This window comes from Nocardia sp. NPDC023852 (assembly GCF_040639505.1).
GTDB lineage: Bacteria > Actinomycetota > Actinomycetes > Mycobacteriales > Mycobacteriaceae > Nocardia.
Map to the genome: position 1 here is coordinate 1 of NZ_JBFAAB010000015.1, position 52,275 is coordinate 52,275.

49 protein-coding genes, 4 tRNA genes and 4 pseudogenes are annotated in these 52,275 nt (G+C 66.7%); 34 read left to right on the forward strand and 23 right to left on the reverse strand.

Annotation, left to right across the window (positions count from 1 at the left end; all coding sequences use genetic code 11):
* Positions 1-434: 434 nt before the first annotated feature.
* Together AB0H00_RS19985 and AB0H00_RS19990 are read right to left on the reverse strand one after the other, a co-directional pair.
* Positions 435-2,018, reverse strand: coding sequence for a DUF2142 domain-containing protein (locus tag AB0H00_RS19985; protein ID WP_357268155.1), 1,584 nt, complete (start codon positions 2,016-2,018; stop codon positions 435-437).
* Positions 2,015-3,007 carry a glycosyltransferase gene (locus tag AB0H00_RS19990; protein ID WP_357268157.1) on the reverse strand — a complete coding sequence of 331 codons (993 nt, stop codon included), beginning with the start codon at positions 3,005-3,007 and terminating at the stop codon, positions 2,015-2,017. The genes AB0H00_RS19985 and AB0H00_RS19990 overlap by 4 nt, the downstream gene beginning before the upstream one ends.
* Before the next feature lie 147 nt (positions 3,008-3,154).
* On the opposite strand from AB0H00_RS19990, the gene AB0H00_RS19995 reads away from it, so the two are divergent.
* Positions 3,155-3,691: a GtrA family protein gene (locus AB0H00_RS19995; RefSeq protein ID WP_357268159.1), complete on the forward strand. Its 537-nt coding sequence runs from the start codon at positions 3,155-3,157 to the stop codon at positions 3,689-3,691.
* A 136-nt stretch (positions 3,692-3,827) separates the two neighbouring features.
* Entirely contained in the window at positions 3,828-5,738 is a 1,911-nt protein-coding gene (locus tag AB0H00_RS20000) for a glycosyltransferase (protein ID WP_357268160.1), read from the forward strand.
* A 202-nt stretch (positions 5,739-5,940) separates the two neighbouring features.
* Here the strand turns inward: AB0H00_RS20000 and AB0H00_RS20005 are convergent, their stop codons facing one another.
* The 3 genes and pseudogenes from AB0H00_RS20005 to rsgA form a co-directional block, all read right to left on the reverse strand.
* Positions 5,941-6,792 (reverse strand): NAD(P)-dependent oxidoreductase, encoded by an 852-nt coding sequence (locus tag AB0H00_RS20005; protein ID WP_357268162.1) that lies wholly within the window; start codon positions 6,790-6,792, stop codon positions 5,941-5,943.
* Positions 6,793-6,930: 138 nt separating this feature from the next.
* A complete protein-coding gene (locus AB0H00_RS20010; protein ID WP_357268163.1) occupies positions 6,931-7,629 on the reverse strand; it encodes a hypothetical protein in 699 nt (232 codons plus the stop codon).
* A gap of 55 nt (positions 7,630-7,684) precedes the next feature.
* Positions 7,685-8,283, reverse strand: a pseudogene (gene rsgA, locus AB0H00_RS20015) (ribosome small subunit-dependent GTPase A); the annotation flags it as partial.
* 48 nt (positions 8,284-8,331) lie between these two features.
* On the opposite strand from rsgA, the pseudogene AB0H00_RS20020 reads away from it, so the two are divergent.
* Both AB0H00_RS20020 and AB0H00_RS20025 read left to right on the forward strand, forming a co-directional pair.
* Positions 8,332-8,547, forward strand: a pseudogene (locus AB0H00_RS20020) (type II toxin-antitoxin system prevent-host-death family antitoxin); the annotation flags it as partial.
* Positions 8,544-8,798, forward strand: a complete 255-nt coding sequence (locus AB0H00_RS20025; protein ID WP_357268165.1) for a Txe/YoeB family addiction module toxin — start codon at positions 8,544-8,546, stop codon at positions 8,796-8,798. The pseudogene AB0H00_RS20020 and the gene AB0H00_RS20025, both read left to right, overlap by 4 nt.
* Before the next feature lie 35 nt (positions 8,799-8,833).
* Here AB0H00_RS20025 and AB0H00_RS20030 read toward each other — a convergent pair whose 3' ends face one another.
* From AB0H00_RS20030 to AB0H00_RS20045, 4 genes are all read right to left on the reverse strand, one after another.
* Positions 8,834-9,739, reverse strand: coding sequence for a glycosyltransferase family 2 protein (locus AB0H00_RS20030; RefSeq protein WP_357268409.1), 906 nt, complete (start codon positions 9,737-9,739; stop codon positions 8,834-8,836).
* A gap of 128 nt (positions 9,740-9,867) precedes the next feature.
* Entirely contained in the window at positions 9,868-10,704 is an 837-nt protein-coding gene (locus AB0H00_RS20035) for an ABC transporter ATP-binding protein (RefSeq protein WP_357268167.1), read from the reverse strand.
* A 10-nt stretch (positions 10,705-10,714) separates the two neighbouring features.
* Complete coding sequence (locus tag AB0H00_RS20040) at positions 10,715-11,575, reverse strand: ABC transporter permease (RefSeq protein WP_357268411.1); 861 nt, start codon at positions 11,573-11,575, stop codon at positions 10,715-10,717.
* 250 nt (positions 11,576-11,825) lie between these two features.
* Complete coding sequence (locus AB0H00_RS20045; protein ID WP_357268169.1) at positions 11,826-12,431, reverse strand: bacterial proteasome activator family protein; 606 nt, start codon at positions 12,429-12,431, stop codon at positions 11,826-11,828.
* A gap of 250 nt (positions 12,432-12,681) precedes the next feature.
* Between AB0H00_RS20045 and AB0H00_RS20050 the strand changes: the two genes are divergently transcribed.
* Positions 12,682-13,884: a cysteine desulfurase-like protein gene (locus AB0H00_RS20050; protein WP_357268171.1), complete on the forward strand. Its 1,203-nt coding sequence runs from the start codon at positions 12,682-12,684 to the stop codon at positions 13,882-13,884.
* A 19-nt stretch (positions 13,885-13,903) separates the two neighbouring features.
* Here AB0H00_RS20050 and AB0H00_RS20055 read toward each other — a convergent pair whose 3' ends face one another.
* The gene (locus AB0H00_RS20055; RefSeq protein ID WP_357268173.1) at positions 13,904-14,908 is read right to left on the reverse strand and encodes an NAD(P)H-quinone oxidoreductase; all 1,005 of its coding nucleotides are present in this window, start codon (positions 14,906-14,908) and stop codon (positions 13,904-13,906) included.
* 158 nt (positions 14,909-15,066) lie between these two features.
* Here AB0H00_RS20055 and AB0H00_RS20060 point away from each other — a divergent pair, with 158 nt between their 5' ends.
* The 4 genes from AB0H00_RS20060 (at position 15,067) to AB0H00_RS20075 (ending at position 18,417) form a co-directional block, all read left to right on the forward strand.
* Positions 15,067-16,245, forward strand: coding sequence for a lactate 2-monooxygenase (locus AB0H00_RS20060; RefSeq protein ID WP_357268175.1), 1,179 nt, complete (start codon positions 15,067-15,069; stop codon positions 16,243-16,245).
* Between the two features lie 130 nt (positions 16,246-16,375).
* Complete coding sequence (locus AB0H00_RS20065; RefSeq protein ID WP_357268413.1) at positions 16,376-16,786, forward strand: MarR family transcriptional regulator; 411 nt, start codon at positions 16,376-16,378, stop codon at positions 16,784-16,786.
* 24 nt (positions 16,787-16,810) lie between these two features.
* Positions 16,811-16,895: transfer RNA gene (locus tag AB0H00_RS20070), tRNA-Ser, on the forward strand.
* Positions 16,896-17,256: 361 nt separating this feature from the next.
* The gene (locus AB0H00_RS20075; protein ID WP_357268177.1) at positions 17,257-18,417 is read left to right on the forward strand and encodes a Fic/DOC family N-terminal domain-containing protein; all 1,161 of its coding nucleotides are present in this window, start codon (positions 17,257-17,259) and stop codon (positions 18,415-18,417) included.
* A 51-nt stretch (positions 18,418-18,468) separates the two neighbouring features.
* Here AB0H00_RS20075 and AB0H00_RS20080 read toward each other — a convergent pair whose 3' ends face one another.
* Positions 18,469-19,275 (reverse strand): TetR/AcrR family transcriptional regulator, encoded by an 807-nt coding sequence (locus AB0H00_RS20080; RefSeq protein ID WP_357268178.1) that lies wholly within the window; start codon positions 19,273-19,275, stop codon positions 18,469-18,471.
* 97 nt (positions 19,276-19,372) lie between these two features.
* Between AB0H00_RS20080 and AB0H00_RS20085 the strand changes: the two genes are divergently transcribed.
* The 3 genes and pseudogenes from AB0H00_RS20085 (at position 19,373) to AB0H00_RS20095 (ending at position 20,615) form a co-directional block, all read left to right on the forward strand.
* Positions 19,373-19,813 carry a DUF4440 domain-containing protein gene (locus AB0H00_RS20085; RefSeq protein WP_357268180.1) on the forward strand — a complete coding sequence of 147 codons (441 nt, stop codon included), beginning with the start codon at positions 19,373-19,375 and terminating at the stop codon, positions 19,811-19,813.
* A gap of 6 nt (positions 19,814-19,819) precedes the next feature.
* A pseudogene (locus tag AB0H00_RS20090) lies at positions 19,820-20,158 on the forward strand (NAD(P)H-dependent oxidoreductase); the annotation flags it as partial.
* Between the two features lie 19 nt (positions 20,159-20,177).
* On the forward strand, positions 20,178-20,615 hold the full coding sequence (locus AB0H00_RS20095) for a nitroreductase family deazaflavin-dependent oxidoreductase (RefSeq protein ID WP_357268182.1): 438 nt from the start codon (positions 20,178-20,180) through the stop codon (positions 20,613-20,615).
* Between the two features lie 235 nt (positions 20,616-20,850).
* On the opposite strand, the gene AB0H00_RS20100 is transcribed toward AB0H00_RS20095, so the two are convergent.
* Positions 20,851-21,954: a nitric oxide synthase oxygenase gene (locus AB0H00_RS20100; RefSeq protein WP_357268184.1), complete on the reverse strand. Its 1,104-nt coding sequence runs from the start codon at positions 21,952-21,954 to the stop codon at positions 20,851-20,853.
* Positions 21,955-22,430: 476 nt separating this feature from the next.
* On the opposite strand from AB0H00_RS20100, the pseudogene AB0H00_RS20105 reads away from it, so the two are divergent.
* Together AB0H00_RS20105 and AB0H00_RS20110 are read left to right on the forward strand one after the other, a co-directional pair.
* A pseudogene (locus tag AB0H00_RS20105) lies at positions 22,431-22,615 on the forward strand (HoxN/HupN/NixA family nickel/cobalt transporter); the annotation flags it as partial.
* A 417-nt stretch (positions 22,616-23,032) separates the two neighbouring features.
* Positions 23,033-23,983 carry an alpha/beta hydrolase family protein gene (locus AB0H00_RS20110; RefSeq protein ID WP_357268186.1) on the forward strand — a complete coding sequence of 317 codons (951 nt, stop codon included), beginning with the start codon at positions 23,033-23,035 and terminating at the stop codon, positions 23,981-23,983.
* Here the strand turns inward: AB0H00_RS20110 and hisC are convergent.
* The gene (gene hisC, locus AB0H00_RS20115) at positions 23,980-25,059 is read right to left on the reverse strand and encodes a histidinol-phosphate transaminase (protein WP_357268188.1); all 1,080 of its coding nucleotides are present in this window, start codon (positions 25,057-25,059) and stop codon (positions 23,980-23,982) included. The genes AB0H00_RS20110 and hisC overlap by 4 nt on opposite strands.
* 117 nt (positions 25,060-25,176) lie before the next feature.
* Between hisC and AB0H00_RS20120 the strand changes: the two genes are divergently transcribed.
* From AB0H00_RS20120 to AB0H00_RS20130, 3 genes are all read left to right on the forward strand, one after another.
* On the forward strand, positions 25,177-25,884 hold the full coding sequence (locus tag AB0H00_RS20120) for a dienelactone hydrolase family protein (protein ID WP_357268190.1): 708 nt from the start codon (positions 25,177-25,179) through the stop codon (positions 25,882-25,884).
* 88 nt (positions 25,885-25,972) lie between these two features.
* Positions 25,973-26,062, forward strand: a tRNA-Ser gene (locus tag AB0H00_RS20125).
* 35 nt (positions 26,063-26,097) lie between these two features.
* A tRNA-Arg gene (locus AB0H00_RS20130) sits at positions 26,098-26,170 on the forward strand.
* Between the two features lie 255 nt (positions 26,171-26,425).
* On the opposite strand, the gene AB0H00_RS20135 is transcribed toward AB0H00_RS20130, so the two are convergent.
* Together AB0H00_RS20135 and AB0H00_RS20140 are read right to left on the reverse strand one after the other, a co-directional pair.
* Entirely contained in the window at positions 26,426-27,151 is a 726-nt protein-coding gene (locus tag AB0H00_RS20135) for a maleylpyruvate isomerase family mycothiol-dependent enzyme (RefSeq protein WP_357268192.1), read from the reverse strand.
* A gap of 164 nt (positions 27,152-27,315) precedes the next feature.
* Entirely contained in the window at positions 27,316-27,708 is a 393-nt protein-coding gene (locus AB0H00_RS20140; protein WP_357268194.1) for a RidA family protein, read from the reverse strand.
* A gap of 129 nt (positions 27,709-27,837) precedes the next feature.
* Here AB0H00_RS20140 and AB0H00_RS20145 point away from each other — a divergent pair, with 129 nt between their 5' ends.
* On the forward strand, positions 27,838-29,376 hold the full coding sequence (locus AB0H00_RS20145) for an esterase-like activity of phytase family protein (RefSeq protein WP_357268196.1): 1,539 nt from the start codon (positions 27,838-27,840) through the stop codon (positions 29,374-29,376).
* A gap of 7 nt (positions 29,377-29,383) precedes the next feature.
* On the opposite strand, the gene AB0H00_RS20150 is transcribed toward AB0H00_RS20145, so the two are convergent.
* The 3 genes from AB0H00_RS20150 to dcm form a co-directional block, all read right to left on the reverse strand.
* Positions 29,384-30,082 carry a DUF998 domain-containing protein gene (locus AB0H00_RS20150; RefSeq protein WP_357268198.1) on the reverse strand — a complete coding sequence of 233 codons (699 nt, stop codon included), beginning with the start codon at positions 30,080-30,082 and terminating at the stop codon, positions 29,384-29,386.
* A gap of 241 nt (positions 30,083-30,323) precedes the next feature.
* Complete coding sequence (locus AB0H00_RS20155) at positions 30,324-30,740, reverse strand: very short patch repair endonuclease (RefSeq protein ID WP_357268199.1); 417 nt, start codon at positions 30,738-30,740, stop codon at positions 30,324-30,326.
* A complete protein-coding gene (dcm, locus tag AB0H00_RS20160) occupies positions 30,737-31,870 on the reverse strand; it encodes a DNA (cytosine-5-)-methyltransferase (protein ID WP_357268415.1) in 1,134 nt (377 codons plus the stop codon). Before dcm ends, AB0H00_RS20155 begins: the two co-directional genes overlap by 4 nt.
* 350 nt (positions 31,871-32,220) lie before the next feature.
* On the opposite strand from dcm, the gene AB0H00_RS20165 reads away from it, so the two are divergent.
* Together AB0H00_RS20165 and fadD32 are read left to right on the forward strand one after the other, a co-directional pair.
* Positions 32,221-33,471, forward strand: a complete 1,251-nt coding sequence (locus AB0H00_RS20165) for a KasA/KasB family beta-ketoacyl-ACP synthase (protein WP_357268201.1) — start codon at positions 32,221-32,223, stop codon at positions 33,469-33,471.
* A gap of 110 nt (positions 33,472-33,581) precedes the next feature.
* Entirely contained in the window at positions 33,582-35,507 is a 1,926-nt protein-coding gene (gene fadD32 / locus AB0H00_RS20170) for a long-chain-fatty-acid--AMP ligase FadD32 (RefSeq protein ID WP_357268417.1), read from the forward strand.
* On the opposite strand, the gene AB0H00_RS20175 is transcribed toward fadD32, so the two are convergent.
* Positions 35,504-35,782, reverse strand: a complete 279-nt coding sequence (locus AB0H00_RS20175; protein ID WP_357268203.1) for an antibiotic biosynthesis monooxygenase family protein — start codon at positions 35,780-35,782, stop codon at positions 35,504-35,506. The genes fadD32 and AB0H00_RS20175 overlap by 4 nt on opposite strands.
* Positions 35,783-36,021: 239 nt before the next feature.
* On the opposite strand from AB0H00_RS20175, the gene AB0H00_RS20180 reads away from it, so the two are divergent.
* The 3 genes from AB0H00_RS20180 to AB0H00_RS20190 all read left to right on the forward strand — a co-directional run bounded on the left by AB0H00_RS20180 (position 36,022) and on the right by AB0H00_RS20190 (position 40,472).
* A complete protein-coding gene (locus tag AB0H00_RS20180; protein WP_357268205.1) occupies positions 36,022-37,827 on the forward strand; it encodes an ABC transporter ATP-binding protein in 1,806 nt (601 codons plus the stop codon).
* Between the two features lie 2 nt (positions 37,828-37,829).
* Entirely contained in the window at positions 37,830-39,806 is a 1,977-nt protein-coding gene (locus tag AB0H00_RS20185) for an ABC transporter ATP-binding protein (RefSeq protein ID WP_357268207.1), read from the forward strand.
* A 78-nt stretch (positions 39,807-39,884) separates the two neighbouring features.
* On the forward strand, positions 39,885-40,472 hold the full coding sequence (locus AB0H00_RS20190; RefSeq protein WP_357268419.1) for a putative glycolipid-binding domain-containing protein: 588 nt from the start codon (positions 39,885-39,887) through the stop codon (positions 40,470-40,472).
* A 63-nt stretch (positions 40,473-40,535) separates the two neighbouring features.
* Here the strand turns inward: AB0H00_RS20190 and AB0H00_RS20195 are convergent, their stop codons facing one another.
* Positions 40,536-41,486, reverse strand: coding sequence for a prephenate dehydrogenase (locus AB0H00_RS20195; protein WP_357268209.1), 951 nt, complete (start codon positions 41,484-41,486; stop codon positions 40,536-40,538).
* 58 nt (positions 41,487-41,544) lie between these two features.
* Here AB0H00_RS20195 and AB0H00_RS20200 point away from each other — a divergent pair, with 58 nt between their 5' ends.
* The 5 genes from AB0H00_RS20200 to AB0H00_RS20220 all read left to right on the forward strand — a co-directional run bounded on the left by AB0H00_RS20200 (position 41,545) and on the right by AB0H00_RS20220 (position 43,733).
* Positions 41,545-42,084 (forward strand): tRNA adenosine deaminase-associated protein, encoded by a 540-nt coding sequence (locus tag AB0H00_RS20200; protein WP_357268211.1) that lies wholly within the window; start codon positions 41,545-41,547, stop codon positions 42,082-42,084.
* Positions 42,085-42,118: 34 nt separating this feature from the next.
* Positions 42,119-42,553, forward strand: coding sequence for a nucleoside deaminase (locus AB0H00_RS20205; protein ID WP_357268421.1), 435 nt, complete (start codon positions 42,119-42,121; stop codon positions 42,551-42,553).
* 147 nt (positions 42,554-42,700) lie between these two features.
* A tRNA-Ser gene (locus AB0H00_RS20210) sits at positions 42,701-42,788 on the forward strand.
* Positions 42,789-43,075: 287 nt separating this feature from the next.
* A complete protein-coding gene (locus AB0H00_RS20215) occupies positions 43,076-43,327 on the forward strand; it encodes a type II toxin-antitoxin system prevent-host-death family antitoxin (protein ID WP_357268213.1) in 252 nt (83 codons plus the stop codon).
* Positions 43,320-43,733 carry a type II toxin-antitoxin system VapC family toxin gene (locus tag AB0H00_RS20220; protein ID WP_357268215.1) on the forward strand — a complete coding sequence of 138 codons (414 nt, stop codon included), beginning with the start codon at positions 43,320-43,322 and terminating at the stop codon, positions 43,731-43,733. The genes AB0H00_RS20215 and AB0H00_RS20220 overlap by 8 nt, the downstream gene beginning before the upstream one ends.
* 144 nt (positions 43,734-43,877) lie before the next feature.
* Here AB0H00_RS20220 and AB0H00_RS20225 read toward each other — a convergent pair whose 3' ends face one another.
* On the reverse strand, positions 43,878-44,165 hold the full coding sequence (locus tag AB0H00_RS20225; protein WP_357268217.1) for a DUF6191 domain-containing protein: 288 nt from the start codon (positions 44,163-44,165) through the stop codon (positions 43,878-43,880).
* Positions 44,166-44,368: 203 nt separating this feature from the next.
* Here AB0H00_RS20225 and AB0H00_RS20230 point away from each other — a divergent pair, with 203 nt between their 5' ends.
* Positions 44,369-44,569 (forward strand): hypothetical protein, encoded by a 201-nt coding sequence (locus AB0H00_RS20230; protein WP_357268218.1) that lies wholly within the window; start codon positions 44,369-44,371, stop codon positions 44,567-44,569.
* A gap of 138 nt (positions 44,570-44,707) precedes the next feature.
* Positions 44,708-45,112: a hypothetical protein gene (locus tag AB0H00_RS20235; protein WP_357268220.1), complete on the forward strand. Its 405-nt coding sequence runs from the start codon at positions 44,708-44,710 to the stop codon at positions 45,110-45,112.
* A gap of 70 nt (positions 45,113-45,182) precedes the next feature.
* Here AB0H00_RS20235 and AB0H00_RS20240 read toward each other — a convergent pair whose 3' ends face one another.
* Entirely contained in the window at positions 45,183-46,052 is an 870-nt protein-coding gene (locus tag AB0H00_RS20240) for an SDR family NAD(P)-dependent oxidoreductase (RefSeq protein ID WP_357268222.1), read from the reverse strand.
* A gap of 67 nt (positions 46,053-46,119) precedes the next feature.
* Here AB0H00_RS20240 and AB0H00_RS20245 point away from each other — a divergent pair, with 67 nt between their 5' ends.
* Positions 46,120-46,743, forward strand: coding sequence for a TetR/AcrR family transcriptional regulator (locus AB0H00_RS20245; protein ID WP_357268224.1), 624 nt, complete (start codon positions 46,120-46,122; stop codon positions 46,741-46,743).
* A gap of 29 nt (positions 46,744-46,772) precedes the next feature.
* Here the strand turns inward: AB0H00_RS20245 and AB0H00_RS20250 are convergent, their stop codons facing one another.
* A complete protein-coding gene (locus tag AB0H00_RS20250) occupies positions 46,773-49,067 on the reverse strand; it encodes an MMPL family transporter (RefSeq protein ID WP_357268226.1) in 2,295 nt (764 codons plus the stop codon).
* Between the two features lie 204 nt (positions 49,068-49,271).
* Between AB0H00_RS20250 and AB0H00_RS20255 the strand changes: the two genes are divergently transcribed.
* The 3 genes from AB0H00_RS20255 to AB0H00_RS20265 all read left to right on the forward strand — a co-directional run bounded on the left by AB0H00_RS20255 (position 49,272) and on the right by AB0H00_RS20265 (position 52,223).
* Positions 49,272-49,865, forward strand: coding sequence for a helix-turn-helix domain-containing protein (locus tag AB0H00_RS20255; protein WP_357268228.1), 594 nt, complete (start codon positions 49,272-49,274; stop codon positions 49,863-49,865).
* Positions 49,866-49,903: 38 nt separating this feature from the next.
* Positions 49,904-50,407 carry an Rrf2 family transcriptional regulator gene (locus tag AB0H00_RS20260; protein WP_357268230.1) on the forward strand — a complete coding sequence of 168 codons (504 nt, stop codon included), beginning with the start codon at positions 49,904-49,906 and terminating at the stop codon, positions 50,405-50,407.
* 82 nt (positions 50,408-50,489) lie between these two features.
* Positions 50,490-52,223: an ABC transporter ATP-binding protein gene (locus AB0H00_RS20265; protein ID WP_357268232.1), complete on the forward strand. Its 1,734-nt coding sequence runs from the start codon at positions 50,490-50,492 to the stop codon at positions 52,221-52,223.
* Positions 52,224-52,275 lie beyond the last annotated feature (52 nt).

Consider the following 52,275-nt stretch of genomic DNA (forward strand, 5'->3'; position numbering starts at 1 on the left):
CGGTGCCTGCGGTGACGCCGAGGGCGGCGATCATCAGGGCCGACGTCGCGGCGAATTTCCTCATCAGCATTTGTTTGGAACCTCGATGTGAAGCGAACTAGACGAGCGAAATCTAGACCAGCTAACGCGTAGTGACCAGATCGTGACCTTTTGAATTCGTTCGCGGTCGATCCTTGCGGCCCTGTCATACTGACGAAACGTCTACGCTGGCCGGGTTTTCCGCAACGAGGCGCAGCGCACAATTCCATCGCAATGTGACTCAGATCACTACGCATTGCGGAAGGTGGCCATCGACGTGATAGCCCGCGGTCGGCTCAGCGGCTCGGCGATTATCAGCGGACTGAGGTCGTCGGCGAGCCTGCCGAGCGGGCGATGAGCGAGGCGCTGGACTGATTCGACCACGGCACGGTGGCACGCTCGGATGCCGTGGCGGGTCAGCCCCAGACGACGGTGTAGTACTTCGCCGCGGCCGCGATCAGCGCCACGGTCGACGCCGCGATCACGGTGACGGCCGGGCCTACCGTCGGCGTCTTCCCGGCGGTATCGGTGAGGCGCAAAGGCATCCAGCGCAGCAGCACCGCGAGCCCGACGATCGCAAGGGGCACGAAGTAGCGGCCCTGCACGCCGTCGATGATGTAGTAACCGACCGGCGTGAACGACATATAGAGCGTCACATAGATCATCGCCACGCTCGCCGCAATGGTGAGCGCCACGATCAGGGTGCGCCGGAAAGTGGCGGCGTTCATCCGGTCGGCGACGCCGACGCTCACCGCGAACGCGAGCAGGCAGGCCAGCATCGCCACGGACGGAACGTCGACGTAGGCGAAGCCGAGCTCGCCGAAGAACTGGCTGAACCAGCGCTCGTCGCGCAGCGCGATGCTCTCGCCGAACACGTGGACGAAATCCAGCGGGTGACGGAGAATGCCGCTCAGCTGGTCACCAGGGCGAACCGAGTGCCACTGGTGCTGCGGCCGCATCAGCCCCATGCCGTCGCCGGTCGGCGCGGCGATCTTCATCCATACCGCGAAGGCGAGCGCGCCCGCCGCGGCGAAGACCCACGGGACACCGCGCCGCCAGCCGGTGAACCCGAACCGGTCGGCGGGCACCAGCACGACCAGTAGCGCGAGCAGCACGTAGGTCGGCTTGCTCACCGGAAGCAGGATCGTCGCCGTCAGCAGCGCGCCGATCTCCACCCGGCCGAGCCGATCGCCGAGGAACAGGGACTTCACCAGCAGCGCGGAGGCCAGGATGGCCAGGGCGTTGGTCATGGTGTCGGCGGTGACCGTACCCGCCTGGAACACCGCGATCGGCAGTACGGCGACGGTGAACGCGAGCCACTGCACCCGGTGGGCACGCAGCGCGAACAGGCCGAAGCCGACCACCGCGAGGTAGGCCGCCAGCCCGGCGAGCCGGGTGAGCAGGACGACGCCGCCTACGTCCAGCCCGAACAGCTCGGCGAGCCGGATGCCGATCGCGGCCGGCACATAGGGAACCGGGGAGTATGCGGCGGTGTTGGTGAACCAGACCGGTTCGGTGGCGTCCGAGACGGGGGCGTTCTTCAACTGCTCGTAGCCGCCGGGGTTCTCCACCATCGGGTCGGGCTCGTCCGGGTTGGTCGTGTAGTCCTTCATCGCGTAGCCCATCAGCTTGCTGATGCTGGATGGGACGTCGCCGCCGTAGGAAATACCGCGGTCGTCGTGAATCCGCTGCGGTCCGAACCCACCGTGCGCGACCTGGTAGGCGCGACCGAACTGGGTGATCTCGTCATGACCCCAGAACGACGGGGTGAGGACGCTGAACAGCGCGCCGAAGATCGCGACGAGCACGGTGAAGGCGACCGTCGCCGCGCCGAGGCGGGTCCCGATTCGGTGCGCGACGCCTGTGATGGCGCCCCTCGCCGGCCGGCCAGCGGTAGTCGTGCTGTCGATGTCAGCGGCGGGCAGCGGCGCGGTGTCCACCGTGGGAAGCGGTGCGGTGTCCGGGGTCTGTGCCGCGGTCCGATCCGCCGATGTGGTCAACGTCCGGCTCCACCGTCACGGGCATCAGCGCCGTTGTCGTCCGCGGGTGCGCCGTCCGCGCTCACCGCCGCATAGCGCAGGTAGGTCAGGCGGGCGGTCTCATGCCGTGAGCGCCGGATGCCGTCCAGGATCAGGCCCGCGGTCCACGCCAGACTGCCGAGCAGCAGCAGGGTGAAGCCGAGGAACAGCGTGGGGAAGCGCGGTACCTCGTGGGTGTTGTAGAACTCGACGACGATCGGGATGGTGAGGACGATCGAGACCAGCCAGCTCAGCGTGCCGAACAGGCCGTAGAACGCGACCGGCCGCTCGTGCCTGGCCAGCCCGACGATCAACGCGAGGATCTTGAATCCGTCGTGGTACGTGCGTAGTTTGCTCGCGCTACCCGCGGGACGGTCGCGAAAGCCGACCGGCACCGCCGTCCGCGGCACCCGCAGGTGCAGCGAGTGCACGGTCAGCTCGGTCTCGATCTCGAACTCGCGGGAGACCGCGGGGAAGCTCTTCACGAACCGGCGGGAGAACACCCGGTAGCCGGACAGCATGTCTTCGACGTTCTCGCCGAACACCTTGCCGACCACGCCGTTGAGCACTTTGTTACCGGTCTCGTGGCCCGCACGGTAGGCCGAGGCGCCCTCGTCCTGCCTGCGCACGCCGAGGACGTGGTCGTAGGGGCCGTCGAGCAGTGTCTTGATCATCAGCGGCGCGGCCGACGCCTCGTAGGTGTCGTCGCCGTCGATCATCAGGTAGACGTCGGCTTCGATATCGGCGAAGGCGCGGCGCACAACGTTGCCTTTGCCCTTGGTGTGCTCGTGTCGAACGATCGCTCCGGCGGCACGGGCCCGCTCGGCGGTTCTGTCCGTGCTCAGATTGTCGTAGACGTAGACGATGATTCCCGGCACGGCGGCCTGCAGGTCGGCGACGACCTTGGCGACCGAAGCCTCTTCGTTGTGGCAGGGAACCACGGCGGCAATACGAAGCTCGGTGGAGTCCACCCGGGTCAATCCTCGCGATCGGTGGTGAATTCGGGAACACCGGGAGGGTACAGGGGACTCACAGAGAACGCGTGGCCGACCTCACCGTGCTGACCGACGAATTCTCACTCGACGCCCGTTCGCCGTGGCCTGCGGTAGCGTCGGGCCGTGCCAACCAGTGAGTCCGCCGCACCCGCAGGCGAGTCCGTGACGCAGGAGTCGGGGTCGATCCTCCGGAAGGTGCTCACCGCGCTGCGGCAGGGCGGGGCCTTCCTGGTGGTCGGCGCGATCGGGTTCCTCGTCGACGCGGGCACCTACAACCTCTTGGTGTTCTGGGGTCGCGAGGGCGTCCTCTTCCACTACCCGCTGCCGGCGAAGATCATCGCGATCGTGGTGGCCACGGTGGTCACGTACTTCGGCAACAAGTGGTGGACCTTCGCACACAAGCAAACCGACAACCCCAAACGCGAATACCTTTTATACGCGGTGTTCAACGTCGTCGCGATCGCTCTGCAACTGGGTTGTCTCGGTTTCTCCCGCTACGTGCTCGACTTGTCGAGCCCGCTGTCGGACAATATCTCCGGCACCTTGATCGGGCAGATCGTGGCAGTTGTGTTCCGCTACTGGGCTTACGACACATTCGTCTTCACAGGGTCGGGCAAGGCTGGCGACAGCGTCGCGGTCAACGCCTCGGCGAACGACTAGCAATGGTGTGGCGATACGGCCGCCCGGTTCCGAAGCAGGCGCGTTACCGGGCCGGTTGATATCCTCACCCCCGCCGTGAACGGCAATCCAGGGGCGAATGTGTCCCGTCCGGCACAATGAGAATTTCGAGGATTTCATGGATCAGTCGGCTACCCAAGCCGTTACCGAAACAAACGATCGCTCGACGGCCGTTGACGCGCCTGCTTCGCTGCGCGCCGACCATCGGGCACCGGATCTGCTGGTGCTGCAGCGCGGCATCTTCACCGGTCCGTCGGCCAAGGTGAGCGACGAGCTCTACGCCGTCGTCAAGGGTGGCGCGCGTCGGGAACGCCAGACGCTGAGACTGGACAAGGGCGCGACCGCGCACACCAATACCTACTTCGGCCGGTTCGCCGCCAGCTACTGGCAGCGCTGGACCACGGTCACCGAGGTGCGGGCCACCATGGTGCTCGACGTGGCGAAGAAGGCCACGGTCCGGGTGGTCGCCTCCGACATCGCGGGGCACCGCAGGATCATCGACACCGCGCAGGTGAACGACGGTGGCACGCTGACGCTGACCGCGCCGCTCGATCAGTACGTCGACGGCGGCGCACTGTGGCTGGAGTTCGACGCTGTCGGTGGCGAGCTGGGCATCGCCGAGCTGACCTGGAGCACGGCGGCGCCGGAGCGCGTGCGGCCGGTCGCGATCGCCATTTGCACCTTCAACCGCGCCGAGGACTGCGCCGAGACAGTCGCCGCGCTCTCCTCCGACCCGACCGTGCTCGCGGCCATCGACGCGGTGTACGTCGTGGACCAGGGCACCGATCTGGTCGAGAACCGGCCACGCTACCAGGAGGTCGCACCGGTCTTCGGTGACAAGCTGCGCTACATCCGCCAGCCGAACCTCGGTGGCGCGGGCGGCTTCACCCGTGGTCTGTACGAGGTGTCCGCGGCCAACGAGCACGCCGACGTCATCCTGATGGACGACGACATTCTCTGCGAGCCGGAAACGGTGTTGCGGCTCAACGCCTTCGCCAACATGACGGTGGAGCCGACCCTGGTCGGCGCGCAGATGCTGTTTCTTCTCAACCCCGACTACCTCAACGTCGGCGCCGAGGAAGTGCACTTGCACCGGCTGCGGCACGGACAGAAGGTGCCGAAGGCGCTGCGCAACACCAGCATGCTGAAGAAGAACCAGGAGCGTCGCGTAGACGCGGGCTACAACGCCTGGTGGACTTGCCTCATCCCGGCCGAGGTGGTCGCGAAGATCGGTCTTCCGGTCCCGATCTTCTTCCAGTGGGACGATGTGGAATACGGCATCCGTGCGCGCGAGAACGGTTTCGTCACCGTCACGCTGCCCAATGCCGCGGTGTGGCACGCGGACTTCTACTGGAAGGATTACGACGACTGGGCGCGCTACTTCAGCACGCGCAACTCGTTGATCGTCGGTTCGCTGCACGCGGATCTGGACGCGAAGGCGATCAGCCGCAAGCTGTTTCGTGAGCTGGCCGAGCATCTGGTCGCCATGCAATACGGCCTGGTGCACACCACGCTGCAGGGTATCGAGGACTTTCTGCGGGGTCCGGAGGTGTTGCGCGACGGCGGTGTCGCGGCGCTGGCCTCCGCCCGCACCAGCCGGGGTGAGTACGGCGAGACGATCAAACACCCGGCCGCGACGCCGCCGGTGCGCTCGGCGGACATCCAATTGCGCCGCGCCGGTGGGGAGCCGAGCCGTGTGACAATGGTGCTGATCAAGCGCGCACTCAACCAGTGGTTCGGCCGAACCCAGCACGGCGTCGTCGGCGTCACCAGGGAAGACGCCTACTGGTGGCACGTCTCGCTGTTCGACCACGTCGTGGTCACCGATGCCTCGCAGTCCGGGGTACGGGTACGCAGGCGTGACAAGGCTCGCGCCCGTCAGCTGCTGCGCCGCACCCTGCGGGTACTGCGCCGCCTGCGCCGCGAACTGCCCACCGTGCAGGCGCAGTACCGCGCCGCGGTGCCGGAACTCACCAGCCGCGCCAACTGGGAGCGGCTGTACCGCTTGTCCGCCTCTCCGGGGCTTTAGGCTCTCCCGCCCCTCCGGGGCTTTAGGCCGTACTAGTCGGGTGGAGCCGGATTCGCGTTCAGGTTCTGCGTTGGGTGCCGCTCGTGTTCTGGGCGTACCCGGCGAGGTACCCATGTAGGTGCGAGATCAGTTGCTGGGTTGGGAATTGGCACCGCTGTCCTTCTGGTAGCCGCACACCTGGAAGGTGTGCGGCTGTCACTGGTCAGAGAAAGAGGTCGGTGGTGAGTTCGCTGGTGCCGGGGGTGGCGCGGTACTTGTCCAGGTCGGTGATGCCGTGGGCGGCGAGGACTTCGTCGTCGATGAAGAAGTTGCCGCTGGTCTTCTCGGCTGACGAGGTGAGCACCAGGTAGGCGGCGTCGGCGTAGATGTCGGGGGTGCGTGAGGTGGCGACCATTTCCTTGCCACCGAGCAGGTTCTCGACCGCGGCCGTCGCGATGGTGGTGCGCGGCCACAGCGAGTTGACGCCGATGCCTTCGCCCTTCAGCTCCTCGGCCAGGCCCAGCGTGGTCAGCGACATCCCGTATTTGGCGATGGTGTAGCCCAGCGCCATGCCCGCCCACTTCGGGTCCAGGTTCAGCGGCGGGGAGAGGGTGAGGATGTGCGGGTTGCGCCCGGCCTTCGCCGATTCTCGCAGGTGCGGAATGCCGAGCTTGGACAGCAAGAAGCTGCCTCGGCAGTTGATGTCCTGCATGAGGTCGTATTTCTTCATCGGAAGCGTGTCCGTCGGGGACAGGTCGATCGCGGAGGCGTTGTTCACCACGATGTCGATGCCGCCGAACCGCTCGACCGTCTGGCCCACGGCCTCGGCCACCGACTCGTCGATGCGGACGTCGCCGACGAATGGCAGCACCTGACCGCCCGCCGCCGCCAGTTCCGCGGCGGCCGTGTGGATGGTGCCGGGAAGCTTGGGGTGCGGCTGGTCGGTCTTGGCGATGAGGGTGATGTTCGCGCCGTCGGCCGCGGCCCGCTTGGCGATCTCCAGCCCGATGCCACGGCTGCCGCCGGACATGATCATTGTCCGGCCCGCGAGCGGCTTGGAACTCGGTTCTGTCATGTGACCTGCTCCTTCGTTTCTGCCGCAGTGAGATGCCCGCGGCTGTCGGCGCCTTGCACTAAGCGTAAACCCCACAATATGCAATCAGTTGCATAGGGGGTGGCAAGAAAGGGCACCGGGTTTCGGTGCCCTTTTGCGCTAGAGCGTCGCCAGCGTCAGGATGTTCAACAGGATGATCAGCGCGGCCAGCGCCCAGCTGATGTACAGGAAAACCATGCCGGGCGCCTTCTGCGGCACCGGGCCGATCGCGCCGTTGAGGAAGATCACCACGGGCGCCTTGTAATAGAACCGGGTGGCCTGACCCTCGGCGATCGGCACCGTCACAGTAGCGGGACCCATGTCGAACAGCCATGGCGTGGCGACCCGGACGTGGTACTGGCCCGGGCCGACCGGAATGTGGTTCGCGCCCCAGCGGGTGTTCGGCACCTGCTGCCCGTTGACCAGGATCTTCGGTTTGGTCAGCGTGAGCAGGAATGCCCAGCCCGAGTACGAGGCATCGATCGTGATGCCCGGCGGATCAGCGGGCTGACCATAGGGCTGCTGCGGCGCGAACTGCTGTGGCTGCCCGAACTGCTGTGGCTGCCCGAACTGCTGTGGCTGGCCGTATTGCGGTGCGGGCTGGCCGTATTGGGGCACGGGCTGCCCATACGGGGGCTGCCCGACCGCAGGCTGAACGAGATGCGGTTGGCTCGGATTCTGCCCCGCGGGCGGCGCGTACTGCGCGGGCGCCTGTGGGGGCGGGTACTGGCCGACGGGCGGCTGCTGACCGAACGCCGGCTGTCCAGGCCATTGCCCGGGTTGCTGGCCTTGAGGCGGGTACCCGCCGGGATGACTCATCTATCCCTCCCAAATAGCGAACAGTGCGAGCCGACCCTACCGTGCGCCGGCGCGATCAGTGCCGTGAGTTCCGCTCCCGGTTCAGCCTGCGCTGCTGCTTTGTGATGCCCCGCCAGGCCTTTTCGCGTTCGGCCTGCAGCCGCTTGTCGGCGCGTGCCTGGATCCACTCGTTTTCCCGCCCGAGTTTGTGATAGCTGACGAGTCGGCGCTGGGTCAGCGCACCGGTCTCGACGGCCTCCAGCACCGCGCACCCCGGTTCGCCGCGGTGTGGGCAATCGCCGAAACGGCATTGTGCGGCAAGGGATTCGATGTCGCTGAAGGTCTTCTCGATTCCTTCGGAAGCATCCCACAGCCCGACGCCGCGCAGCCCGGGCGTATCGATCAGCGTGCTGCCGCCGGGCAGCGGACGCAGCTTCCGATGCACCGTGGTGTGCCTGCCCTTCTTGTCCGCTGCACGGACTGCGTTGGTGGCGAACAGCTCCGCGCCGAGCAGCGCGTTGGCGAGGGTGGACTTCCCAGCACCGGAGGGTCCGATCGGGGCGACGACGCCCTCCGGTATCGCGACGAGCACATCGAGCCCGGTGCCGATACTCGCGCTGACAGCTGAACGACCGCGCCCGGCGCGACGGCGCGCATCTCGTCGAGCGGGGCTACCGCGGCCCTGGTGAGCGTCGTTGATCGGCTGCCTCCCGTGCGCACCTAGCCGAGACGATGACCAGCATCATCGAAGATCAGGACGAGGTGGTTATCACCCGTGCCGGGCAGGAGCCTGTCGTCATGCTTCCGCTCTCCGAATACGAGTCGATCAAGGAAACCGCCTACCTTCTCAGGTCTCCCGCCAATGCTCGACGGCTTCGTGAGGCTATCGCCCGCGTGGAAGCCGGGCAGGCCGAGCCGCATGAGCTGATCGAAGAATGATCATTGCCTGGGACGAAGACGCCTGGGACTCATACCTGTGGTGGCAGCCGCAAGACAAGGCCAAAGTCAAACGCATCAACACTCTGATCGTCGACGTCATACGCAACGGAAATGAGGGAATTGGTAAACCTGAACCACTTCGTCACGAGCTCTCGGGCTACTGGTCGCGGCGCATCAACGACGAACACCGTTTGGTCTACCGAATCGACAGGGACACCGTCACGATCATCGCGTGCCGATACTACCGTTGACGTGCGGCGACCTGTATCAGGTACCGGAAGCTCTGTCAGTCGGGCTTGCCGAATTGTTCGTGGCGGCCGAGGGAGCGTAGGCGGAACCATTCGCGCAGGCCGGCGGGGTCGCGGCGGGTGACGAGGAAGAACCAGGAAAAGCGGATCCATTCCTGGGGGAGGAGTTTGCGCATGCCGGGCTGGGACATCAGATAGCCGCGGTTGCGGTAGGTGAAGTAGCGCTTCACCGGATCGTCCGGGTACTGGGTGTGCATGCGGCCGCCGAGGATCGGCTTGAATTCGGCCGCGCCGTTGGGATGCAGGTACGCCGTCTGCAGACAGGTGCCGAAGGGGAGGCCGGAGCGGACCAGGCGGCGATGCACCTCGACCTCGTCGCCGCGAACGAACAGGCGCAGGTCCGGAACGCCGATCACGTCGACAGCCTGCGCGGAGATCAGCGCGCCGTTGAACAGGGAGGCGATTCCGGGCAGGAACTCCTCGTCGCCGAGTTCGGAGCGCAGCCGCCGCCAGACCACGCCCCGGCGCAGCGGGAAGGCGAGGTGGTCGGGTTCATCGATGTCGCAGACCACGGGCGACACCTCGACCAGCCCGTGCCGGTCCGCGCAGTCCAGCAGGGTGGACAACACGTCCGCGCCTTCGGGCCTGCCGTCGTCGTCGGCGAGCCACACCCAGTCCGCGCCGATGCTCAGCGCGTGCAGCATGCCGAGCGCGAACCCTCCCGCGCCGCCGAGGTTGTGCGCCGAGCCGAGGTAGGTGGATTCGACCGGTTGGTCGCGCACCAGATCGGCGACCTCCGGTTCGTTGCCGTTGTCGATCACGATCAGGTGGTCCACCGGCCGCGACTGGGACGCAACGACTTTCAGTGACTCGGCGAGCAGCTCGCGGCGCTTGTGCGTGACGACGACGGCCACGATGCGGGCGCCCGGCCCGGTATCGGACATCGCCGCACCAGCAGCCTGCGCGGTCGCACCGCCGTCCTCGCCCGCCACGGCGCCGGAGCCCTCCGGCACGGAGCCGAACCCGGCCTGCGCCCCTGCATCGATCGGGGTGTCCTGCCCGGTCGGCTCACTCATGCCTGATTTCGCTCCAGTTCTCGTTCGGTTCCGATCGCACGTTCGGCTTCCATTTCGCGCAGCACGGTCGCGACATGATTCCCCGCGTCCGGACCTTCATACGCTCGCACCACTTCTTCGATACCGCCACGCAATCGGATCTGCCCGTGATCGATCCACAGCGCGGAATCGCACAGTTGCGCGAGAAATTCATTGGAGTGGCTGGCGAAAACCAGGATGCCCGATCGCGCGACCAAGGACTGCAGGCGGATTCTGGCCTTCTTCATGAATTCGGCGTCCACTGCGCCGATACCCTCGTCGAGCAGAAGGATCTCCGGATCGATCGAGGTCACCACGCCCATCGCGAGGCGAACCCGCATGCCGGTGGAATAGGTGCGCAGCGGCATGGACAGATATTCTCCGAGTTCGGTGAAATCGGCGATCTCATCGATCTTCGACAGCATCTGCTTGCGTGTCTGCCCGAGGAACAGGCCGCGGATGATGATGTTCTCGTAACCGGAGATCTCCGGGTCCATGCCGACGCCGAGATCGAATACCGGCGCCACCCTGCCGCGGATGCGCGCGCTGCCGCGGGAGGGTTCGTAGATACCCGAGAGCAACCGCAGCAGCGTCGATTTGCCCGCGCCGTTGTGTCCGACCAGGCCGATCCGGTCGCCCTCTTTCAGCGAGAGGTTGATGTCGCGCAACGCCTCTACCACGACGACATCGGACTGGTTGCGCCCGATCGCGCCGCCCGCCTTGCCGAGGAACGCTTTCTTCAACGACCGCGATTTGGCGTCGAAGATCGGGAATTCGACCCACGCCTGCTGGGTTTCGATACTCACACGACTCATCGGGGCGCTCCTATACCCAGTACGGCACGCGCGAACGGTACTGCTTCATAGCGAAGATCGCCACGATCCACCCCACCAGTGTGATCGTGCCGACTACCACCCAGTGGCGCAGCTCCTGCGGTTCGCCGAGCAGTGGTGCCCGGACGATCTCGAGATAATGGAACGTCGGCACGAGTTCGGCCAGCCGGGCGCGGTCGCCAGTGCCCATCTGTGCTTGCAAGGTCTTGGTCGTCCACATCACCGGGGTCAGCACGAACAGCATCAGGGTGGTGCTGCCCAGTATGGGCGCGATATCGCGGTAGCGGGTGCTGAAAATACCGAACACGATCGACACCCACATGGAATTCAGGAACAGCAGCACGATGGCCGGAATCGCGAGGAGGCTCGACCAGCCCAGGTTCTTCCAGACGCCGAAGGCCGCCAGCATCACCAGATAGATGACCATGTTGTGCGCGAAGAACAGCAGCTGCCGCCACACCATCCGGTACACGTGCACGCTCAGCGCCGAGGGCAACTGTTTGATCAGGCCCTCGTTGGCGATGAAGACCTCCGAGCCTTCCAGAATGCTCGCGCTGACGACGTTCCAGATGATGAGCCCGACCGTCACGTACGGCAGGTACTCCCGCAGCGGCTGGCCGAGCAGCGCCGCGTACAGCACGCCCATCGCCGTGGCCTGCAGGCCGGTGGCGATGGTGATCCAGAACGGGCCGAGCACCGAGCGCCGGTAGCGCTGCTTGATGTCCTGCCAGCCGAGCGACAACCACAGCTCGCGCTGGGCGAAACCGCCCGCGAAGTCCTGGAATGCCCGCCGGAACGTCTGCGAGTCCGACACGATCTTCGCCGCGGTTGCCCCGGCGGTCGCGGGGCCCACCTCCGGTGTGGCCGCGCTCACCGGAGCCTCCCGCGCCGAGTCGTCGCCGGAGCGCGCCGTGTCCTCGGTCGATAGGGTCGGTGAGCTGTCATCTGAAAACGCTTGGTCATCGGAACCAACTGAGCTCTCTTCAGGACGCACCGCACTCGGTTCGGATACCGAGTCGGAGCGAGCGGCAGCGGCGGGCACGGTGCGACACTACCCTTGCGGCTTCCTATCGACCCGCGTGGCACACGCGGGTCGGGTGGTGTCAGAGGTACTGACCGGAACCGCCGGTGACATGATTGCCATGGGCGCCTCGCGGGTCGGCGGCGTGGAGGCCGGGCGGCAGCGCGCCTTGGCGCATCTGCTCGAGCTGTGCCCGTGCGGCCATCTGCTGTGCGAACAGCGCGGTCTGGATGCCGTGGAACAGGCCCTCCAGCCAGCCGACCAGCTGTGCCTGCGCAATTCGCAGCTCGGCGTCGGTCGGGACGGCGTCATCGGTGAACGGCAGCGTGAGCCGCTCGAGCTCCTCGCGCAGCTCGGGGGCAAGGCCCTGTTCCAGCTCGCGTACCGAGGACTTGTGGATCTCCTTGAGCCGACTACGGCTGGCGTCGTCGAGCGGAGCCGCGCGCACCTCCTCGAGCAGCTGCTTGATCATGGTGCCGATCCGCATGACCTTCGCGGGCTGCTCGACCATGTCGGCGAGCGATTCGCCGGGGTCGTCACTGCCGTTCGAGTCGTCTTTCTTGTCGTCATCGGACACCACCTGAGCGGTGAAGGGCGCCTCCGACCCGGCCTCCGCTGGGAGGACCAACGGTCTGCCGTCCGGTCCGACAACGACGATGTGGTCCGGTCCCTCATCCGAGTGCGTCATGACCCCTATCATGTCGCGTTCGCTCCGAACACGCTAAGCGGGTGCTCCCGGCACCGGTGGCCGGCCGGGTCGGCGGGGTTGCCCGGTCCGCCTCGCCGCGCGGCGATGGCGTTCTATCCTGTCCGGGTCGTGTGGTTCGGATTTGTCGAAAGTCGGTTGCCATGCTGAGTCCCAGGTCACTGTGCTCCCGCCGGAATGCGGAGGGGAACGCGGTTACACAGGCTCGCCCGCTGCCCTTAGAGTGGCCAACATGACATACGACGTCGCGAGGGTTCGGGGCCTGATACCGTCCCTGGGCGACGGTTGGATCCATCTCGACCCACAAGCGGGCATGCTTGTTCCGGATGCGGTATCTCGTGCTGTCTCAACAGGTTTCCGGACTTCGTCATTTTCGCATATCGGGCGCCACGGCGCCGCCGTGCGCAGCGCGGCGATTCTGGACGCGGCCCGCGAGGCGGTGGCAGACCTGGTCGGCGGTGATCCGGCAGGCGTCGTGCTCGGCCCCGACCGGGCGGTCTTGTTGGCCTGGCTCGCCGAATCGCTCAGCTCGCGGCTCGGGCTCGGCACCGGCATCGTGCTGTCCCGGTTGGACGACGAGGCCAACGTCGCGCCGTGGCTGCGCATCGCCAACCGCTACGGCGCGCACGTGCGCTGGGCCGAGGTGGAGATCGAGACCTGCGAGATGCCGTCCTGGCAGTTCGAGGAGCTGATCGGGCCGACCGCACGATTGGTGGCGCTCACCGCCGCCTCGCCGATCGTCGGCTCCGCACCCGCCGTCCGGGTGGCCGCGGACCGGGTGCACGAAGTGGGCGGCCTGCTGGTGGCCGACGCGTTCGGCGCGGCGCCCTACGCGCTGATCGACATCGAGGAACTGAACGCCGACGTGGTCGCGCTGAGCGCGCCGGCATGGGGCGGCCCGCAGATCGGCGCGCTGGTATTTCGTGACCCGGCATTTCTGGACCGGATTCCCTCGATGTCGTTGAACCCCTATGCCAAGGGCGCCGAGCGACTCGAGGTGGGCGGACACCAGTACGCGCTGCTCGCCGGGCTCACCACCTCGATCGACTTTCTCGCAGGGCTCGACGACCGCGCGCACGGTACCAGGCGCGAGCGCCTGGAAATGTCGATCACCTCGCTGCAGGACTACCACGACCAGCTGTTCGAGCACCTGATGGACGTGCTGGACAGGGTCCCGAACCTCACTGTGATCGGGCGCGCTTCCACCCGAATTCCCACCGTCAGTTTCACTCTCGCGGGCATGCAGGCCGAGAAGGTCGCGGCCAAGCTGGCAGACAACCGGATCGGCACGCTGAGCGGGGTGCACGGCGGCAGCAGGCTGCTCGACGCGCTGGGTGTCAACGACGAGGGCGGCGCGGTGACCATCGGCCTCGCGCCCTACACCACCAGGTTCGAGATCGATCAGCTCGGCAGGGCGCTCGCGACGCTGGAGTGATCGGCGGAACTCGCAGCCCTCAGAGCTCTTTCACCCGTAGCACCACTTTGCCGAACACTTCGCCGGAGTCCAGCAGCCGATGCGCCTCGGCCGCTTCGGCGATCGGCAGCTCGGCGTCGATGACCGGCACGATGGTGCCCTCGGTGACCAACGGCCATAGGTGCCGGTTCAGTTCCGCGACGATCGCCGCCTTGCCGCCTACACCGGTCGCGGGTCTCGCGCGCACGTTCGTTGCGTGGACGGTGCCCCACTTCCGCAGCAGCGCAGCGAGATTCAGCTCCGCGCTGACTCCGCCCTGCATACCGATCACGAGCAGCCGGCCGTGTGCGGCCAGCGCGTCGACATTGCGCGCCAGGTAGGCCGCGCCCATGTTGTCGAGGATGATGTCGGCGCCGGTGCCGCCCGCGCCCGACTCCTCCGCGCGCACTGCCGCGACGAAATCGTCCTCCCGGTAGTTGATCAGCACGCTCGCCCCGAGTTCCGCGCAGCGCGTCAGCTTTTCAGCCGAACCTGCGGTCACCGCGACGCGCGCGCCCAGCGCCCTGGCCACCTGGATTGCGTGCGTGCCCACTCCGCTGCCCCCGCCGTGGATCAACACCAGCTGGTTCGCGTGCAGCCCCGCGGTCATCACGAGGTTCGACCACACAGTGGCCGCGACCTCGGGCAGCCCGGCCGCCGCGCCCAGGTCGAGGCTGTCCGGAACCGGAAGCACCTGCGTCGCGGGGACCACGACCCGGTCGGCGTAGCCGCCGCCGGACAACAGCGCGCACACCCGGTCGCCGACCTGCCAGTCGCGCACGCCGTCGCCGAGTTCGGCGATAACGCCGGAACATTCGAGGCCGATGATCTCGCTGGCGCCTGGAGGGGGCGGGTAGTGGCCTTGGCGTTGCAGCAGGTCGGCGCGGTTGACGCCGGCGGCGGCCACCTCGATCAGCATCTCGCCGTTGCCGGGCGTAGGAGCCGAGGCCTCGGCCCACTGCATCACCTCTGGTCCGCCGAAACCGGTCAGGTTGATAGCACGCACCGTGCCATAGTGCTCCGACCGTCCGGACGGCTGCGCGCGGACCCCCTGCTTGGTGTGCGAACAGCGGTCGGCCGGGTTGCCCCGGGCGGGAACATCAGGTGAAACGCAATCTGGCGAGCAGGCTGCGGCTACCGCGGCCAGGGACTACCGTTCCGGTGGTGAGCGGTGGTTTCATCGATTTTCAGAACGAGATCTACCTCGGCGGCCTCGGTGGCGCGACGCCCGAATTACCCATGACCGCCGCGGGTTTGGAGCAACACGCGCGGGAGCGGCTGGATCCGGCGGCGTTCGCGTACGTGGCGGGCAGCGCGTCGGCGGAACGCACCGCAGCGGCCAACCGGTCCGCCTTCGACCGATACCGAATCCTGCCGCGGATGCTGCGCGGCACCACGGGGCCAGGCGCACGCGATTTGTCGGTGGAGGTGCTCGGGACGCGGCTGGCCGCTCCGGTGCTCACCGCGCCGATCGGGGTTTTGGAGCTGCTGCACGAGAGCGGCGAGGTGATCGCCGCGGAGGTGACCAAAGAACTCGGTATCGGCACGGTGCTGTCCACGGCAGCCTCATCGACCATCGAAGACGTCGGCGCGGCGGCCGGAGCGTGGTGGTATCAGCTGTACTGGCCCGCGGACAACGACCTGGCCCGTTCGTTCGTCCGGCGAGCCGAGCGCGCGGGCGCGAAGGCGATCGTGGTCACCGTCGACACTCCGAACCTCGGCTGGCGCCCGCGCGACCTGGAGCTGGCTCACCTGCCGTTCCTGCACGGCAAAGGTATCGCCAACTACCTGTCCGATCCGGTGTTCCGCGCCAAGCTGCCTTCCCCACCGGAGGAGAGCGAGGAGGCCATGCGGGTGGCGATCCTCACTTGGGTGGGATTGTTCGGCAACCACACGCTGCGGCATGCGGACCTGGCATATCTGCGCGAGTGGACCGATCTACCGATAGCGGTGAAGGGCATCTTGCACCCCGACGACGCGCGCCAGGCAGTGGACGCGGGCGCGGACGCGGTGGTGGTGAGCAACCACGGCGGCCGACAGGTGGACGGGTCGGTCGCCGCGCTGGACGCCTTGCCCGCGGTGGTCGCCGCCGTCGGCGACCGTGCCGACGTGCTGTTCGACTCGGGCGTGCGCACCGGCTCCGACGTGATCGTCGCGCTGGCGCTGGGCGCCAAGGCGGTGCTGTACGGACGGCCGTGGGCCTACGGGCTCGGCATCGCGGGCGCCGCGGGCATGCGACACGCGCTGCGGTCGCTGCTCGCCGATTTCGACTCGGTGCTCGGCCTCTCCGGATGTGCCGATATCGCCGCAGTGAGCCGCTCACTCGTCTCCACTGTGCGCTGACCTGCGTTACTCGCGATTCTCGCAGTTCGCCGGGCATAGAATAACGACCGTGCATCCCGAACCAAGCGTTCGTGTGGTGGTCGAACCGCGATGGCTCACGCCTGCGCAGCAGCGCGCATGGCGCGCGTACATGGACGGCCACATGCGACTGATGACGGCGTTGAACCGGCAGCTGCAGCGTGACAGCGACCTGAGCGTCGCCGAATACCGGATCCTGGTCCTGCTCTCGGAGGCCCCTGGCCACTCGCTCAGGATGAGCGAGCTGGCCGACGGCGTGTTGTCTTCGCGCAGCAGGCTGACCCATCAGATCCGGCGGCTCGAAGACCAGCACATGGTGCGCCGCAGCACCTGCATCGAGGACGGCCGTGGTGTCCTCGCCGAACTCACCGACGAGGGTATGCGCCGACTGGAAGCCGCCGCCCCCGGCCATGTCGACGCCGTTCGCCGTGACTTCATCGATTTGCTCAGTCCGGCCCAGCTCGAGGTGATAGCCGACGTCTTCGGACGCGTCGACAAGGAAATCGGAACGCGGCCCGGCTGAACCGTCCGCTACGATCAGGTGCCTGGAGACGTGGCAGAGCGGCCGAATGCACTCGCCTTGAAAGCGAGCGTCGCGAGAGCGACCGGGGGTTCAAATCCCTCCGTCTCCGCTGTTTCCCTTGCCTGCTGACCCAGGGAGAGGGATCGGTTTACGTATCAGGGTGATCGCGACGCGGATCGTTCGCTCGCGAGTTCTGGATGGTCGTTCGCGGCATGCTGAAGCGCGCCACTTCGACGTTTCGAGTGGGATCGATAGCCCAGACTGTCGACGTCACCTGGTCGGTCAGCGCCGGCCATAAGGCTGGGCCGACGAGACGAGGAGACGGCGCGGATGAGTTATCGACCTGCTGCAGGCCGTTCTAACCTTGAAATACCCCTCGCCGCACTCAAGGTTGTCTCGACTAGCTTGAAAATGTCGGCCTTAAATTCAAGCTTAACGCTATATCCTTAAGCCTTGTGGATGTCAACGCCATGCAAAGAAGTCCGATCGGACGGCTTGTCCCTACAGACGGCTTCGATCGACGGTTCGACGAGGAGTTCTCATGCTCGGCCTACGTGCCCGACCCGTTGCCGTCGTCGGTGCAGTTGACGATGCGGACGTGGTCGCTCGTTGTCGACGCAACGGCGGCAATGGCCCGTGCGGATGAGGCAGCGGCCAAGCTACCGAATCCGGCACTGCTCGTGCGACCGACGACGCGGCAAGAAGCTGTCAGCACGTCCGCGATAGAAGGAACCTACGCGCTGCTCACAGATGTGCTGGAAGCCGACTTCTTGGAGGCCAACCAAATGTCCGGCAGCGTCAGCGAAGTTCAGAACTATGTGCGCGCCGCCGAGAGTGCGTACCAATGGGTAGCGGAAGGGCGGCCGATCACGGTGCGCCTTCTCGAGGATCTGCAAGCGATCCTTGTGCGCGGAACACGGAGCGACGGACCGGACGCGGGAAGCGTTCGCAAGACTCAGGTCTTCATCGGAGTAGGGCGTGGGCGGGTCGACAATGCCCGGTTTGTGCCGCCCCCAGCTGGTGATCTGCTTCGAGACGGGCTCATCGAGTGGGAACGATGGGTACGGGAGCCGTCGGACATACCTTCGCTAGTGGGAGTGGCTCTTGCGCACTACCAGTTTGAGGCACTTCATCCGTTCACAGATGGCAACGGCCGCCTAGGGCGTCTGATCGCTCTGCTGCAACTCGTCGTGAGGGGCGAGTTGCGGTTCTCAATCCTCAACATCTCGTCCTGGTTGGAGACGAATCGAGAGGAGTATCAGAACGGACTGCTCAACGTATCGTTGACTGGTCGGTGGGATGACTGGGTCTCTTTCATCTCCGCTGCCGTACATGCAGAATCTCTCGAGACCGCGGCGCGTGCGCTGCGATTGGCGGAACTTCGTGAAGAGCTTCGGGCGAAAGTCGACCACCTCCGCCGAGGCAGCGTCGGGGTGGCCATCGCGCAGGACCTGATCGGTTATCCGATGCTGACCGCCACCCTCGCGGCAGAGCTTCACGGCGTGTCGTACCAGGCGGCGAATGAGGGCATCAAGAAGCTGGTCGAACTGGGCATCCTGCGTCAGCGCGTCGAGGGCCGGTACGACCGAATCTTCGTCTGTGACTCTGTACTACGGGCGCTGGAGACCTAGACTTGGCGGCGTTGACCGGCAAACATGTCCCCCGAGGAATATCGGCAGCGGTCAGGACGGATCGGCCTGTCGATGCTGCGCGCACGAGTGTTGTGCCTCGTCTGGGGCCGGCACGGCCTGCCTGCGCTGGCCCGGAAGGCCGGCTGCGATGCCGTTCAGCACATGGTCGAGCCCGTACCGGAAGCGCGCCTCCGGGGGCAGATGCGGGATCCGCGCCTGTCTGATCGAACGATTGAACATCGGGTACTGTCCGCAGGCGACGATCCGGGCGACATATGGTCCGACGTAACCACTCATCCACTCGGCCATATCCATGCCCGTGCGGCGGGCCTCTTCCAGCCATCCGATCTCGCGATGGACGGCACTGTGGGCGTAGTCGCTTACCATCCCCACCAGGCTGGCGATCTCGTCGATGTCCAGCCCGAAGCCATCGAGTGCGGACATTGCGAATTCCTGCACGCGCAAAGAGTTCGGCCCTAGGGTGGGGCGCCGATTGGCGAGGGCGATCTGCCAAGGATGGCGCAACCCGACCGCGCGGGTTTGCTCGGCGACGAGCGAGAGGTCGCAGCGCCAATCTCCGCTCGGCCGTGCGGGGAGTTCGATCTCGCCCAAGACGGCATCGATCATGAGGTCGACCAGGTCGTCGCGGCCGGTCACATACCGGTACAGCGACATGGCGCCGGTGCCGAGTTCGGCGGCGATCCGCCGCATCGTCGCGGCATCCATGCCCTCCTCGTCGGCGACCTTGACGGCAGCCTGGGTGATCTGGGCCCTGCTGTAGCCAGGTCGACGACCCGGCCCTGAGCGCTCCAGCTCCTCTGGGCGTATCCAAATTGTCGTGTTCTGCTGGCTGGACATCGACCTCCTCGTTCTTGCGTACATCGTACTTGAATTGTCCGCCCTAATTCGAGTACGTTGTACTCAAATTGATCGGCGGCCGACGTAAGGATGGAAAATGGATGCTCGACCTACTCTGAGTGATCCGGAGGCTGCTGCGAGGGCGCATGAGGTGGCGGCCGAGTTCGCCGCCGGATTGCAGCGGGCCGGTGCGGCCGGCGACGCCGACGGATACGACTCCGACTTCGCGGCAGACGTTTTGTGGGGCAGCCCTTTCGGGGCAAGTGTGGCCGGATATGCCGAACTGAACACGCTCCACCACCGACTGATGGCGGCGAACGTCGCACCGCGGTCACGATTCGAGGTGGTCGCCGTACGCACCCCCGCGCCCGGTGTGCTGGTAACGCAGATTCGCAGGGCGGCGAGCGATATCGACGGGTTCTCGGAGATGGCGATGTATGTGCTGGTCGAACGGGGCGGGCGGTGGTGGCTGGCGGCAGCGCAGAACACTCCCGTCGGGGTGTCACCGCTGCAGAGCGAAGCTGTGGTCGGCTCCTGATGACGGACGGACGAGTACAACCACAGCTATCCGGCGGCACTGAAGAATGCCATCGATTGGCATGGCCCGCAGTTTCACGCCAAGCCGGTTGCCTTTGTCTCCTACGGTGGCATGTCCGGTGGCCTTCGCGCGGTGGAACACCTGCGCCTGGTTTTTGCCGAATTGCACGCCGTAACTACCCGGGACACGGTCAGCTTCCACGGCGCGTGGCGACAGTTCGACGAAGAAGGAGAACTCCGAGAGCCCGAAGCTGCCGCCATTGCGGCCAAGACCTTGCTCGACCAGGTCATCTGGTGGGCTCACGCGCTGCGGGACGCCAAGGCCGCACGGCCATACGCCGCCTGAATACGAAGGAACGATCACCATGCCACTGACCGGCGAGTATGAACGCGGCACCATGGACTGGGCGGCGAATCAGGCCGAGCGAATAATGGAATCCGGTGGTACGGCGGGCATGACGATCACGGGCATGCCGGTCGTCCTGCTGACCACCATCGGCAACAAGACCGGCAAACTACGCAAGACCCCTTTGATGCGCGTCGAGTACAACGGTGAATATGCCGCAGTCGCCTCGTTGGCCGGAGCGCCCAAGCATCCGGTCTGGTACTACAACATAATCGCCCACCCCCACGTCGAGTTGCAGGACGGTACCGTCACCAACGACTACACCGCCCGCGTGGTTTTCGGCGAGGAGAAGGCACAGTGGTGGGAGCGCGCCGTCGCAGCGTATCCGCCGTACGCCGACTACCAGAGCAAGACCACCCGCCAGATCCCGGTCTTCGTTCTGACCCCACGCCATTGAACGCTCACTCACGTCTCGGCCGGCCGTGTTCATTTGCTCGGAGGCTGAGCCGTGAGTTCACCTGCCTCCGAGCACGACCCTGTTGCCGCGCCCACGCGGCCGAATTTGTCTGCGACGGCGTAATTCGAGCGCTGGATACCGAGTGAAGCGGTCGTCCTCTCTGTCGGGAGGGCTCTGTGCCTCAATCGCAGCGGATTCGACTGGACGAATGAAGCAACTGCGCGGGCGACAAGGCTCAAATCTCTTCGTCCCGTCGGACGAAGTTGGGACGGATGTCCAAGTCGGGCGGGTCGTAGTAGCGGTGGAAGGTCGGGGTCAGCCCGGAGGAGATGGGCGGGTTGATCCAGGTCCAGTCGGTGGGGCAGGTGCGGCCTGCCGCCTCCTCGCGCTCGACGTGATCGCAGAACTGTTTAGCCACGGTGTGGTGGTCGACGATGTACACGCCCGCCCTGCGGAAGCTGTAGAGCACTGCGCGATTGAGTTCGACCAGTGCCTGATCGCGCCATAGGTTCCGCTCGGATCGGGTGTCTAGGCACATCATTTCGGCAATCAGCGGGAGCATGTTGTAGCGGTTGGTGTCGCTGAGATTGCGGGCACCGATCTCCGCGCCCAAGTACCAGCCGTTGAACGGCGCGAATGGATAGGTCACCCCGCCGACCTCGAGGTTCATATTCGACACCGCGGGCAGCGCGTGCCAGCGCAGGCCGAGTTCGGCGAACCAGTCGAACTCCGGATGCTCCAAATGCACTTCGCGCGCGAGCTCCGGCGGGATGTCGAACCACTGTATCGGCTCGTCGGGGGTGCTGACCAGCAGCGGAAGGATATCGAACGGTGTTCCGGCGCCGCGCCATCCGAGTTCGGTGGCGAACTCGGTGAGCGCGATATTGGCGGCGTCGCCGATGACCGCGCCGTCTCCGTTGCGGTAACCCGCGTAGCGGATGAGCTGGGAATTGATGATGCGGAACTCGCGTCCGTCCGGCTGGCGCGGCGGGCCGACGGTGATCATCGACTGGATGGCGCCGCCGTTGGTGGCCATCTGCAGGTGCTGCCAGCAGACCTCGGCCAGGTCACGCGCGGACCGTACACGTCGGGCATCGAGCAATTTCAACGAGCGCCAATGCTTTCGGCCGACGCAGCGGGCGTGATTACGCCAAGCGAGCTTGGCTCCGATGAGGATCTCCTCGGCGGTCTGCAGATAGCCGCCGGTCTGTTCGAGCTGCTCCAGCGCAGCGCGGCGACGCCGGGGAACCAGATGCGCCAGCTCCGGAAGCAGGAAGAATTCGTCGCATTCCTGCATCCGGCGTTTCAGATCCATACTGAAATGTTTTGTGTCCGGCATCTTCTCGATTGATGACAGGGGTAACACGTAATTCACGTTTTTCTCCGGTCGGGCAGAGGTGCTGCGGTGAAACAGACGAGTTCGAGCAGAGAATTGGCGCGGTTGCGCACTGGGCACCGCCCTGTGCGCATGGCCCGCGCAGGCGTGCGCGACTAGGATGCCACAAAATAGCTTCTACCCGGGGATCGCCCGGGAAACAGTGGGTCTTCCGCGGCTCCGTACCGAGCGGCCGGTTCGCTTGCCGCGAGTGTGCGCAGTGAGATGGCCTCGGTGCCGATACGACATTATGCCCACCCTTTTTCATGCCCGGAAGCGGCCCGGCGTTCAGCGTAGGGCCGGTATTCTGGCCGTGTGCCAAGATTTGCTGGATTTGCTGGATCGGCCCAAGTGGGAGCCCGGATCACGCTGTGTCGAGTAGCGTCGACCTGATCTGCTTTTCGTGGGTGGAGGGTTTGCTCGTGCGCAGCGTCATCGGGATGGCGACTAGCGTTGTCGCCCTTCATATCGTCGGCTGGGGGGCACTGCCGCGGTTCGTGGCACCTGGCATACCTGTTCAGGGTCGGTGTTCGATGTCGGACTCGGCGTGACGGCATATACGTCGGGCATGCGGTACGCGTTCGACGGCGACCGCATCGCCGCGATCGACAACACCACGCGGAAAACTGGTGGCGGAAATGGGATCCGGCCTCGCTGGTGGGAAAGTGGCGGGTATTCCCGCAGATGCGCCGCGGCGAGTTAGCCGAACCTCGACCTGGGTGATTTCGGTTACATCATCGTGAGTCTTTTCGTGCTTACCTGGGCGGTCGCGATTGTCGTGTGGCGCTGGGCCGGAGTGGAACCGAGCTCGCAAGACGCCTCGCCGAGTCGTGAGCGCGAGGTTCGGCCCGACCCGCCCTTTCCCCGACATGGCGACGGTCTACGACCCACCACCGACGTCTCTGGCAGGATGGTCCCCATGCTGGCTCGATGCGGGATGCGGCGTTGGGTTTCCAGCGCCCTGACAGGCGCCGCACTCGTTTCCGGTGCGGTGGTGTTCGGTGCTCCCCAAGCGGTGGCCGTCCCCCCGGCCCCTCCGCCGGTGAGCACGGGATCCTCGGACGGCCCCGGTCCGGCCGAGCCGACCACGAAACAGCCCTCGACGCCGGTGATCAAGCGGATCGAGCCGATCGACGATCGGTGGCTGCGGGTCTTCGTCGCCTCGCCCGCGATGAGCCGTGAAGTCGAGGTGCAGGTGCTGCTGCCCCGCGATCAGTCGCACCCGCGTCCGACGGTGTACATGCTCGACGGTCGCAGTGCGGACGGCAATAGCAACAACTGGACCCGGCTCGGCCACGCCGACCGGTTCTACGCGGACAAAGACGTCAACGTAGTGCTCACCGTCGGCGGTCCGGCCAGCTTCTACGCCGACTGGCAGCGCCCCGACCCGGTGCTCGGCACAAACATGTGGGAGACGTTCCTGACCAAGGAGCTGCCCCCACTGATCGACGCGAAGTTCAACGGCAACGGGCGCAACGCGGTCATGGGCGTCTCGATGGGCGCCGAGGCCGCGATGATGCTCTCGTTCCGGCATCCGACGCTCTACACCGCGATCGGGGCGCACAGCGGCTGCTTCTCGACGGGCACCGACATCGGCCAGGCGCAGGCGCGTGCCGTGGTGGCCACCTACCAGGGTGAGCCGGACAACATGTTCGGCAAGCCGGACGACCCGGACTGGCTGGCCCACGATGTCACGCTGCACGCGGACGCGTTGCGCGGCAAGACGATCTACCTATCGGTCGGCAGCGGTGTGCCCGGCGTGCACGATGTGCCTGGCACTCCGGACCTGGACGTGGTCAGTGCGATCGGCTTCGGCGGGCCGCTGGAGGCCGCGACCAACGCCTGTACCCGCAGGCTCGCCGACCGGCTTCGCAGTCTCGGCATTCCGGTGACCGCGCATTTCAGGGCGACCGGAACGCACTCCTGGCCGTACTGGGAAGACGAGCTCGCCCTGTCCTGGCCGACCATCGCGGGCGCGCTCGGCGTCCGCTAACCCAAGAACCGCGTGAGCACCGCGGGATCGGTGGCGAAGCCGAGGAACAGCTCGTTCTCGTGCGGGTCGCCGATGGTGACCCGCACGCCGTCGGTGCCGTACGGACGCACCAGCACTCCCGCCTCCGCGCCTGCTTCGCCGTACTCCGCGCTGCGCTCGCCCAGCGGCAGCCAGACGAAGTTCGCCTCGCTCGGCGGCACCTGGTAGCCCGCGGCCACCAGTACGTCGCGTACCCGCTCGCGCTCGGTGACGAGAAGGTCGGTGCGGTCCAGCAATTCGTGCCGGGCCTCCAGCGACGCGATCGCTGCCGCCTGTGCTACCTGGTTCACGCTGAACGGAATATGCACCTTCAGCAGCGCCGTGATCACCGCGGGATCGCCTACCGCGTAGCCGACTCGCAGCCCGGCCAGCCCGTAGGCCTTGGAAAAGGTGCGCAGCACAACCACATTGGGCCGGGTCCTGCCGAGCTCGACGCCGTCCGGGCGGTCGTCGGGGGACAGTCGCAGGTACTCGTAGTAGGCCTCATCCAGCACGACGAGCACGTGCGGCGGAACCGCGTCCAGGAACCGGATCAGCGCCGCCTTCCCGACGGCGGTGCCGGTCGGGTTGTTCGGGTTGCAGACGAAGATCAGCTTGGTCCGCTCGGTCACCGCCGCGGCCAGTGCCTCCAGATCGTGCACCAGGTCCGCGGTGAGCGGCACCTGCACCGCGGTGGCGTTGCCTACCTTGGTCACGATCGGGTATGCCTCGAACGAGCGCCAAGCGAACAGCACCTCGTCGGTGGGTGCGGCGCAGGTGATCTGCACCAACTCTTGACACAGCGCCACACTGCCGCAGCCGACCGCGACATTGGCGAATCCCACACCGAGGAAGTCGGCCAACGCCGTGCGCAGTTCGGTGACCTGATTGTCAGGATACCGGTTGGCCAGCTCGGCCGCCTCGGCGATCGCCTTGGCGGCGGCGGGCAGCGGACCGACGGTGGTCTCGTTGCTGGCCAGCTTGACCGCGCCGGGACGGCTGCGGCCAGGGATGTACGCCGGGATCGCATCGAGGTCCGGCCGGATCTGCGGTGTCACAGTGCGACCCTAGTCCGCGCGCCGGAAAGCCCGATCGGGTGCACCGGAATTCTCTGGGCGGTAGCCACTGGCATGCAACTTCTACCGAATATCGGGAACTCGCCCTACGCTGGTTTCATGTCGGGCACCTACGACGATTTGGCCCCGCTGCGGGGCAGCGATGTGGAAGACGAGCGGTCAACTGCCCATGCGCAGGTGCCCATCACCGTGGCGGAGCCGGAGGGCAGCGCCCGCGGCGGGATCGTGCTGCTGCACGAGTCCCGTGAGATCACCGGCGCCGTGCGCGACCTGATGAACGCGCTGGCCAGTGAGGGTTGGACGGTCGTCGCACCCAACCTCTTCCACCGGGTGGACGGTGAATTGGGGGGCGCGGTCTTCGGGCACCAGCTGTTCGACGACTTCGACGCCTGCTTCGACTGGCTCACTCGGCGAGGAGTGTTTCCCGACACCATCGGTGTGCTCGGCTTCGACTCCGCGGGAACCGCCGCCTTCCTGGTCGCCACCAACCGTCCGATCGGGGCGGCGGTGAGCGTCGCGGCGCCCGGCATTGTGGTGCCGCTCGCCGACCAGGCCGACGCCTTGGTTCGTGCGGCCCCCAACCTGCAGGCACCATGGCTCGGCCTGTTCGGCGCCGACGACCCGGCCACCCCGCCCGCCCAGGTCGACCAGCTGCGCGACGCGACCGCCCGGGCTGCCGTCGCCAGCCTCGTCGTCAGCTACCCGGGTCTGCATCACCGCGTCGACAGCCCGGAGGCCGACGACGACATCAATGCCGTCGCTTCGCAGACCAGGATCTTCGACTGGTTCGACAGCAACCTGCGCTGACCAGCCGTTTTGTGAACTGGAGGGTGGCTCCTGTAACCTTGCTGCTCGGCGGTTCGAAAGGACCGGTGCCCTCGAAGAGAAGGCTCCAGGAGGCGTGCCAGAGCGGCCGAATGGGACTCACTGCTAATGAGTTGTCCCTTCACGGGGACCGGAGGTTCAAATCCTCTCGCCTCCGCCACACCCGGGAAACCGGGTACAACTGAATAAATGCATGCGCCCGTAGCTCAACGGATAGAGCATCTGACTACGGATCAGAAGGTTGGGAGTTCGAGTCTCTCCGGGCGCACAAAAAATGCCTCTGACCTGCAATGTAAGGTCAGAGGCATTTCATTTGGTCACATTCTCCTTTAGTCGAAGAAATCGGCGAAATTCCTTGCCCCGATGGCTGACGCTCTACCCGTGTACGGGTTTGGCTGCCGAGCAACCCTCGACCCGTTACCAGGGCGTCAGCGCCAGCACGTTCGATCCTGCGCTCTCACGCCTGCGTGCAGTTGTCTGCAAATGGGGGCCTACTCGGCCGTAGTTCACTGGGTCCGGGGGCTCACTTCCAGGCGGGGAGGGCCGGCACGGTTCCGGTCAGGTCGGTGCCTTCACTGCGGCCGAGCAGCCAGGCGACCAGGGAGGCGCCGGGGCCGGAGATGGCGTGGGCGGCCGGGCCGGTGCCGATGGTGGCGGTGAAATCGGTATCGGTGGCCTGGACGGTGAACGGCTCGAGCGAGGTGTCGGCGGTGAGACGGTTCAGGTCGGCGGTTGCCTGGGGGAGGATGCGGGTGACGAAGGCGGCGGGCCAGTCGGACGGGCGGTAGCCCGCGTCCAGGTCGACATGGTGGATCTCGACCTCCTGCAGGCGCATCCAGCGCACCTCGGTTGCCGGAACCGGGCGGCCCTGGCGAGTGCGGACCTCCGCCTGCCAGGCGTCGTCGGTGAGGGTGCGCGCCAGGCTGAGCCAGCGGTTCGCGGCGGCCTCGTTGTCGGCGAGCTGCTCGGCCAGCGGACGGGGCGCGCCGGCTTCTATGTCGCTGTCGCGGAGGAAAGTACTGGCGTACTGCGGGATTTCGACGCCGGTGTGCGCCCACAGCAGCAGGTTCACCACGCTGTCGGCATTGCGAGCCAGATGGGCGAGCACATGGCCTCGAGTCCAGCCGGGCAGCAGCGAGGGCTCGGTAACGGCCTGATCGCTGAGGCCACGGATGGTGTCGAGCAGCCGGTCGGTCGCCGCGGCGACGGTGTCGAGCGGCACGGGTGTCTGCGAAGCGGTGCTGGTCACGGCTCCGACCCTAGCGATCGAAACCCGGCTCGCCGCAGAGGACGGGCGGAACCAGATCGGACCGGTCTTCGCCGTAACGGCCGCAGGTGTTCGGATCGGCCGATGGTTCATCGGGCGACGAGAGCGTGGGGCGGTCCGGCAGGACCCGTCGTCAGCGACTCGGCTCAGTCGGCGACGATCGCGTCGGCTTCGATTTCCACCAGTAGAGCCGGGGTGATCAAGGCCTTGATCTCGTACATGGCCGCCGCGGGCCGGATCTCGCCGAACACCTCGGCGTGCGCCTCGGCGACCTCCGGCCAGCGTGCGATGTCGGTGACGAAAATTCGGGTGCGCACCACGTCGGCCAGGCTCGCGCCTGCTTCGTTCAGCGCGGAGCCGATGCGGCGCAGGATTTCCCTGGTCTGCTCGCCGATGTCGCCGCCGCCGACGGCCGTGCCGCCGGGCTCCGAGGCCGTGGTCCCGCTGACCGCGATGACATTGCCGAGCCGCACCGCGCGCGAGTAGCCGACGATATCTTCGAACTCCGAACCCGAGGAGATGTTCACACGATCGCTCATGGCCACAGCATGGCACGGGCCATCGACGCGCTGGAGTACGCCGAACCTTCACCCGGGTCTCGACCATTTTTCGGATCAACGCGATAGGCAGTGATGGTGAAAGCTCATTCTCGTCGGCGAATTACCGCCATGGCCGTCCTGTGCGTCGGCATGTTGGCCGCGGGCTGCTCGTCCGCGGACCCGGCCACCGACTTCACCGTGGCCAAGGACCAGCCGCTGGTGATCTCCCTGGACGACCTGCTGGCGAACACCGGAGGTAGCGCGGCGGTCGCGACCGCCGACCCAGCTCACGGCACGCTGAGCCGCCGCACCGACGGCGCGCTGGTCTATACGCCGAACGCGGGCTACACGGGTGCGGACAGCATCCAGGTGACCACTACCGACGCGGTGCGGTTGTACACCACCGACATCCCGCCCCTCGGCGAGCTCGGTGGAACTACTCTGCAGGGCAGCGGTTTCGGGTCGGCATGGACGCCGGTGCCCGGCAGCACGGACGAGTTCTACGGGCTCACCGACCGCGGTCCGAACGTGGACGGGCCGGGTAAGAACGAGAAGATCGCGCCGACCCCGACCTTCGTGCCGAAGATCGGCCGTTTCCAGCTGGTCGGCAACCGCGCCGTGCTGCGCGCGGCCATCGAGTTGCGTACCGCCGCAGGCGTTCCGTTCAACGGGCAGGTGGACGTCTCCGCGAGCACCGGGGAGGCCATCGAGGACCTAGCCGGAAACGTGTTGCCCCCCACCGATCACGGTCTCGACCCGGAGGGTCTCGTCGCGCTGCCGGACGGCACTTTCTGGGTGTCCGACGAATACGGGCCGTTTCTGGTGCATTTCGACGCCAAGGGTAACGAGCTCGAACGACTCGTCCCGGGACGCGGTCTGCCGAAGGAACTTTCGCTGCGCACACCGAACCAGGGCATGGAGGGCCTGACCATCACGCCGGACGGGGCTACCCTTGTCGGCCTGATGCAGAGCGGCCTGAACACCCCGGGTCTGGCGGGACCGGCCAAGGACGTACCCATGACCCGCATCGTCACCGTGGATCTGAAGACCAAAGCGGTCAAGGAGTTCGCGCTCCCGCTGGAGAACCCGAAAAGCACGAAGGTCGCCGACTCGGAGATCACCGCTCTGAGCGCCACCACCTTCCTTGTCGATGAACGGGACGGCAGTCCGGCGCCGAAGGCGGACAAGAAGCTGTGGACCGTAGACATCTCTGCCGCCACGGACATCGGCCCGGCCTCGAGGGTCGCCGGCGCGCAGTACGACCGGGAGCGCGGCCTCCAGGTCGACGGCAAGCCGGTGGAGACGTTGGTCGGCACGGTCCCGACGGCCGACGGCGTCGCGGCGCTGAGCAAGGCGGGCATCGCCCCGGCCGTCAAGTCCACGAACCTCGATCTCGGCGAGCTGGTCAGAACGCTGAATCCGGCCGGAACGTTCTTCGGCCACGACAAGATCGAGGGCGTCGCCACCCTGGACGGCGGTAAGACGCTCTACATCGCCAACGACAGCGATTTCGGTCTGGCCGCGAGCACAGGCGAGCAGCCGCCGTTCGGGCTGAAGCCGAAGACGCTGCCGGGCGGCGTGCAGGACACCGGCGAGATTCTGTTCGTCGACACCGCGAAACTGCCCGCGCGCACCGAACGCCACACTGTTCGACTGCAGGTCGGGTAGTAGGCGATCAGGTCGGGTCGGTCCAGTCCCTCCCCTCCAGGATCACGGCGGCGGCCAACGTGAGCAGCCACAGCGACATCGCCCCCACCTGGATGCGCTGGGCGATCCCGAGGGCGTAATTCCCGGTCAGATTGTCCGCGACCAGCATCCATACCGTCGCCGCCGACCCGACCACCAGCACGGCCAGACCGAATTCGCGCAGGATCCGCCATCGGTGGTATCGGAGCGCGGCCAGGCTGAATGCGAATGCGGCGACCGCGATCGAAGTCACCGCCAGCGTGCTCGACAGCGCGTGCGGCTGATGCAATTGGGGGAACAGCTCGCTCGGTCCGCCGCACGTGCTGTCGCCGGGAACGCAGTCGTGCAGTGGCAGCAGCACATCGGCGATGGTCGCCGCGCCGAAGCAGAACAACGCCATCCAGCCCGCCGTGGTGAACCGGCGGCGCGGGAACAGCAGCAGCCCAGCGACCGCCGCGGGCATCAGCACCGCTCCCACTATCGTGTCGGCGACAGCGAATACCTGTCGGTACGGTTTGCCTTCCGCGTCGAGTTCGCTGAGGAAGGAGTTGACTGGGTCGATGCCGATGTTCAGCACGAACTCGAGCACCCAGGACGAATAGCAGAGCCCCGCGATCGCGATCGCCGACGCGATTATCGCCGACGCCAGTCGCACGCGCCGCTCGGCGACTTTCGGGCTACCAGTCACCTCCCCATTGTCCTGCTCGCCCGCGCGTCCCGGCGGATCGCCTGATCACACGTCATTGTCACCCGGCCCACAGGGTCTTACCAGGCTCGCCGAGCACTCTGTGGGAACAGGTGAAATTCGAGGAGGTCCCCATGCTCGGCTTCGCGACAGCCACTTCCGGAATCGCGGTGATGGCGGTGATGGTGGTGTCCGGTTATCTGGCTGCCCATGCCCCGCGCTCACTCGTGCGGGTGCGGCGCCGTTAGCCCGGCGGCTGCAGTGCCGCCTGGACGCGATCGGCGGCCGCGACCGCGTCCTCGTGTTCCCATACGCGGACCACACGCCAGCCGGCGGCGATCAGAGCCGCGTCGGTGGCGCGATCCCTGGCCACATTGCCCGCTAGTTTGGCGGCCCACCATTCGGCGTTGTTCTTCGGATCGGTCGCGTGCACTGGGCAGCGGTGCCAGAAACAGCCGTCCACATAGACCGCGACGCGCCGTCGTGGAAAGACCAGGTCGGCGCGGCGGCGCTGCCCGCTGATCGGCGCCCGATCGACGAAATAGCGCATCCCCCGCCGGTGCAGCTCTCGACGCAGCGCGAGTTCCGGATCGGTCCCGGTGCGCCGCTGGCGTGCCATCCGCGCACTGGTGGCCGCATCCGTGCGCGGTCGCTCGCTCATGCTGCCCAGCCGCCCATTCGGTCGAGGTGACTTTCCACGTCGGCGAGGAAACCAGGCGGAAAACGCAGGCTGCCCATACCGGTTCGGCGCAGGAACCCGGCGGTCGCGCGGGCGGAGAGCAACCGCGCGTTGGTGAGGAAGTGGGTGAGGTCTTCGTACGGCTCGTGCACCGGCCAGGTGGACACCGGCACCCGATGGGCGACACCGCCGCGCCCCCACGCGGCGACCGGCCACGGTGTGCCCGTCGGCAGCGGCTGATCGCCTGGGATCGGGTCCAGCGGCGTGGCCAGCCGGGATCCCACCCAAGCCGCCATCCGTACGCTCACCGCGTTTCCGACCAGCTTCCAGCGATGGCCGTTGCGAATGCCCGCTACCTCGGTCGCGGCCGTGGTCCAGCCCGCGTCGAAGCCCTGGAGGCGTTCGGCGTCGGCGATGCCCGGCGTGACGATCTCGCCGGAGGGCAGTCGCACCGCGGGCGGACTGGCGATGCCCAGCGCCGAGCCGCCCTTCAGCGTGGGCACCGCGTTCACCGCCCAGCCCAGCCCGCGCACCCCTTCGGTCCAGTAGAAGCCGCACGGATCACGCTCGGGGTCGCCCACCATTCGGAGACCGGCGTCTTCGCCGAACAGCACCGGACGCGGGTCCTCGGTGCGGGAGGCCAGCATCAGCACCCGCTGACGGCGCTGTGGCAGGCCGAACGCGCGAGCGTCCACCACCCGGTAGGCCCAGGTGTAGCCGAGCTCCTCCAGCGCGCCGGTGATATGGCGCATCGCCGCACCGCGGCCGAGTTGCAGCATGAACGGGACGTTTTCGATGAGCAGCCAGCGTGGCCCGCGTTTGCGGCGCACCAGTCGGAACACCTCGTCGACCAGGCCGGACCGGGTGCCGGTGATGCCCGCGGTACGCCCGGCCTGGGAGAGGTCCTGGCACGGGAACCCCGCCGCGACCAGTTCGGTCCCCGACGGGATCGCGCGCAGCCGGGTGATGTCGGAATGCAATGGCACGTCCGGGAAGTGGGCCGCTAGCACACCCTGGGCGCCGGGCTCGATTTCGCACAACAGCTCGGTCTGCCATCCGTGCCTGCCGAGGCCGAGTTCGAGTCCACCGATTCCGGCGAACAGCCCGACCATCCGCGCGCCCGTCAACGGCCTTCCCTTCCTCAACATCCACGACGAGACGCCGCCGAACGCGCGACCCGTGCCCGGGAGCAGGTTACTCGAGTTATCCGAGGCGATAGACGAACGAGGCGACCAACGACCCGGCACCTGGTACCGTCCGCGTGTCACGCACTGCGATCGGCGTGCTTTTCTCAATAATGCACAGGGCCGATCACATGCACGGCCTTGATGAAAGGCGGGCCGGCTGACCCGCCTGCGCTTCGGTGCCGTCCGCGCGCGGGCTGCCCCACTGGTGGCGCGCGATCGCGAATTGCCATTGCTCGACAAAGTTTCCAGAGCGACGCTAGGGAAAGTGAGCGAGAATGCGGATTCCTTCCACCAGAAATGGGAACTTTCCTACGGTCGTGGTCACCGGGCTCGCGGCGACCACCTCCATCGCGGGCGATGTGGACTCCACCTGGAAGGGCCTGCTCGACGGCGAGAGCGGTATCGACGTTCTGGACGACGACTTCATCGACCAGTTCGAGCTGCCGGTGCGGATCGGCGGTCATCTGAAGGTCAAGCCCTCGGCCTGCCTCTCCACCGGCGAGACGCGTCGGCTTGCGTATGTCGAGCAGATGGCCACCGTGCTCGGTCGCGACGTCTGGCGAAACGCGGGCAGCCCGGAGGTGGACAAGAACCGCCTCGGGGTGTCGATCGGCACCGGGCTCGGCGGCGCCGAGGGGATCATCGACGCGCGCGACAAGCTGAGCAACGGGGGCTACCGCAAGGTTTCGCCGCTCACCGTACAAGCCGTCATGCCCAACGGCGCCGCCGCGTGCGTCGCGCTGGAACTCGGCGCGCGGGCCGGTGCGACGACGCCGGTCTCGGCCTGTTCGTCAGGGTCGGAGGCGATCGCCAACGCGTGGAAGATGATCGTCATGGGTGACGCCGACATGGTGGTCGCCGGCGGAGTCGAGGGCTCGATCCAGGCGCTCGCGATCGCGGCGTTCACCATGATGCGCGCCATGAGCACGCGCAACGACGCGCCGAAGTGCGCTTCCCGCCCGTTCGACGCCGATCGCGACGGGTTCGTGTTCGGCGAGGCCGGCGCGATGATGGTGGTCGAGACCGAGGAACATGCCAAAGCGCGCGGCGCGACCATCCACGCGCGGCTGCTCGGCGCCGGCATCACCTCGGACGGATTCCACCTGGTCGCACCCGACCCCGAAGGCACCGGCGCGGCGCGCGCGATGACGCGGGCATTACAGACCGCGGGGCTGTTCAAGAGCGACATCACGCACATCAACGCGCACGCGACCGCCACGCCGATCGGCGACACCGCCGAGGCGCGCGCGATCGCCGAGGCGGTCGGCAACCACGCGTCGGTCTACGCACCCAAGTCGGCCCTCGGCCACTCGATCGGCGCCGTCGGTGCCCTCGAATCGGTGATCACCGTGCTCAGCGTGCGCGACGGCATCGTGCCGCCCACGCTGAATCTGGACAACCAGGACCCGGACATCGATCTCGACATCGTGCGCGGCCGATCCCGGAGCGGGCGTATCGACTACGCCGTGAAGAACTCCTTCGGCTTCGGTGGGCACAACGTCGCACTCGCGTTCGGCCGCTATTGAGCGCCGGGAGGTCGCACACCTGCTAGCCTTCCCGACGCTTCGCTATCGACCTGTGTTCGGTGTCATTGCACGGCCTGAGTGCCGGTGCGCTGGAAAAGGATGAGGCGATGATCGACGAAAACTTCGACGACTATCTGGACGACCAGGGCAATATCAAGATCCGCGGTGACAAGACCCTGATCGACTTCGTCGACAAGCACACTGCGGAGAACGGCGACGACCTCGCCTACCGCTTCATCGACTACTCCCGCGAACGCGACGGTGAGTACTACGAATTGACCTGGCGGCAGTTCGGTGTGCGGTTGCGGGCGGTAGCGGCCAGGCTGCAGCAGGTGACGCGGCCGGGCGACCGGGTGGCGATCCTCGCTCCGCAGGGGCTCGACTACGTCGTCTCGATCTTCGCCGCGGTGTACGCCGGCAATATCGCGGTGCCGCTGTTCGATCCGGAGGAGCAGGGTCACACCGACCGGTTGCACGCGGTGCTCGGCGACTGCAGGCCCACGGCGATTCTGACGGTGGGGTCCGCGGCGGGCGGGGTGCGAAACCTCTTCCGGCATCTGCCGGCGCCGCAGCGGCCGCGCATCATCGCGGTGGAAGCGGTCCCGGACAGTGTCGGCGCGCTCTGGGTGCTCCCCGACATCAACATCGACAGCGTGGCCTACCTGCAGTACACCTCGGGTTCCACTCGGACGCCCGCGGGGGTGGAGATCACCCACCGTGCGGTGGGAACGAACCTGCTGCAGATGATCGACGCCATCGGTGTCACCGAGCATTCGCGCGGTGTCACCTGGCTGCCGCTGTTCCACGACATGGGCCTGCTGTGTGTGATCCTGCCGACCATCGGCGGCGGTTTCATCACGATCATGTCGCCGAGTGCGTTTGTGCGCCGCCCGTACCGCTGGATCAAGGAGTTAGCCGCGGCCTCCGACGGCGCGGGAACGTTTGCCGCCGCACCGAATTTCGCGTTCGAGCATGCCGCCGCGCGGGGCAAGCCGAAACCGGGCGAGGAGTTGGATCTGTCGAATGTGATCGGTCTGATCAACGGCAGCGAGCCGGTCTCGGTGTCGTCGATGAAGAAGTTCAACGAGGCGTTCGCGCCGTATGGGTTGTCGGAGACGGCGATCAAGCCCTGCTACGGCATGGCGGAGGCGACGCTGTTCGTGTCGGCGACCAGGGCCGAGGACAAGGCGAAGGTCGTCTACGTGGATCGCGCCGCGTTGAACGCCGGGCGCATGGTCGAGACCGCGCAGGACGCGGACAATGCGATCGCCCAAGTGTCGTGCGGCTACGTCGCGCTGACACAGTGGGCGGTGATCGTCGATCCGGAGCATGGCACCGAGCGGCGCGACGGCGAGGTCGGCGAGATCTGGCTGCACGGCGAGAATATGGGCATCGGGTACTGGGGCCGCCCGGAGGAGAGCCAGGCCACTTTCCGCGCCCAGCTGGCCGCGCGGCTGCCGGAGGGCAGCCATGCCGAAGGCACCGAGCCGGACGCCAACTGGATGCGCACCGGCGACTACGGCGCGTACCTGGACGGCGAGCTGTACATCACCGGACGGGTCAAGGACCTGGTGATCGTGGACGGACGTAATCACTACCCGCAGGACCTCGAGTTCTCCGCCCAGGAATCCAGCACGGCGCTACGTCCGGGCTTCGTCGCGGCGTTCTCGGTGCCCGCCAACGAGCTGCCCGCGCTGGTCTTCGATCAAGACAGTCACGCAGGCTTGACCTTCGACGCCGACGACACCTCCGAGCAGCTGGTGATCGTCGCGGAGCGCAACATCGGCGCGGGCAAGCTGGAACCCGAGCCGGTCGCCGACACCGTGCGTGCCGCCATTTCCCAGCGGCACGGTGTCACGGTACGCGACGTGCTGCTCGTGCCCGCCGGCTCGATTCCACGCACATCCAGCGGCAAGATCGCCCGCCGCGCCTGTCGTGCGGCGTACCTGGAGGGCACGCTGCGCGGTGGCCACCAACAGCAGGCGTTCCCGGACGGGCCGGCGGAGTGGGACTCGGAGAGCGTGACCGTCGGCTAGAGCCGAATGTCGGTGGCGTACTCGAATTCACGGACATCGGCGCCCACGATCTGGGCGTCGAGGTCCCCTGAGGTTCCTGTGCCGCGGAAGCGCTCCAGCGCGGCTCGGGTCGCCCAGCGTTCGAAGATGTTGACCCGGTCGAGTTCGACCAGGTCGGCGCCGAGAGTGAAGTCGAGGCACCCTTCGGTGGCACGGGCCAACTCGACTACTTCGCGGCAGTTCTCGAGGTAGCGGTCACGATCGGTGACCCGGAGATGTCCGGCGACGATCAGCATGAGCAGCGAGTCTATGCCCTTGACCTCGATGTTGCTCGAGGTTGTTGGCTGGGTGCATGAACGCCCTTCCCCCTTGCGAGCCGACCGTGTTGTCCACCGTGGACGCGGTATCAGGCCGGCCGGAAAATCGGTTGGCCGATCCGGGGCCCGGTGCGACCCTGGAATGTCGGACCTCGATGCGAACATCATCGAGAGTTCCGTCTTCCGACACCGCGATCCACGGAACTCGAGGGGGAGCTTTGTCAGTCGCACTGGACATTTCGGCCGAACCGGAGGCCGACAGACCGGAGCGGCCCGCTGCCGCACCGCACCGCCTGCATTCACTACGCCGGTTCTGGCCGTATCTGCGTCCGCACCGCACCGCGCTGCTCGCCGCCTGCGGCCTCGCACTCCTCGCCATGTGCACGGCCATCGTGATTCCGCTGCTGATCGCCAGAATCATCGACGGGCCGATCGCCGAGCGGGATTTCCGAGCAGCCCTCGGTCCGGTGGTCCTCGTGCTGGTACTCGGCCTGCTGGAGGCGGTCGGCGTGTGGGGACGTCGCTGGCTGGTCTCCAAACCGGCCACCCAGTTCGAGATCGCCATGCGCGCCAAGATCTTTCACAAGCTGCAGTCGCTGGCGATCGGCAGGCACGACGCGTGGGAGTCGGGTCAGCTGCTCTCGCGCGCCGTGGACGACTTGGCGACCATGCGGCGGTTCGTGGCGTTCGCCGGGCCGTTCCTTCTGGTCCACACTGCGGTCATCCCGGCCGGCCTGCTCGTGCTGTTCGCGCTGAACTGGCAGATCGGCCTGATGTTCGCGATCGTGTCGATCCCGTTGGTATACATCTGCATTCGCTTCGAACGGCAGTACTCGGTGGCCGCACGGCGTTCGCAGGACCAGTCCGGCGACCTGGCCACCACGGCTGAGGAATCGGCGCAGGGCGTGCGGGTGCTCAAGGCGTTCGGCCGCGGCGTGTTCTTCGGCGGCCGGTTCACCGCCCAGTCGCGCGAGCTGCAGAAGACGGAGCTGCTGAAGGTGCGACTGGACGCGACCCTGTGGTCGGCTATGCGGAGCCTTCCGCAGCTGGCCATCGCATTCGCGCTCGGCTACGGCGGCTACGCGGTCGTGCACGGCACGATGACGATCGGCACCCTGGTTGCGGGCATTACGCTGGCCACCTTCCTGCAGTGGCCGATCATCTGGACCGGCTTCCTACTCGCCGAGCTGAACGACGCGCGCACCGCGGCGGACCGGTACTGGGAGATCATCGACACCCGGGTCGACATCACCGACCCGGCCGATCCGGTGGATCTGCCGGAGCGGATCGTCGGCGAGTTGCGCTTGGAAGGGGTGAGTTTCGCTTTTCCTGATGCCGAAGCCCGAGTGCTGCGGGACGTTTCGCTGACAGTGCGGCCCGGTGAAACGGTGGCGCTGGTCGGTGCGACCGGCAGCGGGAAGACGGCGCTGCTCAACCTGATCCCGCGCCTGTACGACGTGACGGGTGGCGTCATCACCGTCGACGGCATCGACATCGCCGAGATGCGGGTGGCCGACCTGCGTTCGCTGGTGTCGGTCGCGTTCGAGGATCCGGTGCTGTTCTCGGCGAGCGTGCGGGAAAACGTCGCGCTCGGTGACCCGGACGCCACCGACACCGACGTGCGCCGCGCGCTGGACGTCGCCCAGGCCACCGAATTCGTGGACAACCTGCCCTGGGGTCTGGACACCAGGATCGGCGAACAGGGCCTGAGCCTGTCCGGCGGCCAGCGTCAGCGGCTCGCGCTGGCCCGCGCGGTGCTCAGCGGCGCGGGGAAGCGCGGCCGGATCATGGTGCTCGACGACCCGCTGTCAGCGCTCGACGTGGAGACCGAGGAGCGCGTCCAGGAAAGGCTGCGCACAGTGCTTGCCGATGCGACGACGCTGCTCGTCGCACACCGTCCGTCCACAGCGGCGCTGGCCGACCGGGTCGCGGTGCTGGCCGACGGCCGGATCGTCGCGGAGGGGCCACACGCCGACCTGCTGCGAACCAGCGGCATTTACCGAGAACTGATGGGAGGTGAGTAACAGTGAGTACGGACACGATCGTGTCGAAAGACGTGGTGACCCGAGATGACCCGGTTACCCGGGACGAAGTGGCCGACTGGCGCGGTATCGCGAGCGAAGACAAGGAGGTCACCGAGACAGGAAACCTGGTGCTGGCCGGCCGGTCCCGGCGGCTGCTGGTCGACCTGGTACGGCCCTACCGCAAGCTGGCGGCCTTCGCGCTGGTGCTCATCGTGGTCGACAACGCGGCGATGGTGTCGGCGCCGCTGTTCGTCGCGCACGGACTGGACACCGGCATCGCGCGGGGCGTGGAAGGCAACTGGCTCCCGCTCACCTGGACCGTGGCCGGTTACCTCGGCTCGGTCCTGCTCGGCGTGCTCACCACGTTCTTCTTCCTGCGGGTGTCCGGCAGGCTCAGCCAGAGCGTGCTGTTCGACCTGCGGGTGCGCTCGTTCACGCATATGCAGCGGCTCAGTGTCGCCTTCCACGAGAAGTACACCTCCGGCAAGGTGGTCGCCCGGCTCACCGGCGACATCGAGACGCTGCAGGAGCTGCTGGAGGGCGCGCTCGACCAGGCGCTGAGCGCGATCCTCTCGGTGCTGACCATAGCGGTGCTGCTGATCTATCTGGATCAGACTCTCGCCGCGATCGTGCTGGCCGGTTTCGTTCCGTTGGTGCTGGTCACCCGATGGGCCCAGCGCAGGCAGCGCGCAGGGTACCGCCGCACGCGCGGCGCGATCGCCAAGGTGGTCGTGCAGTTCGTCGAGTCGATGGGTGGCATGCGTGCGGTGCAGACCTTCCGGCGCGAGCAGCGCAACGAGGCAGTGCTCGCCGTCGAGGACGGCGAATACCGCCAGGCGACCACTGCGGCCATGCGCGGCATGGGCGATTACGCGGGCCTTACCAGGCTGCTCGGCAACCTGACGACGGTGATCGTCATCCTGGTCGGCGCGTGGCGGGTGATCGACGGCGACCTCGCGGTCGGGGTGCTCGCGGCCTACCTGCTGTACCTCAACGAGTTCTACGGTCCGCTGGACCAACTCGCGCAGGTGTTCAACTCCTACCAGTCCGCGGCGGCGGCGCTGGAGAAGATCTCGGGTGTGCTCGAGGAGGAGCCATCGGTGCCGGAGCCGACGCAGCCGGCAGCCCTGGGTAAGGCCTCCGGCGCGGTCCGGATGGAGAAGGTGTGGTTCGGCTATGGGGGCATGCCCGCCGACCTGCCCGACAGGCCCGGTGGGGAGGTGGACGGCGCGGCCGGCGCCGAGGTGGCGGACTCGGGCCGGTCCGAGGGCGAGCGGGACAGCCGCGGGAAACGACCGGTTCTGCCGGAGTTCACCTTGGACATCCCGGCCGGACAGGTGGTCGCGCTGGTCGGAGCGACCGGGGCGGGCAAGTCGACACTGGCCAAGCTGCTGACGCGGTTCTACGACCCGTCAGGCGGCTCGGTCACCCTGGACGGCGTCGACCTGCGTGACCTCTCGGACGCCGACCTGCGGCGCAACGTCGTGATGGTCACCCAGGAGTCCTACTTGTTCTCCGGGTCGGTTGCCGACAACATCCGGCTCGGCAGGCCGGCCGCCACCGACGCGGAGGTGTTCGCCGCGGCCCGTGCGGTCGGTCTGTACGACTTCGTGCGATCCCTGCCCGAGGGCTTCGCCACCGACGTGCGCAAGCGCGGCGGCAGGCTCTCGGCGGGCCAGCGGCAGCTGGTCGCGTTCGCCAGGGTGTTCCTGGCCGATCCCGCCGTGATCGTGCTCGACGAGGCCACCTCGAGCCTGGACATCCCGAGCGAGCGGCTCGTGCAGCATGCGCTCGAGACCGTGCTGCGCGGGCGCACCGCGGTGATCATCGCGCACCGGCTGTCCACAGTGGCGATCGCGGACCGGGTGCTCGTGCTCGATTCCGGACGGCTCGTCGAGGACGGTGCGCCGGACGAGCTGATCGTCGGTACCGGCAGATTCGCCGGTCTGCACGCGGCGTGGCGCGAGTCGTTGGTGTGATGAGCGTTGGTGTTGTGCGGGTTACGGCAGGATGTCGCTTACGGTAGATACGTGACGACCCCAGCCCCCGACCCCGAGATCCCCACCGAGAGCCCGCAGGCATCCCGGTGGCCGGCGGTTCTCACCTGGCGCGCGCCGGACGCGTCGCGGATGGAGTCGGTCCGGGTGACGCTCAATGGCAACCGCATCCGTGCCACCGGGCGCATGATCGGCGGCGCGGGCGCGGACCATCCCCCGTTCAGCGCCTCCTATGACCTGGTCACCGACGAGAACGGCAGGACGAAGCGGCTCTCGCTGCGCACCACGACGGCCGCAGGCGAGCGGCAAGCCTCGATCGCCAGGGACGAGGAGAACTATTGGCTCGTCGATGCGGGCGGCAACCATGTCCGCTCCACCTTCGCGGGCGCGCTCGACGTGGACGTGGTGCTCAGCCCGTTCTTCAACACTTTGCCGATCCGTCGCTACGACCTGCAGCACGCAGTGGAGGCCGTCCAGGTCCCGGTGGTCTACGTCCGCCTGCCCGACCTGCTCGTGCAGGAGGCCACGCTGATCTACAGCAGCGCGGCCGAGGGCATCAGCGTGCTGTCCCCGGTCTCGAGCGCGACCGTCACCGTCGACGCCGACGGCTTTCTCCTGGACTACCCGGGCCTGGCCGAGCGCATCTGACCTTCGGCTTTCGCCGACCGGTGCCCGCAGCGGGTCGAGGCTGTCCCCAGCAGCGGAGCGCGTTCAGTTCAGGCGGGTGATGACTCCGCCACGCTGTCCGGCCGTGCGCAGGTCTTCCAGCCAATTGTGATCCCCGGGCCGGACATCGGTGATTTCCCACCGCCGCGCCGATTCGTAGCGTTGCCTGGCGTCGTGTCCGGCTTCGACCAGATCGACGAGGGTCCTCTCCGCGCGCAGGCTGTCGCGTGCCGCACCGAGGACAGTGAGGGTTTCTTCCAGCACGTCCAGCAGCGCGTCGGAATTCGGTTCGCAGATCGCGCGGACCATGTCCGGCGCGGTGCCCGCGACGCGGGTGCCATCGCGGAATGACCCAGCGGCGAGCCCCAGCGCGAGATCACCGCCCGCGGCGCCGGACAGCGCCAGCGCCTCGGCGAGCACATGCGGCAGGTGGGAGATTCGGGCGACGGCGCGGTCGTGTTCCTCTGCCACCACCGGGACGACCACCGAGCCGCAGTCCAGTGCGAGCCGAGCCACCCGGGTCCACGGGTCGGCGTGGGTCCCCTCGTCCACCCCGACCGCCCACACGGCGTCGCGGAACAGGCCGGGATCGGTAGCGGCCCACCCGGATCGGGCGGTGCCCGCCATCGGATGGCCGCCGACGTATCGGGCCCCGAGCTCATGGTTGTGCACTGCGGCGGCGACGGGCGTCTTCACACTCACCACGTCGGTCAGCGCGCAGTGCGGCGCGAAGGTCGCGATCGAGGAAAGTATGTGGTCCACCGCGGGCATCGGCACCGCGACGACGATCAGCGCGTCGGCGTCCGCTGCGCGTCGTAGCGCGGCGGGCAGGTCCTCCGTGACGGTGAAACCGTCGGCCCGCGCTGCCCGCGCCCCCGCGGCTGATCGGTTGTATCCCCAGCCGTCATAACCCGCGCCGACGGCCGCGCGCAGCAGCGATCCACCGATCAAACCCGTCCCGAGGACGCACACGGGGGCCTTCTTCGCGGAAGTCACCGGAACAGATTGGCATACGACTTCAACATTTCAGCTCGAGCCGACTACCGTTGCGGCCATGGCAGCACAGCGCTCGGGCACGAACAGGGCGACGTCGGACGATTACGACGACGTGGAAGGGTTCGCAGTGGCGGTTGTCCGCGAAGACGGCAAGTGGCAATGCAGTCCGCTGACCCGGGCTGCGCTCACCGATTTGTCCGCGGCGGAAAACGAACTGAAGGCTTTGCGCAGCTCCGGAGCCGTGTTCGGACTACTCGACATCGATGACGAGTTCTTCATCGTGCTCCGGCCCGCGCCGAGCGGAACACGGATGCTGGTATCGGACGCGACGGCCGCGATCGATTACGACATCGCCGCGGACGTCCTCGATGCCTTGAATGTGGAAATTCCCGACATCGACCCGGATGAAATCGACGACATCGAGCCGTGGGAGGAAGGCGACCTCGGTGTACTCGCCGATCTCGGCCTGCCGGAACCGGTGCTGAGCGTCATCCTCGCCGAGACCGACCTCTATCCGGACGAACAGCTCGGCATGATCGCCCAGCGGCTCGGATTCGCCGACGAACTCTCCGCGGTCCTGGACAAACTGCCCCGCTGACGTGGGAGTTCCCTCGGTCCCCTCGGACGCCGACATGGTGCGTGTCGCCCTCGATGCGGCGGCTGCCGCGGGGAACCGTGACGTGCCTGTCGGCGCGGTCGTATTCGATTCGACAGGACGGGAACTCGCGCGTGCCGCGAATGCGCGCGAAGCACTCGGTGACCCGACCGCGCACGCGGAGATCCTCGCGCTGCGCCGTGCCGCCGAAGTTCTCGGCGACGGCTGGCGGCTGGAGGCAACGACCCTCGCTGTGACGCTGGAGCCGTGCACCATGTGCGCGGGAGCGCTGGTGCTCGCCAGGGTCGGTCGGTTGATATTCGGCGCATGGGAGCCGAAAACCGGCGCCGTCTGTTCGCTCTGGGACGTAGTTCGTGACCGCCGCCTCAACCACCGGCCACAGGTCCGCGGTGGAGTGCTCGAAGCGGAGTGCGCCGCACTGCTCGACGAGTTCTTCCGCACCCAGCGCTGACTTCCCAGGTGCCAAGACCTGCGCCGCACCGAGTCTCGACCTGGCTTAGAGCGCTCCGCCGTCGGCCGCCAGAACGGCACACCGAGCGGCCAGCCCAGCTCTCCAGCCGATTTAACGATCCGGCGACGGTCCGGTATGGTTGTCGGCGGTGGCGTGTCCGAGCGGCCTAAGGAGCACGCCTCGAAAGCGTGTGAGGGGTAACCCCCCTCCGAGGGTTCAAATCCCTCCGCCACCGCTTACGCCCCTCATCTGTTCACGCAGGTGAAGGGCGTTTTTCTTCTCCGCAGAACTCCAGACCGGGGTCTGGCTGCCTTCCGGTCCTCAGCTGTACGACTTCGGGCCCGAGGTGGAGCGGCTGCCGCCCGGTTGAAGGCGTTGGGTTCCTTGGCGGATATTGGATTCCTCGCGAGCATTGCAGCAGGTGTGGGACTGGCCGTCCCCACCCCGAAGTACGGGTCACCGCCTCCAGAACACTCTGTAGCACTCTGTACACCGTGTAGCACGGGTGGGTAGTCTGGGGGTGTGAAAACGATCCAGCAACGCGACCTCCGCAACGACAGCGGCAAAGTCCTCGCCGCAGTCGAAGCTGGCGAGAGCTTCACCATCACCCGCAATGGCAAACCTGTCGCCGAACTCAAGCCCCTGACACGGCGAACCTTCGTGCCCATCGCCGAACTCGCCCGCACCAGCGCCCACCTGCCATGTATCGACTACAACGAGTGGCGTGCCGATATGGATGCGATGATCGACCAGGAGATCCCGGGTCGTGAGTGAACCCACCATCCCCCGGCACGTGCTGCTCGACACATCGGTCCTCATCGGTTACCTCGAGGTGCAAACATCGCTGCCCGATGAAGCGGAGGCCGCCATCAGTGCGATAAGTCTTGCCGAACTCGCCGCGGGACTGCATTCCACCAAAGATCCGCTGAAACAAGCCCAACGCCAACTCCAGTTCCACTGGGTCACGAAATCGTTCAACCCACTCGCGTTCGACGCCGAGACGGCCAACGTGTACGGGTCGTTGGCTTTTCTGCTCGAACAGATCGGCCGTAAACCCCGAGGACGAGTGGCCGACCTCCAGATAGCAGCTACAGCAGTCCAGTACAGCTTGCCGCTGTACACCCGCAACCCAGACGACTTCAAGGGGCTCGGACCGCTCCTGAACATCGTCGCGGTGTAGAAAACAGTTATCCGCCCGGTTCTGACTCCCGACGAGGAGTTGATTCGCTGCCGGGGAGAAGAAGTGACCGGTGGTGGCGTGCGGTAGCCGGCGAACCGGCGCAACTCCTGCTGGAGATCGAAACCCGGCTTTCCCGGAAATTCGCTAGCGGTGTTCGTCCTTGCGCAGCACGACGGTATGGCGGTCCAGGTCGACGCCGAGCAGCGGTGGCGCACCTTGGTCCTGCTCGTCGCGCAGCATGGAGATTGATTCGCGGTGGTCGAGTTCCATGCGCTTGGTGCTGTAGAACAGCGCGGTAAACTCGTCGGTGAAGGTGCCCGAGATCGGGGTGCGGCGCCGCCTGCGGCGCTTGTTGACTGCCACCTCGTAGCCAGCGACCAGCACGAGGAGGATTACCCAACCCGGAATCGACCACTGCAATACCGACGCCATGTCACCCGAAAGTACCAGGAACGGGAGCGAACAGTCGCGCCCCTGACATCCGAACCGGTTGGTCGGCGAGCCGAAAAATCCCCCCGTGTACGGCGGATATTCGGCGAAATCGGGGGTATACGCCGGGTACGGAAGTGCGGAAAGGACGCGATGTCATCATGCGCCGTCGAACAGTCCGCGCGGGAGCGATGCGCGAGAGAAACATGAGAATCGGAAGTGTAATCGTCTTGGTCTGGCTGCTGATCGGCGTGGTCGCCGCCGCACAGCGGCATTACTTCGACAGCGGCCCGGTCAACTGCGCGGGTGTCGGCACTATCGCTGTCACTGTTATCGCGGGCCCGCTCAACTACATGGGCGTGAACCCGAAGGTCGCGGATTGTAATGTGCCGGAACCGAGTCCGTAGTTCGGCAGAGTGAACTCGGCGGCCGAGCGGAATCCGCTCGGTCGTCGATGCACTACACGGGCAACCCGTCGTCCGACGCGGGTTTGCGCCACTACTTAGGCAGCGGCCCCGGTCAACTGCGCCGGTGTCGGCACCGTCGTGCTGACCGTGCTCGCGGTGCCGTTCGACCACACGTCGGTGCGCATCCGAAGGCTGCCAACTGCCTGCCACCTGCCGCGGCAGGCCATTAGCGGCGGGGTAACTGGCGCACATCCGGGTATCCCGCTTATGGGGAGCAGCACGGAAGGGAGCGATGGGATGCGCGACCACGAAACTCGCAGGCGAGCCGTGCGCGGAACGGGTACTCGACTGTTCGGGTTCCTGCTGATGATGTGGCTGGCGGTCGGGCTGCTGGCTGCCGGTCAGCGCCACTATTTCGACAGCGGTCCGATCAACTGTGCAGGATGGGGCACGATCGCCGTGACGGCGCTGACAGGCCCGCTCAATTATCTGGGCATGAATCCGAAGGTCGGCGACTGCGAGCTTCCGCAGCCCAGCCAGTGAGGGGTCGCCGTAGTATCAGCCGAAAACGGGCGGATACAGCGTAAGTCTCTGGTCAGGAGCGGTTTTGTATTCAAGCTGCGGTGCCGGGTCGTTGCCGCGAGTCGGTCGCGGCGGTGACGGTGGTCTCGTAATCGTTCAGTGCGGCAAGTTGGCTGGTCAGTTTGGCGCGAATTGCGGTGACCGCGTCGATGCCCAGCGGCAGCCGCAGCGGCGGTGTGGCGGATTCGACAGCGGCGATGATCTGCTGTGCTGCCTGGTCGGGGTCGCCGGATGCGCTCGGGTCGAGCTGGGTCAGGCGCTCACGCGCTGCCTCTACACTGGCGGCGTAATCAGGGTGTCGCACAGGGGTGATGCCCAATGCCGCAACGAAATTCGTGCCGAACATGCCCGGCTCGACGATGGTGACACCGATGCCGAGGTGGGCAACCTCTCGGGACAGGGCTTCGCTCATGCCCTCGACTGTGAACTTGGTAGCCGCGTAGACGCCCAATCCCGGTGCGGAGGGCGCGACACCGGTCACCGAGGAGATCTGCACGATGTGCCCGCGCTTTTGCTCGCGCAACACCGGCAGAGCTGCGCGAATCACGTTCAGCGATCCGAACACGTTCGTCTCGAAGATCGCCCGCACCTCGCTGTCGGGAGTCTCCTCCAGTGCGCCGAATATCCCGTAGCCCGCGTTGTTCACCACGACATCCAGCCGGCCGAACATCGCCACCGCCTGCGACATCGCCCGTCTGGCCTGCTCCTCGTCGATGACATCCAAGGGTGTGACGAGGACACGACCGGGATGGTCCGCCGCCAACTCCTGCAGGGACTGCGCTCGTGATGGATTCCGAGCCGTCGCAACGACCCGACCGCCCGCGGCCGCCACCGCTCGGCTGACTGCGTACCCGAATCCCGAGGAAGCGCCGGTCACCAGCCATACCCGATCAACGTCCATCACAAGCTCCTCATTACGCCATTTTACGATACTGACCGTATCGTATCTGAAAGATTAGACTGGTGCCATGGTGGAGTCGAAGGATGTACGCGGGCCGGGGCGACCGCGCAGCGAGCGATCGCGCCGTGCGGTGCTCACCGCGGCACGAGAACTGCTGACCGACCGCGGTCTACCCGGTTTGAGCGTGGATGACATCGCCGCGCACGCCGGGGTCAGCAAGAACACGATCTACCGGTGGTGGCCGACGAAGGCGGCCGTGTTGATGGATGCCTTCACCGACGCCGTGGCAGACAAGATCGAGGCTCCTGCCAATGGCGATGCCCTGGCACGGCTGCGGACCCAAGTCCGGCGCGTGGCGCAATTGATGAGCGAACCCGACGCCCGACGCCCGTTCGTCGCCCTCGTCGCCGCCGCCCAGCACGACCCCGAAATCGCCGCTGCGTTACGCGAACGGTTCATCGCCGGCCGCCGAGCCGAGGCGAGCGCCCTGATCGCCACCGCGATCCAACACGGCCAACTACGCGGCGACCTCGACCCCGATCTCATCATCGACTTGGTCTATGGCGCCCTCTACTACCGGCTTCTCGTCAGCGGTGCACCGGTCGACCCCCTGTACGCCGACCGGCTCATCGACGCGTTCGCCCGGGAACTCGAGAACGGGAAAACGCGCTCGGCCCCGCACCCGAGGTAGGGATGCGGGGCCGAGTGACGGTTTTCGGATCAGCTGACGCCGACCGGCACCTGCACGGTGTCCGTCGAACGCTGCCGCAGCTCACGCAGTTTCGCGCCCTCGACATCGATGTCGGGCAGGATCCGGTCGAGCCACTCGGGCATCCACCACGACCACTTGCCCATCAGTACCAGCAGCGACGGAATCAGCACCATCCGGACGATGAACGCGTCCAGCAGCACGCCTGCCGCCAGCGCGAAGCCGAACGACTTCGCCGTCACGTCCGTCTCGAGCAGGAAGGAGCCGAACACCGAGATCATGATGATCGCGGCCGCGGTCACCACGCGGGCGCCGTGGTGGTAACCGGCGACCACCGCGTCCTTGGGCGACCTGCCCTTGACGAACTCCTCACGCATCCGGGTCACCAGGAACACCTGGTAGTCCATCGCGAGCCCGAAAACCAGGCCGATCAGCATGATCGGCAGGAAGCTGACCAGCGGATGCGGGTCCTCGATCAGCCCGAGCTTGCCCTGCTGGAAGATCAGCACGGTCGCGCCGAAGGTCGCGGCCATCGACAGGAGGAACCCGAGTGCCGCGGTGAGCGGCACGAGGATGGATCGGAACACCAGAATCAGCAAAACGAATGCCGCACCCGCCACGATCGCCAGGTAGGGCACGATCTTGCTGAGCAGCACGTGGTCCACGTCGGCGTAGATCGCCGTGGTTCCCGTGATGCCGTACTCGATGCCGTACTGGGCCTTCAGCTGCCCTTCGGCGTCGCGGGCATCCTGCACCAGATCCTTGGTGGCCTGGTTGTTCGGGCCCGACTTCGGCACGCCGTCCAGCAGTACGCCCTGCTCGTCCTTGCTCCATTGCGGCTCGGTGACGTAATCCATGCCCGGGTAGGAGGTGAGCTTGTCGCGCAGCGCCCCAATCGCGGCCTGCCGGTTCTCGGCGGGCACACCGGTCAGGTCGGCGACCACGTTCAGCACGCCGTTGCTGCCCTCGCCGAAGCCTTCGGTGCGCAACTCGTAGGCCTTGCGGACGGTAGACGTCTTCGGCATGCTGTCGTCGCCGGGCAGGCCGAGGTTCAGGCCCGCGGCGGGCGCGGCGAGCGCGCCGAGTACCACGACGCTGAGGATCAGCGCGACCCACGGCGCCTTGCCGATCAGTCGGCCGAAGCGCATGCCGTTGGTGACCGAGTGCTCGTCCTCGGGGTCGTGCTGGGCCACCACCGGCAGCTTCGGCTTGAACAGGACACGGCCGAACGCGCCGAGCAACGCTGGCATCAGGGTGATCGCGGTGAGCACCGCGAAGCCGGCGGCGATCGCGCCACCCAGTCCCATGAACGTCATGAACTGGACGCCGACGATGCTGAGGCCCGCCAGCGCGATGATGACGGTGAGGCCGGCGAACACCACCGCGGAACCGGCTGTGCCGAGTGCGGTGCCCGCCGCCTCCTCGGGCGAATCCTGCACCGCGAGTTCGTGTTTGTACCTGGACACGATGAACAGCGCGTAGTCGATGGACAGCGCGATGCCGATCATCGATGCGAGGAACGTGGTGAAGCTGGGGACATCGATCACCGAGGTGCCGAGCATGATCAGCGAGGTGGCCGCGCCGAGTCCGACGATCGCGGTGACGATCGGCACGAACGCGGCGACGATGGCGCCGAACGCCACGATCATGACGACCAATGCGACAGCCATGCCGATCATCTCGGACTTGCCGCTCGGGGCCTCCTGCTTCGTCGCGATGGAGCCGCTCATCTCGACCGTGAGCCCGGCATTGCGCGCGTCGGCGGCCACCTGGTATGCCGCGTCACGGTCCTTGTCGGTCACATCGGTGAACTTCGCGATGGTGAACGGGACGTTCATCACCGCCACGGTGTCGGGCGCGGTCTTGCTGAGCACGTTCAGCGGCGCGCCGCTGCACTGTGCGGGGTCGGGGTTGGCCAGGCAGCCCATCTTCTCGGCCGCTTCGACCGGGTTCGTGACCGGCTTGCCGTGGTCGACGATGTCGAGTTGGCCGAGCTTGGCGATGAACGCTTCGACCGCGGCACGGTTCGCCGGGTCGGTCAGTTTCTGCCCTTCGGGCGCGCTGATGACGTAGGTGCCGGTGACCGCGTCGAACTTGAACGCGTCGGAGGCGCCGGGGAAGTGCTTGTCGAGGATGTCGTTGGCCCGGGCGGATGGCAGGTCAGGCATGCTGAAGTCGTTGGTCATCGGCTTGCTGAGCTGTGCGCCCAAACCGCCGAGGAGCACGAACAAGACGAGCCAGACGGGAAGGACGATCCATTTCCTGCGGAAAGCGAACTTTCCCCATCTATACAGATAAACGGACACGAGGGGTTACTCCTAGCGATGACTGGGACGTGCTGGTTCCGCGTGTAGACAGCACTCTCGCGGGGAGCCCTGCCTGCCCCGCCTCCACACTGACGCTTTCTGCCTACCGTGCGGTAGGTAGACTACCCAGACGTTAAGCGGAGGTACAACCTCTATTTTGCTGGTGTCATTAGCCCAGCGCAGAAGTGATGAGAGGATCATCCCATGGCTGTCCGGGATACACCCGACACTGTTGTCGCAGGTGGAGGCACTAAAGTCGCAATCCGAGACGCTGCGGTCAAGCTGTTCGGAGCCAAAGGATTCGAACAGACGAGCCTGCGCGAGGTCGCGGATGCGGTAGGAATCACAAAGGCTTCGCTCTACTATCACTACGCCTCGAAGCTCGATCTGCTGCTCGCGATCATCGATCCGATCGTCGATCACATGCGATCGGTGGTCGACGATCTCGACCGGGTGCCGCACGATGCCGAAGGCATTCGCCAGGTCCTGCGGACCTACCTGCGCGGGCTGATCCATCACCGCGACGCCGGGGCGCTGGTCGTACGCGACACGGTCGCGATCATCAACGTGATGGCCGACCGCCATCCGGAGCTGATGGACATGAGCCGGGTGCTACGCGAATGGCTGGCCGGGCCGAACGCTACCGAGGAGGCCAAGCTCCGGGCCTGCGCGGCGCTCGACGTGATCCGCGTCGCGCTGGTATCCAAGGAATTGGTCCCCGGCGCCGACGACTCGCTGGTGGAGACGTCCCTCCTGGACGCGGCGACTTGTGTGCTCACCGCGTGTCGAACCGCGTAGATTCGGTTCACCGCCGCCAACGCCAGGGAGTTGCCGCTGTGCACATCAGCGCGAAGGTCGATTACGCGGTGCGGACGCTGCTCGAGATCGCCCGCGCATCGCGGCTGAACCAGGCCACCGTCGGGCTCGGCGCATCCGTCACGCAGGCCGCCCCGGTGGTCAAGGCCGAGGCCATCGCCACCGCGCAGCGCATTCCGCCCAAGGTGCTCGAGTCGGTGCTCGGCGAGCTGCGCAGGGCCGATCTGGTGATCAGCAGGCGCGGTCCGGAAGGCGGCTACTGGCTGGCCAGGCTCGCGTCCGAGATCTCCATCGCCGACGTGATCCGCGCGGTCGAGGGCCCGCTCGCGTCGGTGCGCGGCGAACGACCCGAGGACGTGCGCTATCCCGGCGCGGCCGAGTCGCTGCAGCGGGTGTGGATCGCACTGCGGGTGAATCTGCGCGCCGTCCTGGAGAACGTGTCCATCGACGACATCGCGCGGAACCAACTGCCGGGATTCGTCGAGGCGCTCACCCAGGATCCGGGAGCGTGGTCGCGCAGATAGCGCCGCGTACTCCTCGGGTATTCGTGCTGGTCAGGTATCTCTACGACGGAGTACGTCGTTTGCCGGTAACCTGCGACTCATCATGCTGATCAGACTGCTCCGCACACATCTTTACCCCTACCGCGCCCAATTGGCGGGGGTCATTGTGCTTCAGCTGATTTCCGTCATCGCGATGCTGTACCTGCCGAGTCTGAACGCGGATCTGATCGACGGCGGCGTCACCAAGGGTGATATCGGCTACATCTGGACCACCGGCCTGTGGATGCTCGCGGTCACCGGTGTGCAGATCCTCGCGTCGGCTTCGTCGGTCTATCTCGGTGCGCAGGCGGCCATGGGCGCGGGACGAGATCTGCGCGGTGCGGTGCTGCACCAGGTCGGCACGTTCTCCGCGCGAGAAGTGGGGATGTTCGGCGCGCCGTCGCTGATCACCCGCAACACCAACGACATTCAGCAGGTTCAGCTGCTCATCGTGATGTCGGCGACCATCCTGGTGATGGCGCCGATCATGTGCGTCGGTGGCATCATCATGGCGCTGCGCGAGAATCTCGGTCTGTCCTGGCTGCTGCTGATCGCGGTGCCCGCGCTCGGGTTGTCCATGGGTTTCATCATCTTCCGGATGGTGCCCGGCTTCCGCGAAATGCAGGGCAGGATCGACGAGGTCAACCGGGTGCTGCGCGAGCAGATCACCGGCATCCGCGTGGTCCGGGCGTTCGTGCGGGAGCGGCAGGAGACCTGGCGCTTCGGTGTGGCCAACACCGAACTCACCGAGACCGCGCTGCGGGTCGGCCGGTTGACGGCGCTGATGTTTCCGATGGTCATGCTGATCAGCAACGTCACCGCTGTCGCGGTGATCTGGTTCGGCGGGCAGGCGATCGACGCGGGGCACATGCAGATCGGCTCGCTCACCGCGATGCTGTCCTACATCATGCAGATACTGATGGCCGTGATGATGGCCTCGTTCCTGGCCATGATGGCGCCGCGTGCCGCGGTCTCCGCGGACCGCATCGCCGAGGTACTGGACACCGAATCCTCGGTCCACCCACCGCGATTGCCGCAGCCGTTCAAGGACGACCCTGCCGCCGTGGACTTCCAGTTCGCTGAATTCGCCTATCCCGGGGCAGAGAAGCCGGTGCTGAAGGCAATCCGGTTCCAGGTGCGCCCCGGCACCACCACCGCGATCGTCGGGTCCACCGGTGCGGGCAAGACGACGCTGGTCAACCTCGTTCCGCGGCTGATGGACGTCACCGACGGCGCTGTCTACGTCGGCGGAACCGACGTCCGCCACATCGACCTGGAGCTGCTGCGCTCGCAGATCGGCCTCGTACCGCAGAAGGCGTATCTGTTCTCCGGGACGATCGCGAGCAATCTGCGCTACGGCGATCCGGACGCCACCGACGAGGATCTCTGGCACGCACTGGAGATCGCGCAAGCCGCCGATTTCGTCCGAGACATGCCGCACGGCCTCGATACACCGGTCGCGCAGGGCGGCACGACAGTCTCCGGCGGTCAGCGCCAGCGGCTGGCGATCGCGCGGGCATTGGTGAGAAAGCCGAGGGTGTACCTGTTCGACGACTCGTTCTCCGCGCTCGACGTCGCGACCGACGCCAGGTTGCGAGAGGCGCTGAAGCCGGAGACCGCGAACGCCTCGGTGGTCATCGTCGCCCAGCGCATCACGACCATCCGCGACGCCGATCAGATCGTGGTACTCGAGGACGGCGCGATGGCGGGCGTCGGCACGCATGATCAGCTGATGCGGGAATGCTCCGAGTACCGGGAGATCGTCGAATCGCAGTTGAGTGCCGAGGAGGCGCGGTGAGGCACAATCGCGCAGCGCTTATCGGGCCGACGGGGTGCGGGAACTCCCGCAG

Bases quoted from the DNA above. Each gene is read 5' to 3' on its own strand.
- AB0H00_RS20035 (WP_357268167.1), bottom strand. From the start codon at position 10,704: ATGAGTCGTGTGAGTATCGAAACCCAGCAGGCGTGGGTCGAATTCCCG.
- AB0H00_RS20045 (WP_357268169.1), bottom strand. From the start codon at position 12,431: ATGACGCACTCGGATGAGGGACCGGACCACATCGTCGTTGTCGGACCG.
- AB0H00_RS20095 (WP_357268182.1), top strand. From the start codon at position 20,178: ATGCCACTGACCGGCGAGTATGAACGCGGCACCATGGACTGGGCGGCG.
- AB0H00_RS20050 (WP_357268171.1), top strand. From the start codon at position 12,682: ATGACATACGACGTCGCGAGGGTTCGGGGCCTGATACCGTCCCTGGGC.
- AB0H00_RS20225 (WP_357268217.1), bottom strand. From the start codon at position 44,165: ATGGCGTCGGTATTGCAGTGGTCGATTCCGGGTTGGGTAATCCTCCTC.
- AB0H00_RS20075 (WP_357268177.1), top strand. From the start codon at position 17,257: ATGCAAAGAAGTCCGATCGGACGGCTTGTCCCTACAGACGGCTTCGAT.
- AB0H00_RS20230 (WP_357268218.1), top strand. From the start codon at position 44,369: ATGAGAATCGGAAGTGTAATCGTCTTGGTCTGGCTGCTGATCGGCGTG.
- AB0H00_RS20175 (WP_357268203.1), bottom strand. From the start codon at position 35,782: ATGCTGATCGTCGCCGGACATCTCCGGGTCACCGATCGTGACCGCTAC.
- AB0H00_RS20000 (WP_357268160.1), top strand. From the start codon at position 3,828: ATGGATCAGTCGGCTACCCAAGCCGTTACCGAAACAAACGATCGCTCG.
- AB0H00_RS20240 (WP_357268222.1), bottom strand. From the start codon at position 46,052: ATGGACGTTGATCGGGTATGGCTGGTGACCGGCGCTTCCTCGGGATTC.
- AB0H00_RS20255 (WP_357268228.1), top strand. From the start codon at position 49,272: ATGGCTGTCCGGGATACACCCGACACTGTTGTCGCAGGTGGAGGCACT.
- AB0H00_RS20245 (WP_357268224.1), top strand. From the start codon at position 46,120: ATGGTGGAGTCGAAGGATGTACGCGGGCCGGGGCGACCGCGCAGCGAG.
- AB0H00_RS20010 (WP_357268163.1), bottom strand. From the start codon at position 7,629: ATGAGTCATCCCGGCGGGTACCCGCCTCAAGGCCAGCAACCCGGGCAA.
- AB0H00_RS20100 (WP_357268184.1), bottom strand. From the start codon at position 21,954: ATGCCGGACACAAAACATTTCAGTATGGATCTGAAACGCCGGATGCAG.
- AB0H00_RS20140 (WP_357268194.1), bottom strand. From the start codon at position 27,708: ATGAGCGATCGTGTGAACATCTCCTCGGGTTCGGAGTTCGAAGATATC.
- AB0H00_RS20080 (WP_357268178.1), bottom strand. From the start codon at position 19,275: ATGTCCAGCCAGCAGAACACGACAATTTGGATACGCCCAGAGGAGCTG.
- AB0H00_RS20265 (WP_357268232.1), top strand. From the start codon at position 50,490: ATGCTGATCAGACTGCTCCGCACACATCTTTACCCCTACCGCGCCCAA.
- dcm (WP_357268415.1), bottom strand. From the start codon at position 31,870: ATGGTCGGGCTGTTCGCCGGAATCGGTGGACTCGAACTCGGCCTCGGC.
- AB0H00_RS20200 (WP_357268211.1), top strand. From the start codon at position 41,545: ATGGCAGCACAGCGCTCGGGCACGAACAGGGCGACGTCGGACGATTAC.
- AB0H00_RS20030 (WP_357268409.1), bottom strand. From the start codon at position 9,739: ATGTCCGATACCGGGCCGGGCGCCCGCATCGTGGCCGTCGTCGTCACG.
- AB0H00_RS20205 (WP_357268421.1), top strand. From the start codon at position 42,119: ATGGTGCGTGTCGCCCTCGATGCGGCGGCTGCCGCGGGGAACCGTGAC.
- AB0H00_RS20025 (WP_357268165.1), top strand. From the start codon at position 8,544: ATGATCATTGCCTGGGACGAAGACGCCTGGGACTCATACCTGTGGTGG.
- AB0H00_RS20065 (WP_357268413.1), top strand. From the start codon at position 16,376: ATGGACGGCCACATGCGACTGATGACGGCGTTGAACCGGCAGCTGCAG.
- AB0H00_RS20005 (WP_357268162.1), bottom strand. From the start codon at position 6,792: ATGACAGAACCGAGTTCCAAGCCGCTCGCGGGCCGGACAATGATCATG.
- AB0H00_RS20120 (WP_357268190.1), top strand. From the start codon at position 25,177: ATGTCGGGCACCTACGACGATTTGGCCCCGCTGCGGGGCAGCGATGTG.
- AB0H00_RS20145 (WP_357268196.1), top strand. From the start codon at position 27,838: ATGGCCGTCCTGTGCGTCGGCATGTTGGCCGCGGGCTGCTCGTCCGCG.
- AB0H00_RS20085 (WP_357268180.1), top strand. From the start codon at position 19,373: ATGGATGCTCGACCTACTCTGAGTGATCCGGAGGCTGCTGCGAGGGCG.
- AB0H00_RS20165 (WP_357268201.1), top strand. From the start codon at position 32,221: ATGCGGATTCCTTCCACCAGAAATGGGAACTTTCCTACGGTCGTGGTC.
- AB0H00_RS20155 (WP_357268199.1), bottom strand. From the start codon at position 30,740: ATGAGCGAGCGACCGCGCACGGATGCGGCCACCAGTGCGCGGATGGCA.